Below are 57,671 nucleotides of genomic sequence, written 5' to 3' on the forward strand. Positions count from 1 at the left end.
GTGGACACTGGGCTGCGTTAGGACTCCACTGCGAAGAACATCTTTTAGCCATCGACAGTGGCTGCGTGTGGGGACGACAGCTGACAGCGTTACGGTTGGAAGACCGGACGGTCTTTCAGGTGCCCTGTAACAGCGTGTGAGATGATGGTGAATGAGCCGACGCCGCCCAATCCGAACTGGCCGCGTTACTCCACACAGCCATTTCCTTCGTACCGTTTTGTGCCTGGCCTGACACCACACCCACGCCGTGATCCAAGCGGACATTCATATGGTAAGCGGGAGCCAAAACCAACCCGGTTCGCCGCAGATGAATGGCAAACTTCAGAGAATTACTTGTACGGGATCGACCTCTATAATTTTGCCTATTGGTGGGAATGTCATGAGATTTTTGAGGGACTGTGGCACGCGGCCGGACACAACAGTGAGCAAGGAAACTTTTTTCAAGCTCTCATCCAGTTTGCCGCATCAAACTTGAAATGGTTTCTAGGCAACGAGAACGCTGCACGGAAACTTGCCCGCAACGGGTTAGACCGGTTACAAAAGGTCTCTTCTCCCTACATGGGCATCGATGTGACTGCTTTTACCGAAGGGTACAAAACGACAACCTGGGAAGGCTCAGAATTCCGACCTGTTCTCTTCACACTTCTCACCTACGACTCCTCGCAAAAGCCGGGATAACTGACTCAGCGGGAACGAGGCCGCTTGCCCACATGCACGTCGAGTCGAGAAACGATGCCGATTTAGTGGTAGCTCTCGGAGTCGTTGGGGAATTTTCCCTGCTCGACTTCTTCCTTGTAACGATTCAGCGCTTGAAGGGCATCCGCTTTAAGGTGAGCGTAGGTTTTGACGAATCTCGGGGTGAAGGCATCAAAGAGACCAAGCAGATCGTAGAGCACGAGAACCTGGCCGTCACAGTGTGGACCCGCGCCAATCCCGATGGTGGCTATCGAAAGGGCTTGGGTAATTTTCTTGGCCAACCCGACAGGCACCGCTTCCAACACGAGAGCGAATGCCCCGGCCGCCTCGAGCGCTTGAGCATCTTCCAATAGTCTGGAGGCTTGATCTTCGACTTTACCTTGGACCTTGTAGCCACCAAGCGCATGGACCGATTGCGGGGTCATGCCTAAATGGCCCATGACAGGAATCCCAATGCTCACGATCGCCTTGACTCGATCCGCTACCGCGGCGCCTCCCTCCAGCTTCACGGCGGCGGCCCCGGCTTGCAGTAACCGGCCCGCATTGCGCACAGCCTCTTCCGTGCTCACCTGGTAGGACATAAACGGCATATCGCTGATCACCAGACACTGCTGTGCGGCACCGGCTACCAGTTTCGTATGGTACAGCATGTCCTCCATCGTGACCGTGAGCGTATTGGGTTTTCCTTGCACAACGACGCCCAGCGAATCTCCCACCAGGATCGCGCGAATCCCCGCTTGCTCCACAATGCGAGCGAAGAGCGCATCGTAGGCCGTCACGACGACCATCTTCTTTTTCTCTCGTTTGTACTGCTGGAAATCGAGGATGGTCATCAGTCCAATTCGGCCTTGGTGATGATTTCTCCCAACCGATGTGTCGCTTTGATCGCCATGATATGGACACCGTCGCAGTGTGGCCGCACCGCCTTGATCGTCCGTACGGCGATGTCGACCCCGACATCCTCGGCTCTCTCTCCGGCGGCCTTGAGTTCTTCGATCATCTCGCTTGGCACTGAGATGCCCGGAATGTTGGCGTTCATGAACTCAGCCATCTTGTGATTGCGCAACACAAGAATACCGGCCAGGACCTTCACTTTGAATGGCCGGATCGCCTTCATAAAGCTCCCGAACTGCTCCGGATGGTACACCGCCTGGGTCTGAAAGAATTGGGCACCCGCCTTCACCTTCACTTCAAACTTAGCAAGCATAGGTCCCAGCGGATCAGCTTCCGGAGTCACAGCCGCGCCGATGGTAAACGCTGTCGAGCCGTCCAGTTTATGGCCGGTCATGTCGTGCCCATTGTTCAATCCCTGCACAAGCTGCATCACTTGAACCGAATCAAGATCGTAGACCGGTTTGGCTTCCTTGTGATCACCGACGGTCGGGTAATCGCCGGTGAGGCACAGAATATTTCGAATCCCGAGCATATGCCCACCCATCAAATCCGACTGCATCGCAATTCGGTTGCGATCACGACAGGTCAACTGCATCACGGGATCATGCCCTAGTTCATACAGGAGGCGGCAAACCGGCAGCGAGCCGGCACGAACCACGGCCGCCGTATTGTCGGTGACGTTCACTCCGTGGACACGCCCTACTAACTGCTTGGCGTTCTCCAGCACGGACGAGATGTTCGTGCCCTTGGGAGGATTGTATTCAACCGTGACGGCGAACGTGCCTCGGTTGAGAATATCGATTAAGCGCTGCGGCTCTCGGCTCATGGATAGCCCCTCATATCATTCCTGCTGCTCTCCTGGCGGACTCCACTGTATTTTCGAGCAGCATCGCGATGGTCATCGGGCCAACTCCACCCGGAACAGGGCTGATCCAACCGGCTTTCTGGCTCACAGCTTCGAAGTCGACATCGCCGCACAACCTACCCTCAGGAGTTTTGTTCATACCCACGTCGATGACGACCGCTCCCTCGCGCACCATGTCGGCCGTTACGAACTTCGCCTTTCCGATCGCGACCAACAGTAAATCTGCCTCACGGCAAACCGCAGGAAGGTCTTTCGTTTTCGAATGGCAAATCGTCACCGTCGCATTCCTCTGGAGCAGCATCAACGCCAACGGCTTTCCGACAATATTGCTTCGTCCCAGTACAACCGCCCGCTTCCCCTCAATCGTCACGCCGGCCGATTCAATCATCTTGATGACGCCTTTAGGGGTACACGCCTCGAATACGGGATGCCCTTCCACAAGCCGGCCGAAGTTGTACGGATGAAAGCCATCTGCATCCTTGAGCGGCGAGACGGCTTCCAGAATGACCTTGCTGTCGATATGCTTGGGAAGCGGGAGTTGAACCAGGATTCCATGGATTTTAGGGTCGGCATTCTTTTTGTCGATCAGCGCCAAGAGCTCAGCCTGCATCGTGCTGGCCGGGAGCTTGTGGTCGTCGACATGAATCCCCGCTAATTCACAGGCCTTTTGCTTATTACGAACATAGACATGCGAGGCAGGATCGTCACCGACCAAAATGGTTGCCAGACCCGGTTTAATCGATTTCTTGGCGAACAACTCCGCGGATGCCTCCGCCAGACGATCACGAACCTGCTGCGCGAGCGCTTTTCCATCAATCAATCGTGCGGTCACAGTCCCCCCTCCCCTGTAGCTATTTAGCCGGTAAAATCGTTGCAACTTAGCAGGTGAATTTTATGCAAGTCAACGCTGATTGAACGGTTGGAGATCCGCACGAGTGGTCAGGAATAGGGGATGTTTCCTCCAGCCAATAACCTTCCTCCCTCTTTCCTTGACAGTCTCTTCACTCCTTCGATACGATAACCCAGATCTAATCAGGGATATCCGCTCGTTGCCCTTGTATTCCTACTACCGTTTTTTCCTCCCTTGGGCACTCACTCTTAGCCTTACGTTACCGGGCGAGGCAGCCCAGATTACAGGCTTGGAGTCCCCCAATAGCTTCGTCGGCGACCCCACGGCGAAAGAGTATTTCATATCCAACATCAATGGGGAGCCGGAGGCCCGAGACAACAACGGCTTCATCACAAAGTTGAATTCCGAGGGGAAGATCATCCACCTCAAGTTCATACAAGGCGGCGTGACGGAACTTCTGCATGCTCCAAAGGGAATGGCCATAGTAGGATCGATTCTCTATGTCGCGGACCTTGACCAATTGAAAGGCTTCGACAAGACAACCGGGAAACTTGTCACCTCGGTCTCGTTTTCCTCCCGATCCCAGACGCAGGTATCTCTGACCGACGTTGCGGCTTCACCGACCGGCCTCTTATACGCCTCGGACCAAACGGCCAATTCCATTTACCGCATCAACCCCTCGGACAATTATCGAGTGGATCTGCTGATTCACGACGACCGACTTGCTGGCCCCGCAGGAATCGCGATCCATCCGAAGACCAATCACCTCATTGCCGTGAGTTGGGACAAAGGGAAAATTCTCGAGATCACTCCTGATGGACAGTTGACTGAACTGGAGTCGAATGGGTTTTTTACGAGCCGTTTCCAGAACCTGAGTGGAGTCGATTTCGATCAATGGGGCAATATGTATGTGTCGGATTTCACGAAAGGCAAGATTTGGCGCATGACCAGAGACCATCGATTTCAAGTCATTGCCGAATACCTCCCCGCCCCGGCTGATATCAGCATCGACCGAGAAAATAACCTCATATTGGTTCCCTATCACTACGTGCATGCGGCCGAGATGAACGGACTGGAAGCCCCGTCATCGGCCAGGCCCAAGGGCGATAAACGCACTCTGGCCGACTATGGGTTCATTCCTCCGCCCCCTAAGCCCGCGCCGGAAGAGATCAAAAAATGAGCTCATGCGTCTATTGCCACAATCGGAAGGGGAAGCGGGCATGTCCGGCCCTGGGAGGATTGATCTGCAGCCAGTGCTGTGGCGAGCATCGCATGACACGAATTTCATGTCCCCACGACTGTGCCTATCTTGACAGCGGGAGTGATTACCAGCAGAGACGGCTCGGAGCACAATTCGTGTCCGTTCGTCGAGACTTCTATCAAGAGTTGGAACAATTGGGAGGATACAAAGCCGTCGCGCTCTTCAACCTGATTGAGGTCGTCACGTTCGGCTATTTTGAAGGACGAAGAGATGGGCAGGATGTCGAGGTCATCGCGGCACTGCAGACGCTCCGCCGAACACTCAGCCCGCTTCACATTCCGGCTGCCCCCGCACCGGTTTTTGCCGAGCGCCTCAAAAAAGAGTACGAAACTTTCCACAAACAGCACCCGGACCAGATTGCCGACTCGTCCGACGCCCTAACAATCCTGGATCGCACCGTCCAGTTTGTGTCTGCATTTTCAGAGAATGATTTCCAGTCAAGCCGGTTTCTTGGAGGACTGATCGGTTATGTGAAGATGCAGCATCCTGAAATCGCGGCGCACCTCAAGAAGCAGCATGAATCGGGGCATATCCTTCTGCCGGGGCAATCGTTCCTACCACCGCCCGCCCCCGAGGAACATACCCATGGTCCCGACTGCCGGCATCATAGTCATTGATCTTCCGGTCCAAATCTAAGGCAACTCGCCCTAAAGTTACTCCACAATCGTGACGGTCATTTCTACACGCTCTTTGGGATTATCCCGCTCGTCGCGCGCAACATTGACGATCTTATCGGCCACACCGATTCCCTTGGTCACTTCGCCAAACACGGAGTACTTGCGATCCAAGAACCGCGAGTCCTCTACCACGACAAAAAACTGAGAGCCGGCCGTATCCGGCTCGGCTGCCCTGGCCATAGAAACCACGCCGCGCTTATGTGGGATATCGCTGAACTCCGCCTTAACAGTATAGCCGGGACCACCCTGGCCATAGGTATCCTTCTTGAGCGTATCCTTCGTATTCGGGTCACCGCCTTGAATCATGAAACCGGGAATGACGCGGTGAAAAATGGTCCCGTTGTAAAAGCCGGACTTCGCCAGCTTAATAAAATTCTCCACATGTTTTGGTGCAACGTCCGAATGGAACTTGATTTCGATATCGCCGTATTTCGTTTTGATGATCCCCCGAGGCCCTTTCGGGGTTTCAGCTTTTGGTGTGGTCGCCGTATCCGCGGCGATAACCGACCCAATGCCCGAGACTGACAGTGCAATTCCCACCAACAGTCCCATACACATTCGCCATCCTGTGCGCTTCAGCATTACCAACCTCCACAACCTTTACATGACAGTAATGTCTCATCCTACCACGTGTCGCGCGTCAACGCTCAACTTGCTCCAGTGCTCGTTGCGCCGCCTCCTGCTCTGCTTCCTTCTTGCTGTGTCCTTGGCCAATGCCAAAGACGTTGTCATTCACGTGTACTTCGACTTCAAAGAACTTGTGATGATCGGGCCCAGTTTCTCGCACAATCACATACCGAGGCAACACTTCATATCGTTTCTGGCACCACTCCTGGAAGCGAGTCTTGTAGTCATCTCCTCCGGGCTTCGTTTGCAAAAGCTCGATACGGCACAGCTCATCATTCAGCACATCGATGGTGAAATCGCGACTGGCCTCAAACCCTCCGTCAAGATAGACCGCGGCGATGACGGCCTCCAATGCATCAGCCAGGAGCGAGGCTTTGTCCCGCCCGTTCGAAAGTTCTTCTCCTCGACCGAGCTTCAGGTAGGCTCCAAGATCCAGACGCCTGGCGGCATTCGCCAGCGGGCTCTCACTCACGAGCTTCGCTTTGAGTTTTGAGAGAGCGCCCTCGCTCAACTCAGGATATCGGCTGGCAAGATAATCGCTGACAATGAGCGACAATACGGCATCCCCCAGGAACTCCAGCCGTTCATTATGTTTTCGGTCCGTGTCTCGTCGTTCATTCACGTACGATTTGTGTGTCAGAGCTTCCGTCAAGAAGGTCGAGTTCGTGAACCGATATTTTAAGAAGGCAGGAGGAGAATCGGCTGAAGAAGCCGGTGTCATCGTGGCGTGGGTATTAGGCGTCCAGTCTCTTGAAGATCAAACACGCATTCACTCCGCCGAATCCGAACGAGTTGGACAATGCCATCTGAATGGCAGTCGGCCGTGCTTTATTGGGGACATAGTCCAAATCACAGGCGGGATCCGGGTTGTCGAGATTAATCGTGGGCGGGAGCACCCCGTGGAAAAGTGCCAGAATACTGAAGACGGCTTCAATCCCACCCGCTGCTCCCAGCAAATGACCGGTCATAGATTTGGTCGAGCTGACCGGAATGCGAAAGGCTTGTTCACCAAACACCTGTTTTATCGCTCGCGTCTCAATGGCATCGGCCATCGTCGATGTGCCATGCGCGTTGATATACCCGATCTGATCGCGTCTGATTCCGGCATCTTTGAGCGCCAATTCCATGCAGCGGACGGCTCCCTCACCCTCTTCAGGCGGCGCCGTAATGTGATACGCGTCGCTGTTCATCCCATACCCGATAATTTCGCCGTAAATTCTGACCCCCCGTCGAAGGGCATGATTCAGTTCCTCGATCACCACCACGCCCGCACCCTCACCCAACACGAATCCATCCCGGTCCTTGTCGAATGGACGGCTCGCTTTGGTTGGTTCATCATTCCGGAACGACAAGGCCTTGGCCGCTGCAAATCCTGCCACACCCAACGGAGTCACGGCCGCTTCGGCGCCCCCGGCCACCATGACATCGGCATCACCCCGTTGAATCAGGCGATAGGCATCCCCGATGCAATGGTTGCCCGTGGCACATGCCGTCACCGCGCAAGAGTTGGGCCCCTTGGCTCCGATCCGAATTGCCACTTGCCCGGAAGCGAGGTTGATGATCGTCATTGGAATGAAAAACGGTGAGACTCGCCCAGGTCCCTTGCCTTTGAGCACCTCATGATAATGCTCAATCGACCCAAGCCCGCCGATCCCAGAGCCAATGTAGACCCCGACCTTTGTGGCCTCCTCCGGCGTCACCTTGAGGCCGGCATCATCCACAGCCAGCTGGGCAGCGCCCACCGCATAGTGGATGAACGCATCCATCTTCTTGATCTCTTTTTTCTCGATGAACCGAGCAGGGTCAAAATCTTTGACCTCACCGGCAATCTGAGCGTCATATCCCGTCGGATCAAACTTGGTGATTCGACCGATCCCCGACTCGCCGGCACAGAGCGCTTTCCAGGTCTTGTCGACACCCGTGCCCAATGGAGTGACCAGTCCTAAACCGGTGACCACCACACGCCGTGTGACCGGATCAGACGTTCCTTGAGACATGCCTATGACTTTTCCTTAATGTAGTCCAATGCCTTCCCAACGGTCAGAATCTTCTCCGCATCCTCATCGGGAATTTCGATCGAGAATTCCTCTTCGAGTGCCATCACAAGCTCGACGGTATCGAGCGAATCCGCCCCAAGGTCTTCAACGAAGGAGGCCTCCGGTGTCACCTCGTCTTCCTCCACACCGAGCTGTTCAGCAATAATCTTCTTCACGCGCTCTTCAACTGTTGCCATCGCTACCTCCTTCCCCAGTATGACTCACTCTGCACCGCCACATGGGGATCTGTGACGGCTGTACGTCCAAGAAATTCGACGCTTTTATACCATCAACATCCCGCCGTTCACGTGCAAGACATGACCCGTAATGTAGGCCGCGTCTTCGGACACAAGAAATCGGACAGCCGCGGCAACATCCGCAGGGGTACCCAGCCGCCCCAACGGGATTTGTTTCAGCAACGTGTCTTTCACATCGGTCGGTAGTCCATGAGTCATCGCCGTATCGATGAAACCAGGCGCCACCGCATTCACCGTCACGTTACGGCTGGCATATTCCCGACCAACGGTTTTTGTGAACCCGATGACGGCCGCCTTTGAAGCCGAATAATTCGCCTGCCCCGCGTTCCCTATCACTCCAACGATCGAGGCGATGTTAACGATACGCCCGTACCGCTGCTTGGTCATCGGCTGCAAGACCGCTTTCGTGCAATTAAAGGTGCCGTTCAGATTGATCTGAAGCACCAGATTCCAATCTTCCTCCTTCATCCGCAACAACAATCCATCGCGAGTGATCCCCGCATTGTTGACGAGGATGTCAACTTTCCCCCAGGCCTTCAAGACTTGTTCGACCATCCCTTTGGTGTCATTGGCATCGGCCACGTTGACTTTCAGGTTCAATGCCTTTCGCCCTAGTTTTTCGACCAAGCCGACCGTTTCCAACGAACGACCTGGGTCGAGGTCGGCCACGGCGATGTCCGCCCCCGCTTGGGCAAGGCATTCGGCAATGGCCCGACCGATTCCTTGGGCAGCGCCAGTGACAATAGCGGCTTTCCCTTGTAGCAACATCACAGACCTTTCCGGCGGTACCTTAACAAGCCGACAGAGCGTTCGTCATCTGGTGTTTCATGTGAAGCCGATTGTGCGCTAGCTCACTGCCTGGAGCGTCGCATCCAGTGACTTTGGATCATTCACATTCAACAATTTGGCGTCCGGCAGAATCCGCTTGATCAAGCCGGTCAACACGGTACCTGGCCCTACTTCCACAAACGTCGTGACCCCCATCTTTCCCATAGTATGCACGGTCTCCTCCCACAGCACGGAAGAGGGCAGCTGGCGAACCAACGACGCCTGGATTTCGCTTGCCAGTCTGATCGCTTTCGCCTCCGCATTGTTCACCAGAGGGGCGTTGAGATCAGACCAATGAACCGCAGCCAAGTCCTTGGCCAATCGATCAGCTGCTTGCTGCATCAATGGAGTATGAACGGGCACACTCACCGGCAGAGGGATAGCCTTTTTACAGCCTTGTGCTTTGGCCAATTCGATCGCTCTTTCCACCGCCGCCTTTTCACCGGCAATGACCACTTGCCCCGGCGAGTTGAAATTCGCCGCGGCGACAACCCCGACAGACGACGCCGTACGGCACACATCCTTAACCACGCCGGCGGCGAGGCCCAACAGGGCCGCGACAAGACCGGTTCCCGGAGCCACGGCTTCCGACATGTAGCGCCCCCGCTTCTGAACCAGGCCAACCGCATCCCGGAATGAGAGGCCACCGGCCGCAACCAACGCCGAATACTCACCCAAACTATGTCCCGCCACCGCGACCGGCTTGATTCCGACCGGCTCCAACAGCCTCAACGCCGCCATGCTGCTGACCAGCAAGGCCGGTTGGGTGAATTCCGTCAGATTGAGCCGCTCAGCCGGTCCCGTAAAGCATAACGCCCCGACATCATAACTCAAAACCGAGGTCGCCTCATCGTAGACGGACTTCAAAGAGGGATGTGCGTCATAGAGCGCCTTACCCATCCCCACTGACTGAGAACCCTGTCCTGGAAAAACAAGCCCGATTCCTTGAGTCATGGGGGGTTAGATATCTTAGAAATCCCCCGCAAAGTCAACGGGAAAAAGTTTCCACAAGCCGCCATTCTCCGCAATCAGCGCGAGTCTGCTCTACGAGTCGTGCCGGATCACCAACGGATACGCCCTTACCATCGGATCATCGCAGAAGCCCATGTCAATCCTGCCCCGAACGCACCAAGCATCACCAGCGAGCCATTCTTGATACGCCCTTCGCGGACCGCTTCATCCAGGGCAATTGGAATGGATGCGGCGGAGGTATTCCCATACCGATCGAGATTCAGGAGCACTTTTTCGATCGGAAGGCCGAGGCGCTCAATGACCGCCCTCAGAATTCGTACGTTGGCCTGGTGTGGTACATAGAGGTCAAGATCCTCCACGCGGAGATGATTGGCAGAAAGGGTCGTGCGAGCGATGTCTTCCAAGGTGCGCACCGCGACTTTGAAGGTCTCGTTCCCTTTCATTTTGATGTACTGCTGGCGTTCCGCGATCACTTTTTCGGAAGGGGGAGTACGAGAACCTCCTCCCGGTACCATGATCAACTCACAGAGGGCGCCGTCTGAGCGAAGGTGAGTGGACAAGATCCCCCTTTCCCCATCACTGGCGCTGACGACTACCGCACCGGCCCCATCCCCAAACAGCACACATGTGTTACGGTCGCTCCAATCGGTGATGGCGGACATGACTTCTGAACCGATCACCAGGACATGACGCATCCCGTTCCTGACGTATGCATCCGCCACCGAGAGCGCGTAGACAAATCCGCAACAGGCGGCCGACAGATCACAGGCCGCAGCTTTGGTCGCACCGAGCTGATGCTGGACGAGACAGGCCGTTGCCGGGAGCGGGTAATCACCCGTACAGGTGGCGACCAAAATCATGTCGAGGTCGGTCGCTGGCAGACCAGCCGCAGTCAGTGCCCGTTTCCCGGCCTGAACCGCCAAATCCGAACAGGCTTCCCCGGTCGCTGCAATATGCCGCTCACGGATGCCCGTCCGTTCTCGAATCCATTCATCGGACGTGGCCACCATGCGTTCAAGATCCGCATTCGTCAGCACCCGGGCAGGCGCATAGGAGCCGGTTCCCGCAACATAGGCTTTCATGTTCCCAATTCCACCGGTGGACGGGAACGGCTCTCGTCGATATTCCGTTGAATCAGCTCTCGCACACGGCCCTCAGCCATGCCTTTTGCCCGTCGAATCGCATTTTTGATGGCCTTAGCCGACGATCGTCCATGGCAGATCATCGTAATCCCATTGACCCCCAGCAGTGGGGCGCCGCCGAATTCGGCATAGTCGATTTTTCGCTTCAGATTCGTCAGAGGGCCGGAAATCAAGGGATAGGCCAATCGGCCCAGGAAGTGGCCGGAAATTTCCTTGAGCAGCAGCCTCTTGATCATCTCGGCAACGCCCTCGGAAATCTTCAACGCCACGTTGCCGATAAACCCGTCGCAGACGACGATATCGGCGATTCCACTGTACACATCCCGTCCCTCCACATTCCCCACAAAATTCATCGAACTCCCTTTGAGCAGCTTAAACGCCTCTTTGGTGACTTCGTTGCCCTTACTGTCTTCTTCACCGATGCTCAGAAGACCGATACGGGGATTCGGCTTACCGAGCAGATGCTTGGCATATTCGTTTCCCATCAAGGCGAATTGCTCAAGATGCTTGGCAGTGCAGTCGACGTTGGCCCCCACATCGAGCATGATCGCTTCCCCGCTCAGCGTCGGCAAGCTGGTGGCGATCGCAGGCCGCTCAACCCCTTTCGCAAGTCCTAATACGAAGAATGCCGCCACCATGCTCGCCCCCGTGTTCCCTGGGCTCACGACCGCATCAGCATGGCCGTTCTTGACCAATTCCGTCGCGATCCAGATCGACGAGTCTCGTTTCTTCCGAGCCACTGCGGCAGGCGACTCATGCATTTCGACGACTTGGGAAGCATGCCGGATAGACAGGCGGGAGTCGAGACAAGCCAGACGCGCACATTCCTGTTTGAGAGTCGTCTCGTCGCCGACAAGGACGACCTCGACATCCAATTCCCTGACAGCTTGAAAAGCACCCTCGATGCACGGCGCGGGGCCATGATCGCCGCCCGCGGCGTCAAGCGCGATCTTCATGCGAGACAGTGTACTCACAGATGGCGTTGGACAGACAGGCTGAACACGCGTCGCCCCCCTGGGCTCACGTCAGGCGCGATGGACCGATTGCCCGAATACTTATGCAAGAAGACGCATCACGTTGGCGACATCCTGATTGCGATGGACGTCCTGTGCCCTCTTCAACACTCGGGGCTTTGGCACGTCGGCAAACCTTCGACATTCCGTTCACGCTTCTTCGACCTGAATGACTGCCTTGCCTTTATAGGTTCCACAGTTCAAACAGGTGTAATGCGGCAGCTTCAGCTCATGGCACTGGGGACAGACAGCCATCCCCGGCGGGGTCATACGCAGTTTTTGGGTGCGACGCTTGTCGCGTCTCGCCCTCGAATGTTTATGTTTGGGATTGGGCATGGTGGCTCCTTCTTCCGCTCCATCACGATCGCCGCTCAGCGATCACCGGGCTCTTGCAGTTTTTCCTTCATCTCGCGCAACACGTGAAACGGACCTCCCGTCGGCGCCTCGACGCAACCACACGGGCCTTCATTCAAATCTTTTCCGCAACGAGGACACAGTCCGAGGCAGTCCTCGGAACACAGGGGATGCATCGGAGCGGCGAGAATCAATTGTTCACGCAGCATCGGCGCCAGCTCCAGATGATCGCCCGTAAAGTAATAGAGGTCGTCGTTCTGCTCTTCTGTGTCAACTTCGACCTGTGCCGCCATTTTTTTCTTCCGCACATCATCTCGTTTGGGGGTGACGGGCGTCGCCTTGGCTTCCCGTTCGTAGGCCACTCGTAAAGAAAACGCCATCGGGTCTTCAAAATCTTTGAGACAGCGCACGCATTGGCGGACCGCCGTCCCTTCGACCACACCGGTCACATAGATGGTGCGCTCGATCGCGCGAAGATCCAGTCCCACCGCCAGGGTTCCACGAATGGACACATCCGCATCCGTCAGTTCGAGCTCTTCACCCGTCAGGTCGCCCGACAACGAAAGACCTTCGGCCGTGATATCCGCGATTTTCGGTGTCAATACATCCATGGTCATCCTCAGCAGCGTGCCGCTGCCCCACCCCGGTGCATCGAAATCGCCTGTCACGTATGTCATCGCTCTTCGGCGAAGCTGATAATCGCGATATGCCGAGCCCGCTTGACGGCCACCGTCAGTTCACGCTGATGACGCATGCAATTCCCTGAAATGCGGCGCGGAACGATCCGTCCCCGTTCTGTCAAAAAATTCCGCAGGAGCCCGGCGTCCTTAAAATCGATCGGCGCCTTCTCCAAACAGAATCGGCAAGGACGCCTGCGCTGAAATAACCGGCCCCCACCCCCGCCACGCTCGTTTTCGCTTCGATCCATTACTGCCTCCTCATGCTCCTGCCGTTAACCTTCCTCGCCTATGTCATAGCCGGGCTCGTCGTGCATCGGAGGTTCGGCACTTGGGCCGCCATCTTGGCGCTTCGGCATGAACGTCACCGTCTGCGCGACCACTTCGTGCTTACTGCGCTTTTGGCCATCTTCAGTTTCCCATCGGCGCTGCTGCAACCGGCCTTCGACGATCGCCCCATTCCCTTTGCTCAGATACTGTCCGCAATGTTCCGCCTGCCGGCCGAACACGACAATGTCCACAAAGCAGACCTCTTCTTTCAAATCTTCGGCCTGTTTAAACCGGCGGCTTACCGCGAGGCCAAAACTCGCCACCGGTGTCCCGCTCGGAGTGTACCGAAGCTCAGGATTCCTGGTGAGGTTTCCCATCAGAATGACTTTGTTAAATCCGGCCACCGTCGGACTCCTGTGCTGAAGCTTCCACCGGACGCCGTTCCACCAACGGTTTTTCGTGATGGACCGTCAAAAACTTAATGATGTTGTCTTCCAATCGATAGGCTCGTTCGAGTTCGCCGACGGTGTTGTTCGGGGCCTTAAAATAGAAATAGGCGTAGGTGCCCTTCCGTTCGCGACGCACTTCGTAGGCGAGCTTTTTCTTCCCTAAATTTTCGGCTTTGATGAATTGGGCGCCGGTTTTGTCGGCGACATTTTTCATCTTGTCGATGAGCGTTTTCGTCTCCTCATCGGAGACGGACGGACGAATAATAAACAGAGACTCGTAGAGCTCCATGCAGCGATCCTCCTGGGCAAAGGCCCCCGAACCGGTCGGGAGCGAGGTGTAGGGCGCCTATTCGGCGAAAAGAACGGTGGACGGTAGCACAGGATTTCTTACGCTGTCAATGAATCCGGTGAGACCGCACCATCGATCGAACCCATGGAGCTCTTGTCACCGCACTCTCTGAGTGGATGAGGCTCATGGTTGAATGCCCAGATTCCAAAGGCCCGTAGGAAGTTTCCCCGCATTGACAGGAAGGTCTTCTGATTGTAACCATTGGTTACTTATTAGATCCGTTTGATTCGCGATGGATCGACACATTGTCTGCCTTCACATCCCTTCCTTTGGAATCGTACTCGCCCGGGCGGGCGACGCTTCTCTCCGAAACAGACCGGTGGCCATGGCGCCGATCCATACACCGCGCGCGTTGATCCGCGAGATTTCCGCAGAAGCGTTTCGTGAAGGCATTCAGCCGGGTATGGCCGTAGACTTGGCGCAGCGGATCTGTCCCGGCTTGCGAGTGGTCTCTCCGGACTCATCGCTCATACAAGCCGCGCATCGTGAACTGCAGCATCGTGTCTCGTGTGTTGCACCGATCTGGGAATCGATCAGGCCCGGTTCGCTCTTCTTGGACCTCACCGGCACAACCCACCTCTTCGGACCTCCTATCGACACGGCAACCCGCATCAGTCGAGAGTTGGCGCATCAGCAGGGATGGTACAGCACCATCGGGCTGGCGGGGAACAAGCTCGTTTCGCAATTGGCCGCAACGACATTGACCAAACCTCCGCAACTCCTCTCGATCCATTCCGGCTCAGAACAATCATTCCTGGCTCCGTTGCCGACCCTGTTGCTCCCCGGCCTTCATCGCGCCCAAACCTCACGAGTCTCGCAGCGGCTGGAGGATTTGAATCTCCTCACCCTTGGTGCGATCGCCTCCGTCTCATTGACACACCTGCAAGCCGCCATCGGCGCTCCCGCTGGTTTGTTGCACGACTGGGCGCTGGGGATTGATTCCTCACCGGTCCGGTCACCGATCACGCAGCCGGTCATCGAACGTATCATTCGTCTCGATCCGGATGAAGTAGACGACCGACTCTTGTTAGGTCGATTGTACGGACTATTGGAGCAGCTTTGCGCAACGCTTCGGCAACAAGGGCGTGTGTGCCGGCATATCGCACTGACGGTTCGGCACAGCGACCATGTCGAACGGACCGCGCAAGAACGCTTGCCGCACGGCACGTACTGGGAGATCGATCTCCATCCTATCGTGACACGACTCTTTTACCGGTGCTTCCACCGGCGGATACGCCTCACCCGTCTCACACTCCAGGTCGGTCGGCTGGAATCGCCTGCCGAGCAACTTTCGCTCTTCGACGAACCGAAGCCCACAGTCCTCCCATGCTCCCACCGGCTGTCACTGGCGCTGGATGACATTCGCGCGAAGTTTGGTGAACGGGCCCTGTCCTGGGGGAGAACGTTGCGATGAAGCCTTCCCCGTTCGTGCACCTGCATGTCCATTCGGACTATTCACCGATGCGCGGCGTGTCATCGCTGGAAGAACTCTGCGCTTCGGCACACCGGCAAGGGTCGCCGGCCATGGCGTTGACCGATACGAACGGCTTGTACGGTGCGATTCGATTTGTCGCACACGCAAAGCAACAGCGGCTCCGGCCGATTCTCGGCGCTGAACTGACGACGGCCGATCATCGGGCGGTCTTGCTGGCAAAAACACCGATCGGTTATGCCAATCTCTGTCGCGTGCTGTCGGAGCGGCATTGCAACCCCTCGTTCGACTTCCTCGGATCTGTCTCACGCTATCGCGATAGTCTGATCCTTTTCACAGATGACGAAGAGGCGCTCACGGCTTGGGCCAAAGAATCACGGCAAGATCTCTATGTCGAAGTGACGCCTGGGCGCACGATGCACCGTACGCTGCTCTTCAGTCGCCATATCGAGCTTCCACCTGTCGCCACCAACCGCGTGTACTTCTCCCAAGCAGACGGCTTTGCCACGCATCGCCTATTGCGTGCCATCGCCCTCAACACAACTCTGTCACGGTTGCCGGAAGACGCCTGCTGTCGACCCACGCAATGGCTGATGCCGCCCACGCTCATGGCATCTCAGTTCCTGCACGTCCCGGAAGCAGTGGAAAACACCGCCCGCATTGCCGACGCGTGCTACAACGACTGGCGCTTCGGCGAAACCATCTTCCCGGCCTTTCGCCGGCTGTCCGACGAAGACGCATTCATGACGCTCAAAGAGGAGACCTATGCCGGTGCACATAATCGATACGGTGTGCTTTCACAGGAGATTCGCGATCGGATTGAAAAAGAGTTGGCGATCATCCGAGAGAAACGTTTTGCCCACTATTTTCTGGTCGTGGAAGACATCGTCCAGGAGTCAAAGCGGACCACCTGCGGCCGTGGTTCAGTCGCGGCCTCGATCGTCTCGTACTGTCTCAACATCACCCATGTCGATCCGATCAAGCATCACCTCTTCTTTGAACGGTTTCTCAATTCCGGCCGCAAGGATCCGCCGGACATCGATATCGACTTTGCATGGGATGAGCGCGACGACGTTTTGAGGTGGATATTCAAGCAGTATGGCGACCGCCAGGCTGCCATGGTGGCGAATCAGAACAGTCTGGGCTTCCGAGCCGCAATCCGCGAAGTCGCCAAAGTGTACGGTATGCCGGCCGACGAAATCGGCAGGGTGTCTTCACGCGTGGGACGTCAAAAAGATCTCCTTGGCTTTTCCACTCCACCGACCATCCGGCAATGGCTCCATCGAGTGTCACAAATCCTACAACTGAAAGCACCGTGGCCCGAGATTTTGGCCCAGGCACTGAAGGCACAAAACCACTTTCGCCATCTCTCTACGCATTGTGGCGGAGTCGTCATCGTGCCGGACGACATTCGACGCTATGTGCCCGTCGAGATCACAGCGAAGGGCCTGCCCGTCATCCAATGGGAAAAGGATCAGACGGAGGACGCCGGGCTCGTCAAGATCGATATATTAGGCAATCGGTCATTGGCTGTGATCCGGGATGCCTTAGTGGCCATCGCCAAGCATACGGGCCGGACGATCGATTACGAAACCTGGGATCCGCTGGAGGATGCCGCCACGCAGGAAGCGATCCGATGCGGCGATACGATCGGTTGCTTCTACATAGAATCGCCCGCCACACGCCTTTTGTTGAGAAAACTATGGATCGGCATGCCGCCACACCGCCGTGCGGTGGCCGATGTATTCGAGTATCTGGTCATGGTTTCGTCCCTGGTCAGACCTGCCACCAATGCCTTCGTCGAAGACTTCATACGACGAGCGCAAGAAGGTTCCTGCGCATACTGGCATGACAAGTTGGAGGGAATTTTGGATGAAACACACGGCATCATGACCTATCAGGAAGACGTCTCGAAGGTGGCGATGGCCCTGGCGGACTTTTCCGTCGAAGATGCGGATCAGCTACGCAAGATCATCAGCAAGAAACACAAACAACGGCAACTGCGGGACTACTATCGGCAGTTTTACCGCGGAGCAGAAAACAATCATGCGTCACCGGAGACAATCGACAGAATCTGGAAGATGATCATGAGCTTCGCCGGCTACAGCTTTTGCAAACCCCATTCGGCCAGCTATGCCCAGGTGTCGTTCAAGTCTGCATATCTCCGAACCCACTATCCGGCGGAATTCCTTGCCGCCGTCATCAGCAACCAGGGGGGCTTTTATTCGACCTTTGCGTATGTCTCGGAGGCTCGGCGCATGGGATTGGCCATCCTTCTACCGGACATCAACGCAAGCGATTGGGCTTACCGCGGCGAAGGCGAGCGGCTGCGGATGGGTCTGATGCAGATCAAGACCATCCCTCAAGAATTCGGCAAAAGAATTATCGAGGAACGTACTCAGAATGGTTTCTATCGGTCGTTTCAGGACTTTCTGGGGCGTGTGAAGCCGGAGCCGGCGCATGCCAGAATATTGGTCCGCGCTGGCTGCTGTGACTCCATCGCCGGCGAGCTGACAAGACCGGCCTTGCTCTGGCGCCTGTACGCAGGCAGCGATTCCACGTCAAACCCCTTGCCGGTGCCCGACGACTATTCTGCTGTTCAAAAGCGGGCGCATGAAATCGAGTCGTTCGGATTTCTTGCCAGCCGCCATCCTTTGACCCTTTATCGCAAGCAGATCGAACAGCTCCGGCCGGTGCCGGCCTCCCAGATGCATCGCTTCGTCGACCAGCGCATCACGATGGTCGGCTTGTTGATCACGGAAAAGGCCGCTGAAACGAAGCACGGCCATGCCATGGAATTCATGACCCTCGAAGACGTCACCGCACTGTACGATGCCACACTGTTTCCCGACGTCTACCGCCGTTGCTGTCATCTGCTCTCATCAAACCAGCCATACGTGGTCCGTGGACTGGTGGAAGAAACATTCGGTGTCGTGACACTGACCGTGCATGATCTCCGACTCCTGGAGCCGACAATGGGCGACATACAGGACCGGTTGAGCCGGTATGAATACGCTGACGGTTGATCGCGCATCATGAGTTATAGAAACCTCTTCTATAACTCATGCAATTACTCTATTATGAGCTATACGAGAGGGGTTTATCACTCATGACATGGAATTGGCAGCAAGAAGACTGGCCGAACTTCAACTACGACCGGGAGGCCCTGGTTCAACACGAGACTCAATTTATCCATGAAGCAGGAATGATTCATGGCGCCATCAAACATCTCACGGAGGGGGATCAATCACAGCTCACCATTGATCTCATCAGCAACGAAGCCGTCACCACTTCGGAGATCGAGGGGGAAACACTCAACCGCGACTCCGTGCAATCGTCCATTCGACGGAATTTCGGACTGGATACGGATAACAGAAAAATCCCTCTCGCTGAACAAGGCATTGCTGCCCTAATGTCCGATCTCTATCGGCACTCCGGCACCACGCTCTCTCATGAGCAATTGTTTGACTGGCATACGATGCTGATGCGTGGGCGGAAGGACCTGACCCCTATCGGCGCGTACCGGACTACCGAGAGTCCGATGCAAGTGGTGTCGGGTCCCATCGCAACTCCCAAGGTGCATTTTGAAGCACCGCCGTCGCATCGAGTTTCGATGGAGATGAACGGATTTCTTGCGTGGTTCAACGATACGGCACCAGATGGGCAGCAGCCGCTTCCTGCACTGATGCGGGCAGGCATCGCACACCTGTACTTCGAATCGATCCATCCGTTTGAAGACGGCAATGGGCGGATTGGGCGAGCGCTGTCGGAAAAGGCCTTGTCCCAAAACCTGGGCAGGCCGACGCTCATCGCGCTGTCTCAGACGATCTGCCGAAACCGGAAGGCGTATTACACGGCTCTTGAGGACAACAATGGGGCATTAGACATCACCGACTGGCTCATCTATTTCACACGAACCGTTCTGGAAGCACAGCAGTACACCCAACGCCTCATCGATTTCCTCATTGCCAAAACCAGACTGCATGATCGTCTGCGGGGGAACCTCAATGAACGGCAGGACAAAGCACTGGGACGCATGTTTCGGGAAGGACTTGACGGCTTCAAAGGCGGACTCAGTGCCCAGAACTACCTCAAAATCACAAACACCTCCAGAGCCACCGCAACCAGAGATTTACAGAGCTTGGTAGAACTGGGCGTACTCCGAAAAACCGGTGAACTCAAACACACCCGGTACTGGCTGAATATCGTCAAAGAGCATCGCGCAAAATCGTAATGTGAATCTGCGATGGTGTGACCTTGTCATGAATACAGTGACGGCTGATCGTATCATTCGCGCCCTAAGGTAAGGATGAGCGCCAAGAAGTACCTGGCACTCGCCGGCGCATCGAAAGCGACTGCGACACGCGATTTGCAGGATCTGGCAGAGAAGGGCATCTTCGCGCCTGTCGGCGGCGGTAGGAGCACTCGCTACCAGATCAGCTTGTAGTCCCACGACGAAGAACCTGAAGCAAGTTGGTTTTACAAGATGTGCGGCCTCATCAAGATTTCAGTAGAGACAGGAAGCGCGAGTCGTTGATGGACAAGGGAAATCACCCGCTGCCCTTCGTGAAAACACCGTTGCATGGTGAACCATGCAACAGCAACAGGACCCGCGAGTGAGCGACTAGACGTTAAATCTAAAGTAGACGATATCCGCTTCTTTGATAACGTAGTCTTTGCCTTCCAGGCGGAAGAGTCCCTTTTCCTTCACCTTCGCTTCCGTCCCGCAGGCCAGCAGATCGTCGTAGTGATAGACTTCGGCGCGGATGAAGCCGCGCTCCATGTCGGAGTGGATCTTGCCCGCCGCTTGAGGCGCTTTGGTGCCTCGCGGAATCGGCCAGGCGCGAGATTCGATCTCCCCGGCCGTGAAGAAGGTCACCAAGTCCAACAGAGTGTAGGCCTCTCGTGTCAACCGCACAAGTCCCGATTCGGTCAGCCCCATTTCGTTCAGAAAGTCCGCCCGCTCGCTCTCAGGCAACGACGACAATTCAGCTTCCAGCTGCCCGCAGATCGTCACGACCCGAGCGCCACGCTTTGCCGCAAACTCGCGTACGGTCTGCACCATGGCCTCATCCGCATTCTTCCCCTCGGAGACATTGGCGATAAACAGAACCGGTTTGGCGGAGAGTAATTGACATTCGTTGAGAATCACTCGCTCTTCCGCTGCATATTCCCTATTGCCTAACCATTCACCTTTATCGAGCAATCCGATCAGTTTGGCGAGAAACTCCACTTCAAACGCGGCTTTTTTGTCCCCAGCGCGCACCTTCTTTTCAGTCTTTTGTTTTCGTCGATCAAGCGTTTCCAAATCGGATAACATGAGCTCGGTTTCGATCACCCCGATGTCACGGAGCGGATCGATCCCGCCGCTGACGTGAACCACGTCGGTTCCTTGGAAACACCGCACGACGTGCAGCAACGCATCCACTTCGCGGATGTGGCCAAGAAATTGATTGCCGAGTCCTTCGCCTTTGCTGGCCCCCTCGACAAGCCCGGCAATGTCTCGCACTTCGAGCGTGCTGTAGGTCGTTTTCTTCGACGTGAAGATCTCGGTCAGCTTGATGAGGCGAGGGTCCGGAACCAGTGCAATACCGGTGTTCGGATCTACCGTCGCAAAGGGATAATTGGCCGCTAAGGCGCCGCCGCCGGTCAGCGCATTGAAGACGGTGGTCTTGCCGACGTTCGGCAAGCCGATCATGCCGCAACACAAGCCCATTTAATTCGTGTCCTCTTCTTCGTTCGTAGCCTTCTCTCTAACATTGAACTGATTCATCGCAACGTCCGGTCCTCGATGAATCAGACATTCCAGCGCATCGACGGCCCGCTCCAAACAGGGTTCAAATATGACCAGCTCATCTTTCGACACCGGCTCCAAGACATAGTCGGCGGAATCTTGACCCGGGGCAGGCCGGCCGATCCCGATCTTCATCCTGACGAATTGCGGAGTCCCGAGCGCCTCGATGATGGACTTAATTCCGTTATGTCCCCCGTTGCCACCAGCCAGTTTAATCCGCAGCCGCCCTGGCTCCAGGTCCAAATCATCGTGGACGACAATGAGATCGCCGGGAGTGAGCGTGAATTCGCGCAGGAGGCCTTTCAGTGGAGGACCGGAAATATTCATCCAGTCGAGCAGGCCGGCAAGCTCGATCAGTTCTCTTCCAAGTCGCCCGGAGCCTCGCTGGGCTGTGCCGCGTGGTGAGAGCCTGATCGACCATCGAGCGGCGGCCCGTTCGATGACCCACATACCGACATTGTGGCGGGTCTGGGCGTAGGCTCTGCCGGGGTTGCCCAGTCCAACGAGAAGGCGCAACGTTACTTCTTCTTTTCGGCTTCTTTCTTTTCAGCCTTGGGAGCCGCAGCGGCTTCTTTCTTTTCTCCTGCCTTGGCTTCCCCGGCAGGCGCTGCTGCACCCGCCTTGGCTGGTTCGGCACCCGCAGCACCTTCAGCCCCAACCGCTGCTTCCTTACCTTTCACCAGGACCTCCGGTTCCCCTGCCGGGCCCGCGGTGCTGGTGAGCAAGGCTTCGAGTTTGGCGTCCGACATCGGCGCAGCGACGCTGACGACCATCTGATCAGGATCGTCCAAGAAACGGACCCCTTCGCGCGCTCCAAGGTCCTTCAAATGGATACCACTGCCGATGGTCAACGATGAAGCATCGATCTCGACGTGGTCCGGTAGCGCCGCTGGAAGACATTCTACGTGCACCTCACGCATGTTGTGGTGCAACACACCGCCTTCTTTGACTCCGGCGGGAACCCCGCCGATGACTTTGATGGGGACTTTCACCCGGATCGGCTTGCTCATGGAAATCTCAAAGAGATCTGCATGCAACACAGCCCCACTGACCGGATCCACCTGAAAATCCCGTAGAAGCGCGGTTCGATTCGGCTTGGACTTGGCGCCGTTCACGGTGAGAGAGATCAACGCGGTACTGCCGGCACGAGACTTTAAAATTTTGATTAATTCATCGGGGTTGACGGTCAGCAAGAGACATTCCCCTTGGCCGTAGAGCACCGCCGGGATTTTTCCCGACCGCCGCATGGACCGTGCGGCACCCTTGCCCGCTTCTTCTCTTACTGTCACTGTCAAATCGAATTTCATGATCTTCCTCCGTCTCCTCCGCTTCCGACGCAATACCCCGTCGATACGGGTCGCTTAGGCAAATAGTGAACTCACCGACTCGTCTTCATGAATCCGTCTGATGGCCTCCCCTAACAGAGGCGCCACCGACAATTGATGCAACTTCGGGCAAACCAACTCTTTTCCCCGCAACGGAATGGTGTTGGTCACCACCACCTGGGACAGACACGACGCCTGTAGTCGTTCCAAGGCCGGCCCCGACAGCACCGCATGCGTACAGGCCGTCATCACTTCCCGAGCCCCTTGATCGACGCAGGCCTGAGCACCTTGCACAATCGTCCCGGCCGTATCGATCATGTCATCCAAGAGCAACACGCTTTTCCCTTGCACGTCGCCGATGATGTTCATAATCTGCGCCTGGTTCGGGCCTTCGCGCCGCTTGTCGATGATCGCCAGGTTGGCCTGGAGGCGTTTTGCGAACGCCCTGGCCCGCTCCACACCGCCGGCATCCGGCGACACGACGACCATGTCCGCGACTTGTTTCTTCACAATGTAGTCCAGCAAGACCGGGAGCGCATACAAATGGTCGACCGGCACGTTGAAAAACCCCTGGATCTGTCCGGCGTGAAGATCCATCGACAGGACACGATCGGCTCCGGCGGTCGTCATCAAATCCGCGACCAACTTCGCGGTAATGGGAACGCGCGGTTGATCCTTGCGGTCCTGACGAGCGTACCCGAAATAGGGCACAACGGCGGTGATGCGGTTGGCCGACGAACGTTTCAATGCATCGATAATGATCAACAACTCCATCACGGAATCATTGACCGGCTGACAACAGGACTGCACGACGAACACGTCGGCGCCCCGTACATTCTCATCGATCTTGACCCGAATCTCTCCATCGCTGAAGGACGAGACGGTGGCTTCACCCAACTTCTGCCCGAGATAGGCACAGATCTCATGGGCAAGCGAAAGGTTGGCGTTGCCAGAGAAAATTTTCAGTTCCCTGTTCATAAAACTTGCCTGGACCGTCTTCTCGCGTGTCTCTAACGTACTGGATTCTCTAGTGGTTCTTGTGCGGTGAGTGAAGGCGGCTTTCGGTCAACCGACCCCCTCGGTCGCTGCACACACTACTGGGGAAGCCAATCAAAGGGTGAAACTGTAGCGGAAATCTCAGGCTTCTGTCAATAAACGCCCGTCGATACTTTTAGGATGAACCGGCTAGGAATGAGAACACATGGCCGCCGTGAACACCTTCAAATACGGCTCGCTTGAAAAAGCTGTCTCTGCGTGACGGGCCTCGGCCTCACCACGAAACACACCGAAGACCGTCGCACCGCTGCCTGATAGCAACGCAGCCTCGGCCCCTGCCGCCAGAAGCCGCCGTTTAATATCGTCGAGCGCAGGGTGCGCCTTAAACACAGGCGACTCAAAGTCATTTTCTGCTGTCTCAAGCACGTGTTTCCATTCTAATTCACGTGTTGCCTCCAGCGAGGCATGAGAATGAGACAACGGCACGATGGCGGTTCGGCTTGCGGAGAGCTGCTGATACGCCCACTTCGTTTCGACCGGGAAGCCCGGATTGACCAAGACCGCCCATCGACTTCCATTGATGTGCACCGGAGTCACCTTCTCACCTCGCCCCTTCACGATCGCACAAGGGACGAAAAAGAAGAACGGCACATCGCTTCCGAGTGCTTGACCAACCTCGGCCATCTTCTCCGTCGACCATCCTAACCTCAACAGCCGGTTCAGTCCAAGGATGGTCGCAGCCGCGTCGCTGCTCCCGCCTCCTAACCCAGCCCCCATCGGGATTCGCTTTGTGAGGGTCACGTCCAATCCAACGGGTCGTCCACTCTGTTCGAGTACCTCCGCCGCAGCACGATAGACCAGATTGGAAGGGTCCGTTTTCAAGGACGGTTCATCGCATCGCAATGTAATGGTCGTATGACCGTGATTGATGGAAATCGAGAGTTCGTCTTCCAGACTCACGGTCTGCATCAATGACCAGAGGTTATGGTAGCCGTCAGGTCGACGGTCCAGGATTCGGAGCACGAGATTGATCTTGGCAGGTGCAGAAACGGTAATCGACGAGGGGGAACCGGTCGGTTCGGGAGAGCGATTAGTCACGACCTCCTTTTATAGCATACTTCTCCAATCGATACCGGAATGATCTCGTGTTCAGTCGAAGCATCCGCGCGGCTTTCTTTTTGACCCATTTCGATCGCTCAAGAGCCTTCAGCAACAGATCCTTTTCGATCCCGTTGATGAGCCCTTCAAGATCCAAGCCCTCCTCGGTCAAGTCCAGCGGCATCGCGTGTGGCTGCGACTGCGCCGCCGGGCGATGGAGCCATCCTCGCACATCTGCGTCGGTCACCGGTCCCTCCGCGGAGAACGCGACGACCCGTTCGATCAAATTTTCCAACTCGCGGACGTTGCCGCGCCATTCATGTCCCAACAACACGTGCATCGCCTCCTGGCCGATCACGGGCTTAGGTTTGCCGCTCTCTTTCGAAAACCGCTCCAGAAAGTGACTGACCAGCAGCGGAATATCCCCGGTTCGCATGCGTAACGGCGGAAGCCGGATGGGAATGACATCCAAACGGTAATAGAGATCTTCGCGAAACGAGCCATCTGCGACTGCTTTTTCGAGATCCTTATTGGTGGCTGCGACGATACGCACGTCGACTTTGATATCCTGATTGCCGCCCACCCGTCGAAATTCCCGCTCTTGAATGACACGCAGGAGCTTTACTTGAATCGTGGGAGTCGTATCGCCAATCTCATCCAGAAAGATGGTTCCGCCGTTGGCAATCTCGAACAATCCCGCCTTATTGGAAATGGCGCCCGTGAACGATCCCTTCATGTGGCCGAACAGCTCGCTCTCCAACAGAGTTTCCGGCACCGCGCTGCAATTGACGGCGACAAACGGCAGGGCGCTTCTGACGCTGTTGTAATGAATCGCACGCGCAACCAACTCTTTTCCCGTTCCACTTTCACCGCAGATCAGCACGTTGCTTTTCGAATCGGCGACTTTTCGTACCACGTCGAATACTTTTTGCATCGCCTCACTTTGGCCGACCAACTGCGCGAAGGACGATTGGCTTGCCATCTCGCGCTTGAGCAGCATGTTCTCGGTCGAGAGGCGCCGTTTTTCCAGCGCATTGCGAATAATCAACTGGACTTCATCGACCTGAAAGGGCTTCGTCAGATAGTCATACGCGCCCTGCTTCATGGCTTCGACTGCGGAATCAGCGGTCGCAAAGGCGGTGATGATCAGCACCACCGTTTCAGGAGAGGTGGACTTCACCGCCTTGAGGATCTCCATTCCATCGACCTTCGGCATCCGCAAATCGGTGATCACCAGATCAAAGATTTCCTTGTGCAGAAACTCGATCGCTTCTTCGCCGTCCATGGCGCTGGTCACGGCATATCCCGCTCGTTTGAGCATGATGCTCAATACTTCGCGCAAGCTTTGCTCGTCATCAACGACTAGGATCTTTTCCACGGCTCTCTACCCTCGTGCCACAGTCGTACCCCTGAATCTGCCGTGCGAGGCAAGCAGACTCCGAATCGAGTGCCTTGACCTTCCTGACTTTCCACTTTGATCCACCCACCGTGCAGGTCGACGATACGATGGACCGCGGCCAATCCCAACCCAGAACCTCGTTTTTTGGTGGTAAAGAACGGGAGAAAGATTTTGTCGAGATTGTTCTTCGAAATGCCTTCCCCGGTATCATGGAAGGACACCTCGATCACCTCCGCCTTGCGTCCCGCGACATCGACCTTTCTGCACCCCGTCGTGATCGTCAGCTGTCCTCCCGCGGGCATGGCATCGAAGGCATTGACCGCCAAATTCCAGAACACTTGCTTCATTTGATCCTGATCCACTTGCGCGGGCAAAGCTTCACTGCACGGAGCCGCCGCGATGGTGATGTTCGTTCTGGCTCGTGCTTCATGGTGTACCAGATCAAGGGTCTCGGCAAGGACTTTGTTTAAATCGTGCTCCGCCAAATTCAGCGCCGGAGGCCTGGCGTACTGGAGAAACTCGGTGATGATCGTATCCAATCGAGTCGCTTCCCGAATGGCAATCTCCGTCAGCCGCCGGCTGGTTTCATCGGCATGGAGATCCTTTCGAAGCATTTGCATGGCGCCGGCGAGCGCACCCAACGGGTTTCGTATTTCGTGCGCCATGCCCGCCGACATCTCTCCAAGACCGGCCAGCCATTCCTTGCGCCGCATTTCTTCTTCCAGATCACGGATCTGTGTGAGATCCTTGAACACTCCGACAAGGCCCGTCTTTTCCCCTCGTTCATGCAACGGCGCGAGCGTCATGCCGAGGATCAACCGATTGCCGTCGAACCGTTTGCACTCGACTTCAAAGCGCAAGTTGGCGGAAGCATCCTGCATGTGGTCGTCTTCTTGCTGACTGGGATGCCAATTAAACACTTCACGCCAGGGCCGCCCATGAACTTGTTCAAAGCTGTAGCCTGTGGCTTCCTGCGCGGCAGGATTAAACGACGTGATCCGACCTTGTTCGTCGGTTGTAAACACACCGCTGCTGATACTATGCACAATATTCTCGTGGAACGCCTGAAGGCGGCTCAGTCCCTGTTCTTTCTCACGAAGCGATTGATCTGCCAGCCGTAGCTGATCCGCGAGCGCCCCGCTCAAAAACCCGACGACCAGGAACGCCAGACTGTACACACCAAACGCCTGGAGCGTTTCCGCGGCGCTCAGCCGAGAAGGCGGAAGCCAGCCCCATATCTCCGCAAGTCCATACAGCTGCATATTGGTCAGAATTCCGAACAGGATGATGCAGAGGCTGGCTGTCAGGAGGCCCACACGGCGCCGCGGAACCAAACTGGCGACCGTCACACTGATGACATAGAGCACCGCGAACGGACTTTCGATTCCTCCCGTTCTTGCGATCAATACCGTTTCCAACATGAAATCGACGGCGATCTGAGTCCACGCAAACTGCACGAGGACTTCGGGGTCGGTAAGCTGGCGAACCACCAACGCGTAGAGAATGGTAACGGCGTACGTAAAGATGATCAGAGCATAGAAGGTTTCGACACGTTCGCCCTTCGTGACTTGGAACGCAAGGGATAATCCCAAGAGGAGCGTGACGAGAACGACTCGCCACCCCATTAACCGGTAGATTCTGGCCTTGATATCCGCCACGCAATAACACTCCGTCTAGCGAACAGCTTCCACCGTCACGGCTCCCGGATCACTGTGACTGTGCATGAAGTTCCATCTGACAGAAGTATGTCTGGAAAGGAGATCGCTCGTTATTGAATCGACGCAGGAGTTCACTGAGAAGTCGGCGCAGCTTCATTGCCCGATCCTGTTGGCAACGAAGCCGCCGTTCAAACACGAGTTGTGCGCTTAACCGATCGCGGACGCCATCGTAAAAATCGGGAGATACATCGCGACCACGATGAATCCGACGGTGACGCCCAAGAACACCATCATCATCGGTTCCAAGAGTGCCGTGAGGTTCCCCACCGCTTCGTCGACTTCGTCCTCGTAGAAATCCGCGATTTTTCCGAGCATGTTATCCAACGCACCCGTCGACTCTCCAACCGAGATCATGTGGGTCACCATCTTGGGAAACGTTCCGCTTTTCGCGAGCGGCTCGGAGATCGTCTTTCCTCCGCTGATGCTGACTTTTGCATCAAGCAATGCTCCTTCCACGACCTTGTTCCCGGAGGTCTTCGCACAAATCGTCAAGGCTTCCAGCAGCGGAACCCCGCTGGCCAACAGCGTTCCCAATGTCCGCGTAAATTTCGCCACGGATGCCTTCCTGACGAGGTCCCCGAACACGGGCAATTTCAGCACGAGCTTGTCGATGGCCAACCTGCCCTGCGGAGTCGCGTAATATTTCTTGACGGCGACCACAAGCGCCACGATGACGCCCAAGATGATGTACCAATTCCCTTGCACGAAATTACTCGCGTCGATGACAAGCTGAGTCGGTGCCGGCAGCGCCATCTTCCCGCCAGACATTTCCTTGAACATCTTTTCGAATACAGGGATAACCCAGATCATCAAGACCGTGATCACGATCGCGGCGATCCCGACGATGGCCGCGGGATAGACCAATGCGCTTTTGATCTGCCCCTTCAACTTCATCGCCTTCTCGATGTGTTTGGAGAGACGGCCCAGAATCGTATCCAGCAACCCTCCGACTTCACCGGCATGAACCATGTTGACATACAGGTCATCGAAGATTTTGGGGTGTTTGTGGAGCGCATCGGAAAACGTTGAACCGCCCTCAACCATTCCTTTCACTTCGCCGACAGCTTTCCTCAGAGGCACGCTCTCCGACTGCGTCGAGAGAATCTCCAGGCACTGGATAAGAGGTAATCCGGCATTGATCATGGTTCCGAATTGCCTGGTAAAAACAACCAGGTCCTTTTCGCTTACCCCGCTCCCCAGGCGAAAGCTGAATCCCTCCTTGGCCGCCTTTTCTTCCAGACTGGTCACCACGACGCTTTGTTTGCGCAGCTGTTCCACCGCCTCATCGCGCGACTTCGCGACAAGCTCCCCTTTTTTCACCGCCCCCGATTTACTCCGTCCGACATACGCAAACGTGGCCATAGGTGTTCGTCCTGTTGTGGCTCTCTGAGCCGGTTGAAGAGGAAGGCTAGGACTACAAAACGAGTCTACTGGTGGGTCAAAAACCTGTCAAAAACTATTGCATTATTTACCGAAGCCATTCGGCACATGATTTTTACGGTAAGCCCTTTAAGCAAGGGGAGGAGCGGTGTTCGCGTCTCGATACCCTCGATAGAGATAATGCAACCCTGAGGCCAGGGTGAACGCAACCATCACCACGAGAAGCGGGGTAAGCACACCGCGATCATGTTCTCGCCACGTCAAGAGGACGGTCAGGAGAACGTAGCTCAGCTGCAACATCGTCGTTCCCTTGCCCAGGAACGTCGGTGCCACATTGATCGGCGTACTGGTGACATGCGCGACTGCTGTCCCCAACAAGAGAATCAGATCTCGACTGACCACGAGGATGACAAGCCATGACGGTATTAGATGCAGGATTGCGAGCGAGATGAAGCTCGAAGTCAGCAGCACCTTGTCTGCGAGGGGATCAAGTAATGTCCCCAACCTCGTTCGCTGGTTCAGTTTGCGCGCAATATAACCGTCGATGGCGTCCGTCAGTCCTGCGACGAGCAGCGTCAGGAGCGCCAATCCGTATGACCCGTAGGTCATAAACCCGATGTAAACAGGGACCAAGAGGATGCGAAGAATCGTGAGGCTATTGGGAATGTTCATATGGTGGGGGTTAGACCGGCCTCCGACTGGATGAGGGAAGGCATCATAGTAAGCGAGGCTAAGCTTGTCAACGAGTTGCAGGCACGGAGGACGACCTTCTATAATTGCGGGAGTTAGCCTCGTCGCCCACTGTTTGCCGGAAGGATGAAGAAGTATGAGTACGCTGCCGCTGATGTTCAAGAAAGAAGGATTGGTCGAGAAACACCAAATTGAGGGAGTAGATCCGAGCGACCGGTATTTCAACCGCGCGATTTTGGTCAACCGGACATCGACAGGATACTCGTCAAAGGTAATGTATGAAGCCCTCATCGTTGAGAGTCGGTCGCACTCTACCATTGCGGCAGCGGTGAAGGAATTGGTCGAAAAGCTTCAAGATGTGGGATTCACGCGCATGAGAACACGGACTAATTTCAAAGGCACGCGTTATCTGGCAGAAAAAGAGACGTGGATTGACTACCCGGATCGGCCTTGACCGAGCCCGACGAACGCCTCATACACCAGGTCATGAATCATAGGTCGGAACTCCCGAATGGCTTCGTTCCGGCTCGAAGGATGTACGCGATTCGAGAGCAGTACGACCTCTAATTCCCGAACCGGATCGATCCAGATCGAAGTCCCCGTGTAGCCGAGATGGCCGAATGATCGGTCGGTGAAGTAGTGCCCCGAAGATGACGGCACCGATACCGTATCCCATCCGAGCGCCCAACTCGATGCTCCTTCCTGTTTCTGGCGCCGTGTAAATTCCTGGACAATGCCCTGATCGAGAATAGCTGCCCGCCCGTGATAGGCCCGCAGCCATACACCCGTGATCGCCAGCACAGCGTCGGCGTTCCCGAATAACCCGGCATGACCAGCCTCGCCGCCCAGTGCGGCTGCATTCTGATCGTGCACTTCCCCGCATAGGAGATGACCTCGCCATGAGTCAACTTCTGTCGGCGCCACGCCACTTCCGTCCTCGGTTGCCTTCTCAAGAAACGCATGCAATCGTTCCGACGCAACGAATTCAACCTGGACGCCGCCCAGCTGACCCACAATGTGCTCACGAAAGAAGTCGTTCATCGATTGCCGGCTGTGCCGTTCAACAATAAAGCCGAGCAACATGAAGCCGAGATCACTGTAGAGGCTGCGCGTGCCTCGTGCATACACGAGCGCTTCAGATCGGATAAGACCGAGCATGGACCGCTTCGCTTGCTCCCTCTCACAATATGATGAAGGAACCCTTCCATCCGGGGTGAGGCGTTCATAGAATCCTCGCCATCCCGGCAATCCGGAAGAATGTGTCAGCAAATGCCGAAGCGTGGCTGCGCCGATAGGGGTATCGGTGCAGTCGGGTAGATGGTCGGCCACGGTATCCTCAAGCCGGCAGCGGCCCATCTGGATCAGCAAGGCAAGAGACGTGACGGTCGCCAAGGGCTTGGTCAACGAGGCCAAATCATAGATGGTGGAAGCGTTCACGGGAGGTCCTAGCGGGGAAGTCGAAAGCCGTCCGGCAACGAAGCGAGAAACCGGCCTGTCTCCGCACCGCACTGCCAATACCGCCCCAGGGAACACGCCGCCGCTCACGGCCCGATCGAGGGCTGATTGAATGATCTGTAGCTCAGACATGGGGATGATGGCCGACCCGAGAGGTGCACGAGAAATGAGCAGCACCGCCCACTGGCAACACCATCAGCTATACAACATCAACGGGTGGGACTCGACTCACCTTCCATCTTCTCTTCCTGCATGGCGCTATGATCCTGATACGCCTCACTGGCTTCCACGTCCAACATTCGTTCGAACGTATGCAGCGTCGCACGCATCCGCTCAACCATGAGCAACCGTTGCTTTTGCAGCATGGATAGGTCGCGTTGCGTATTCCCCAGCTCGGCTCGTGCTTGTCGGAACAGCTCGCTCGCCTTCAATTCCGCTTCTTTCACGATCAATTCGGCGTCCCGCTGAGCACTTCGCTTGACGTCATCAGCCAGCGACTGAGCGGAGACCAATGTGTTGGACAGCGTCGCCTCGGTCCGTTTCAGGTCCGATACCTGTTGCTCGAGCGACACAATCCGGTCACGCAATGTCATATTATCGCGGTTTAGGGACTCGACCGTTTGCGCGATCTCCTCCAAAAAGCGGTTCACCTCTTCGCGATCATAGCCACGAAGTTTGACTTGAAAGACCATCTGCTGAATATCGAGCGGTGTGATCTTCATGGCTTCCCCCATTGGTTGAGTCAGTTCATCCGCAACGCAAAATCCTTAATCGACTGTACCACGGCAATCTGCACAAACCAGATCCCCACAATGACGACCAGCGGCGACCAATCGATGCCCATCCCCCAACCCAGTCTCCGTCGGAGCGGAGCCAAGACCGGTTCCGTTGCGCGAGTCAGGAATTGGACGATCGGATTCCACGGGTCCGGATTCACCCAAGAGATAAGTGCCCGTGCAATCACGATCCAGCTATAGAACGTCAACGCATAATCCAGCACGGTCGCAAAGCCCAACAAGGTATTTCCCAGCACGAACATCAGCTTCCAAGCTCCTGAGAACGTTTCGTGGCAGCTTCAACAGCATCGATCAACACAGCTCGAAGGCCGCCCTGCTCCAGTCGATGCAGGCCCGCGATGGTCGTTCCGCCGGGAGAGGCAACCTGATCCTTGAGACGAGCAGGATGTTGCCCAGTCTCCAAGACCAATCGGGCGGCACCCAACACGGTTTGGGCTGCGAGCAGGCCGGCTGTCTCTCTCGGTAATCCCATTTTTACCCCACCATCGGCCATGGCTTCTATCGCGAGAAACACGTATGCAGGTCCGCTTCCGCTTAACCCGGTCACCGCATCCATGAGACGCTCCTCGACAGAGACGACTCTACCCACTGATTCGAAGATCTGCCGGGCGCAGGCGATCCCGCCTTCACCCACTCCTGGTCCGATCGCCAATGCCGTCATCCCTTCCCCGACCATCGCCGGCGTATTCGGCATGGCACGAACGACGCGGGTGTGCCGCCCACACGCTTCCATGATTCGGCTGATTCGTACGCCGGCAGCCACTGAAATCACGAGCCGCTTGGCCGATACGGCGCCGACTCCCTTGAGGGCTTCTGCCATCACCTGCGGTTTGACGGCCAAGACGACGACGTCGCTTGAGACAACGATGTCATGATTCGAGACACCGACCTGCACCCCGTATTGCTTCTTGAGGTGATCCAGCCGGGTTGCATCCGGATCAGCCACCTGGATCTGTTCAGACTTGTATAACTTGGCCGAGAGAACCCCACTAATCAGCGCCTCCGCCATTCGACCGCCGCCGATAAAGCCAAGATGTCTTGCGGGAACCATCCTAGGCATGGCGCGCTCCAAACAGGGCGGTGCCGACACGGACCAGTGTCGCCCCCTCCTCGATGGCTGCTTCATAGTCGTTCGACATGCCCATCGACAGTTGATCCATGCTCACGGAGGATACCTGCAATGCCATGATCTGGCGAGCCAATTCCCTGAGTTTCCTGAAATACGGTCGAGCCGAGTCCGAATCAGCAGTTGGTGGTGGGATCGTCATGAGACCTTTGATACAGATATGGGGAAGTTCCGCCATGCTCGATAGCGATCGCATCACGTCGTCCGCACGAAATCCTGTCTTCGTCGGCTCGTCTCCGATATTCACTTCCAGCAAAACATTCTGTCGGCGGTCGGCTTCTCCCGCACGACGGTCGATTTCATGCGCCAGGTCCAGGCTGTCCACCGAATGAATCAAGTCGAATACACCGATCACTGACCGTACCTTCCTCCGCTGGAGGTGCCCGATAAAATGCCATTGCACGGACGCCTGAGAAAACGTGGATATCTTAGAACGCGCTTCCTGCACACGATTTTCGCCCAAGATGGACAAACCGGCGCGCACCCCTTCCGCAATGTGGTCGACCATCACGGTTTTTGTCGCAGCCACGAGTCGAACGCTGCCGCCGAGGCGTCCGGCCTTTTCTTCGGCTGACCGAATTTTCGTCAGCACCGTTTGAACACGCGTGGTCGTCTCTTGGATGAGCGGTTCCATCGTCCATTCTCATGAGTCGCGGCCGCTCATTCAGCGAACCGTCCCTATTCTAGCGGAAGAACCTGAGAATTGGCAGAGTCTGAGCTATCTTCGCTTCAGCGGCAAGCCGATTGCGCTGACCATAGTCCCGTTGACTTTGCCCTCTCGCCGATAGGAAAAAAAGAGATCTGCATGGCAAATGGTACAGAGGTTCACGGTCGTGATGGACTGAGGAACGGCCCCAAAGGCCTGTGCTTGTTCTTTGACGAGGGCTTTCAAATCAAGGTGTGTTTTTCCGCCCTTCCTGCTTTGAATCACTTTGTCCCAACCTGAAAACTCCTTACGCAAGTTGTTCAGAACGGGCTCATCCACCTCATAGCAACAGACGCCGGCGGACGGACCGATACTGATACGGATCTCTTCAGGGACTGAGCCGAAGCGAGCCTGTAACAGCGCCAGTGTTTTGGGTACGATCCCGGCAACAGCTCCCCGCCAGCCGGCATGGATCGCGGCGACGACACGACGCTTGGAATCATGCATCAATATCGGAACGCAATCCGCCGTCCGCACGGCTACCATGACCCCGGACCGATCAGTCACCAAGGCGTCCCATCCGCCGATAAATCGATCCGTTGAAGCGAGTGCGCGATCGACTACGAGGGCATCCGTCCCATGAACCTGCTTGACAGAAAGCGTCCATGAAGACGACGCGGTCCCTTGTAGCCCTCGCAATGGAACACCCACTTCAAGGTCGAACCCCGCTGCATGCCGACGGGTCCCGAAAAAATGACGGATCTGACTCCGGGCATCCGCAAATGCCGGGACAGTAATAACCGATGGACTCGTCATCTCAACGCTCAACCCCACATCATGTGACGACCGGGACGAGAACTAGTCCGCTTGTTTGCGAAGAAACGTCGGAACATCCCATTCATCTTCGGCCGCTAAACCAACTCGGTCCAGGGACTCACGCGCATCGGTCATTCGTCTCAAAAACGTGGGGCGGTCCAGATCCTTCATCGGCCGATCCATGCCAACGGAGGCGCCCACGCCTGCCAACACCGGTTGTACAGGTTTGGCCGGCCGATTGGTTCCTCGGTCCATCCCAATCGTGGCAGCTGCTGCATCGTCTTCTCGTTCAAATCCGGTCGCGATCACCGTAATGACGAGTTCCTCACCCAGGTCGGGGTTGATGACCTGCCCGACAATGATATTGGCTTCCGGATCCGCCGTCTGCTGAATGATGGATGCTGCCTCCTCGATTTCATGCAGCGACATGCTGGGACCTCCCGTAATGTTCAACAGGACCCCACGGGCGCCTTCGACACTCCCTTCTTCCAAGAGAGGACTGCACATGGCTTTTTGGGCCGCTTCGATCGCCCGGTTCGGCCCACGGGAAATGCCCATGCCCATGACCGCGCGTCCGGTGTGTGACATCACCGTGCGGACATCGGCAAAATCGACGTTCACATGGCCTGTGGTGGTAATGACATCGGCGATGCCTTGAATGGCTTGTCGCAATACATCATCCGCAACCTTGAACGCTTCCAGCAGGGGAGTTGATTTGTCGACGATCCCCAGCAACCGCTGGTTGGGAATCACGAGTAACGTATCGACATGCCGGCGCAGGTCCCGGATTCCCTCTTCGGCATGCTTGTGTCGCCGTTGGCCTTCATACTGAAACGGCTTCGTCACGACGCCTACCGTGAGAATACCCATTTCGCGGGCAATGCTGGCCACGATGGGAGCGGCTCCGGTACCGGTTCCTCCACCCATTCCCGCGGTGACGAAGACCATATCGGCCCCTTCGAGACATTCGCGGATGTGCTCCTTGCTTTCAAGCGCCGCGTCCCGACCGACTTCCGGCTTTGCCCCCGCACCCAACCCCCTGGTCCGTTCCGGGCCGAGTTGGATCTTGAAGGAAGCCAGGGACCGATCAAGTGCCTGAAGGTCGGTGTTGCTCGCGATAAAATCGACACGAGCTAACCCGGAGGTGATCATCGTGTTGATCGCGTTGCATCCGGCGCCGCCGATCCCGATCACCTTAATACGGACCGGCGACAGCACATCTTCCTGGAATGAGAACATTGGGACACCTCCCTCATATCACCCAGCGCGACAACCATCGGTTGTCCGCAAGGTTTTTAAGGTTAAAAGACCTCCAACACCCGCTTCGTCCACCCGAACATTCTGGCCCAGGTTCCTCCGTTACGAAGCCCGGCCGTCTCCAATTCATCGACATGTCGCCGGGCATGCCACAAGAGACCAACCCCCGTCGAGTGACTGGGATGGCCGACGATATCTCTGAGCCCTCCGACACCGGAAGGTACCCCTCGGCGCGCCGGCAGGTTCAATACTTTCTCGGCGGCATCGGGCATGCCGTCCAAAAGTGACGTGCCGCCGGTAATCACCACACCGGCGCCCAACATCCCTTCATAGCCGGCGCGGGCAATCTCTCTACGGACGAGGTCAAACATCTCGTCAACTCGCGGCTCCAAGATCTCGGCGATATCCCGCCGGGAAAATGTTCGAGCAGGCCGATCCCCAACCGAGGGCACTTCGACGATCTGATGTCCGGTCACCAACTCGGTCCGCGCCACACCATGTTGAGTCTTGATCTTCTCAGCTTCGGTTTGTGACGTGAGCAGGCCGATGGCCAAGTCCTTCGTCAAATTTTGACCGCCGATGGGGAGCACCGCCGAGTGACGGATACTGCCGTCCAGGAAAATAGCAAGGTCTGTTGTCCCTCCTCCCAAATCCACCATGGCCACGCCCAAATCGCGTTCTTCCTGACTCAATACAGCTTCACTCGAGGCCAGCGGCTGCAGAATGATGTCCACCACGTCGAGTCCCGCCCGGTTCACGCTCTTTACGATGTTCTGGGCGGAAGTGACGGCACCGGTGATGACGTGGACGTTGACTTCCAACCGATTACCCGACAGACCCAATGGTTCACGTACTCCTTCTTGTCCGTCCACCATGAATTCCCGCGGCAGGACGTGCAGAATCCTCCGCTCATGGGGGATCACGGCGAGCGTGCGTGCGCTTTCGATGGCTCGATGGATATCTTCGCGGGTCACCTCGGCCCGCTTGAGCGCTACGACGCCCTTACAGTTTTCAGCGGAAATATGGCTGCCTGCGATACCGGTATAGACTGAATTGATCTGGACCGCCGCCATCAGTTCCGCTTCTTCGACGGCCTTCTTGATGGATTCGACGGTGCTTTCGATATCGACGACCACTCCTTTACGCAAGCCGCGCGAAGGGCTCGATCCGACACCGATAATGTTGAGACCTCCGCCATCGGTCATCTCCGCCACGATCGCGCAGATCTTCGTGGTTCCGATGTCGAGCCCGACCAGAATTTGATCCCGTTTTGGCACCGCAATCACCCCCCTTCGCGTACGATGATCCGGTTCTCGTACCGCAGATCCACTTCGTGTGCTCCGTGCCCATGTCCATCAAAGTTCAGCGTTTTCAGCGTCGGTTTGACGCGTTGGAACCGCTCCCACTGCTCCCCGATCGCTTCCTGCCCAAATTGGAATCGGACTCCCTGGACAAGGGCCACTAGATTCGACGGGTTTCCCGCGTGTACTTGTAGCCGGCCATCGAGGGTTCTCCCGACCACTCTGGCGAGCTCGACGCCGGACACAATGGCATGTCGTACCGCCTGCGTTCCTTGCAGCAGCCCTTGCAGATCGATTCCCGTGACGAGAGGCAACGCGTCATCGTCGGTCTGACCGAGCCGGGAAAGCACATGCCCCTCGTCATCGCTCAGAAAGTTCTGTGACTCGGCACGTACGATCGCCGCAGGCTTTCGTTCGACTACCGAGATCCGCAACTCATGAAGGGGAACACGGGTCACTTCAGCCGTTTTGACCCACGGATGAGATTCGACCTGTTCCTTGATGGCCGTCGTGACGATCAGGTGGAGCGGCGTCCCAGGTTTTACCTTTGCAAGATCGAGCACTTTCTGTTTATCGATATGGTGCGCTCCCTCGACTGTGATCGTCGTGATCTCCAACAGATGTTGGAACGCCGGTCCGGTGTGTTTGACGCCCATCACGATGAGCCATGTCCCGAGCGCTATCGCGGTCGCCACGCCGGCCCAACGAACGAGGGCCTTCCGTCTGGCGGCGTTCGCTCGTCCGGCTTCCTTCACGGCTTTCTCCCCTTGCGGATCCTTCCACTGATTCTTTCGGGGAACTGCATCCCCCGTCCGCCGTTTCTTCAAGAAGAATCGCATCACGCTGACTCCCGATTGACAGCTTGTGCACACCGAGCCGCGCGATCGAGCGCCGACTGCAGAATTCGCTCAACCAACGTGTCGTACCCGATTCCTACTTGAGCTGCGGCCATCGGCAGCAGACTGGTTTCTGTCATGCCGGGCACGGTGTTGATTTCCAGGACATAGGGACGGCCTCTCGGAGTGATTCGAAAATCCACGCGGGCAGCCCCCTCGCAGCCCAACACGTCGTAGGTTCGGCTCGCCAATTCACTGACTCGCCGAAGCACCTTGGGAGGAAATGGAGCAGGACAGAGGTACCGGGTCCTGCCCTTCTGATACTTGGCCGAGAAATCGTAAAAACCCTCGGGCGCCACGATTTCAATCGGCGGGAGCACGGTCGAGCCGCCCGTCGCCGTCCCAAGGATGGAAACGGCCGCTTCATGCCCCGGAATATAGCTTTCGACCATCACCTCCGGGTCATAACGATGCGCCAGTGCGAGCGCCTCCTTCCATTGACCCGTACGACGCACAATCGTAACCCCGATGGTAGAGCCCTGAGATACCGGCTTGACGACGACGGGTAATTCGAGTCGTGCCTCCCGTAGAATCTTCGACAGTGACGGTCTGTCATCTTCCCGTACGACTGTTCCGGCAGCAACCGGAACGCCATGCGCAGCCAATAACGTTTTGGTGATCGCCTTATGCATTCCCACGGCGCTCGCCCGTACGCCGGACCCTGTGTACGGAATACCGAGTGTCTCGAGAAACCCTTGGACTGTTCCGTCTTCACCCCCCGGTCCATGCAGCGAGAGAAAGGCAATGGCCACCTTCTGATTCTCCAAATCCCGATGGAGACGATCGGTGACGTCGATGGGCACCGCATCGTACCCACGGCGGATCAGCGACTGATGGACGGCCCGGCCGGTTTTCAGAGAGATCTCCCGCTCCGAAGATTGTCCCCCCATCAGCACACCGATCCGCGCATCTGTCATTCGACCAGTCGGCATCGACAATCCCTCTCTTTAAGCTTGCCCTACCAGTTTCAACTCCAATTCCAACTTGACCCCGGTCTTGCGAGCGACTTGAGCGCGCACCTTCCTGATGAGCGACAGCACATCACCGGCGCTGGCGTGGCCTTGGTTCACGATGAAGTTGGCATGCTTCGTCGAGACACATGCATCGCCGACCGACGCTCCCTTAAGCCCTGCCGCTTCGACGACTCGCCCCGCTGAATCGTTCGTCGGATTCTTGAATACACAGCCGGCGCTCGGCAGCGTGAGCGGCTGGGTATCGCGGCGATAGCGCAGATAATCCTTCACCACCTTTTCAATGTCCGCCCGCACCCCCGGCGTCAGCTGAAGCCAGACTCCGACTACGATGCCCGGTGGTAATGTCGCCCGGCGATACCCAAATTCGATCGTTCTGGCCTCACAATCGATGCGCGTGCCGTTCGGCGATATGATCCGGACTGCTTTCACCGAGTCCTTCATTTCGCCAAGCCTCGTTCCCGCATTCATGACCACACAGCCCGCCACACTTCCCGGTATACCGGCAGCCCACTCCAATCCCGCCAAAGACCGGCGGATGGCATAACCGATGAGTGTCGGCATTCCGACACCTCCCTCGGCGTACAACACAGACCCTGGTTCTTCTGTGATGGCGCGTAACTTTTCCAAACCGACCACCACACCTCGAATCCCTTTGTCGCGAACGAGGAGGTTGGTGCCGCCCAACACAAAGATCGGAAGCTTCTGTTCATTCGCCTGCCTGGCAAGCCGGACGACATCCTCCACGTCGGCCGGCAGAACCAAGACGTCGGCCGGGCCGCCGATGCGGAACGATGTGTAGTCCTTAAGGGGTGCATTGAAGCGAACCGTCCCTCGCAGGCCGACCACCGCCGACCGTAATCTGTGTTCGGCATATCTCGGTCGCGCCTTTGACTCATGTTGCAGACTTTGGGACATCTTGGGCCATCACGTGGACTCAAGGCGGGAGAGAATTCCGGTTCCCGCTTTCCAAATATCACCCGCCCCCAACGTCAAGACGAGATCACCAGGCCTCAGGTAAGGCAACACCTGATCCGGCAGCGTTTCTTTCCGCTCGATAAAGGTCACCGATGGATGGCCCGCTGATTTGATCGTTTCAGCAAGGGCCGCGCCGGACACTCCCGGAATCGGTTGTTCACCCGCCGGATAAATGTCGGTCAAGAACAAGGCATCGGCGTGATCAAAGGCATGAGCGAACTCTCCGATACAATCCCGTGTCCGGCTGTATCGATGTGGTTGGAACAGAACGACCAATCGGCGGTTCCAGCCCTGCTTGGCGGCGGCGAGGGTCGCCTTCACCTCCGTGGGGTGATGACCATAATCGTCGACCACCATGATCCCACCGGTTTCGCCGCGCAGATGAAAGCGCCGTTCGACGCCGGTGAAGGCCGCCAGCCCTTTGCGGATCAGATCGACCGGAACCTCTAGTTCCATGCCGATAGCGATTGCGACAAGGGCATTCGACACGTTATGAATGCCGGGGACGGTCAACCGGAAAGGGCCGAGGTTTTTCCCTCGGAAGTACGCACGAAACTCGGCGCCCCATTGCTTAAGGCTGACGTCCGTTGCCTTGAAATCCGGCGCCACCCCGTCCCGATCGAACAGTCCGTAGGTGTGATAGCGCTTCACGATGCGGGGAAACAGCCCGCGGAGATGATCGTCATCGGCACACAACACCGCCAATCCATAAAAGGGGATCTTGTTGATGAACTCCAAGAAACTCTCGTTGATTCGCTCCATCGAGCCATAGTGATCAAGGTGCTCACGGTCCAGATTTGTCACGGCGACGATCGTCGGAGACAGCCGAAGAAACGATCCATCGCTTTCATCCGCTTCCGCCACAAGCAAGTCGCCTCGTCCAAGCCGCGCATGGCTGCCCAACGCGTTGACCTTGCCGCCGATCACCATTGTGGGGTCGAGGCCGCCCTGCGCCAATACGTTCGCGACCATCGAGGTCGTCGTCGTCTTACCATGGGCGCCGGCGATGGCCACTCCGAACTTCAGGCGCATCAGTTCCGCCAGCATCTCTGCCCGTGGAATCACTGGAATCTGCTTGGCCTTCGCGGCCACCACCTCGGGATTACTCGCTGCCACGGCGGACGAAATGACGACGACTTGCGCTTCCCCCACGTTCGATTCTTGATGACCGATGAAAACTTTTCCGCCGAGCTCTTCCAGTCGCCTTGTCGTCTCAGAGACGTGCAGATCCGAGCCGGTCACTTTGTACCCCATCGTCAGGAGGACTTCCGCGATCCCGCTCATACCGGCCCCCCCGATTCCGACGAGATGAATCTGCTGTGTCTTACGAAAAAGCGTCATATGATTCACCCGTTGTCGTCTCGTTACACTCTGTGTCCTGGTGCCTTGTGCCCCAACAACACTAGCCTCCGGCCGCTCCAATAGATCGGTTGATGTCATGTGTCACTCCCATCAGCGCGTAACATTCACTGACGATCACTTTGCCGGCATCGATTCGTCGCATCTCCAAACTTTTGCGTTGCATCCTCTCCAACTGTTGCGGGTCCGATAGGACGGCTCCGATCGTCTCGCTCAATTTCATCCCGGTCAGCTCCGCCTGAGGAAGCACAATGGCTCCCCCAGCCGCTTCCATCGCCCGAGCATTCTTCATCTGGTGATCATAAATCGCCGTGGGTAACGGAATCAGAATCGCGGCCTTGCCACAGGCGGTCAGTTCGGCGATGGTCATCGCACCCGCACGAGCCACCACCAAATCGGCGGTGCGCAGAACAGCGGGCATGTCATAAAGAAATGGGACCACCGTGGCTTGTACCCCCTGGATTCGGTAAGCCTCGCTGACTCGTTCACAATCTCCTTCCCCGGTTTGATGCGTGATAGAGAGGCCGGGGAAACGGTTCTTCAATTGAGTCAAGCCCTCCATCACCGCGGTATTGATGGCCCTCGCACCTTGGCTTCCTCCGAAAATCAGCAAGTGCCGGCTAGCCTGCTCGGTTGCTTGATCACGGAGGTCTGATTGCGCCAGGAACTCTTGTCGGATCGGCGTCCCAACCACACGCACTTTTTGAGAATCAAAGGAGGTCCCGGCCGATTCAAACGCCAAAAAGATCCGCTGTGCAAACGGAGCCACGACTTTGTTGGCCAAGCCGGGATACGCATTTGGCTCCAGAATCACCCGAGGAACCCTTTTCAAGACAGCGGCTGCCAACATGCTTGGACTCGTATAGCCTCCCACACCGATCACGAGATTCGCCTGCCGACTTCTCAGAATTTCACACGACTGCCAGATCCCGATGGGGACGGACAACACACCGCGAATGATATCCAGCAATCCCTTCCCCATCACCGGCTTGGCCGTGATCAGCGCCAATTCAAATCCCTCATGAGCGAGCACCCGAGTCTCAATTCCCCGCGCGGTTCCGACAAAGAGAATCTTTGTGGAAGAATCCCGATGTAAAAACTCCCGCGCCAGCGCGACGGCTGGATAGAGATGCCCGCCGGTCCCCCCTGCGGCGATTACGATCGTCATCGTCGATTCGACCAACCACGCCCACCCCGAGGTCTCATCTCTTCTCGTCCGGCCTGCCGATCCCTTGAGATGTTCAGCAAGATCCCCACACCGGCCAGGCTCATGACCAACGAAGAACCGCCATAACTGACGAAGGGCAACGTGAGTCCCTTCGTCGGCAACAACCCCGTCACCACGCAGGCATTGACCAACGCCTGGGTGCCGATAAGCGTCGTGATACCGATCCCAAGGTAGCGCCCGAACGGGATACGCGCCCGGGTGGAGATCTGAAATCCGCGGACGACAAACAGTATGAACAAAAGAATGATGATGCCCGTCCCGGCAAAGCCCAGTTCCTCGCCCACAAGCGCCAACACAAAGTCTGTGTGCGCTTCGGGGAGAAAGAACAGTTTCTGCTTGCTTTCTCCCAACCCGACACCGAACAGTCCTCCGCTTCCAAATGCCAAGAACGATTGGGTAATTTGGAATCCCGTATCCGACGCATCTTTCCACGGTTCCAGGAACGCCATGAGCCGCTGGCGCCGATAGCTGGAGCTCAGGACAAGCACCAAACCGATCGGCACGGCACAGAGCGCCAACGTCGAGAGGTGAGACAGACGCGCACCGCCGACGAACAAGAGGCCGCCTGTCACAAGCCCCAGGACCACTACCGTCCCCATATCCGGTTCCAAGAGGATCAGCCCGCTGAGAACGCCGATCACCAGAAGCGCCGGCAGCAACCCTGTCGAAAAGGATTGGAGCCGATCCTCCTTTCTTGCCAGATATGCTGCGAGATAGATCACACCGATCAATTTCACCATTTCGGCCGGCTGAATCGAAATAGGCCCCAGCCTCAGCCAACGCCGGGCTCCTTTCGCTGCGACACCGATCGATGGAATCAATACGATGATCAGCAACGCCGTGACGAGACCCAGGAGCGGAAGAGACAGCCGTTTCCACCAGATGTAATCGACACGGGATGCCACGTGCAGCAGCATCAACCCGAACACCAGCCAGGCGAGTTGCCGTTTGAGGTAGTACCAGGAATCGTGGAATCGATTGCCCGCCACCACCGCGCTCGCGCTGAACACCATCACGAGGCCGACAAACGCCAGGATGAGCGTCACGAACAGCAAGAGGTGATCCATACCGACCCGCTTTGACGCCTGCGGAGCAGCGGTAGACCACGGCAATGCCAGGGTCCCTGCAGATCTCTGTGACATCGTGCGGTGTCAACGCTCCTCTGCCTTGTCGTCGGTTTACGCCGGCAAGGATTCCACGAGGGCCTTAAACTGACGCCCTCGATCTTGGTAATCCGCAAACATGTCGAAACTCGCGCAGGCCGGTGATAGAAGCACTACGTCACCTGCGTCCGCTCCCGATGCCGCCGATTCGACGGCGTCACGCAAGGAGCTTGCTCGCTCGATCCCTTGATACCCCTTCATCGCATTCGCAATCAGCGGAGCCGCCTCGCCGATCAGAAGCAGTCGCTTCACTCGCTGACGGATTGCAGGAACGAGCCGGGAGAAGTCTCCCCCCTTGTCGCGGCCACCGGCGATGAGCCAGATCGGCTGATCGATGCTCTCTAACGCCTTGAGCGTGGCATCCACGTTGGTTCCTTTGGAGTCGTTGATGAACCGTACGCCTCGTCGCTCCCGAACGACTTCCAACGCGTGCTCCAATCCGGGGAAGTCCTTGAGCGCCTGACGAATGATACTGAGAGGACATCCGCTCAGCAGGGCATAGGTTGCGGCCACCATCGCGTTCTCGATGTTGTGATTGCCGATAATCTTGATCTCGCTCCGTCCGCATACTTCCTGAGTCCGCCCCTCGATGGTGATCATGATGCGATCGCGATCAAGATATGCCCCACCGGCCAGTTCGTGAGGCAACGAGTGGGTCCTCGTGAACCCCAGCGTGCGAGCCCTCACGTTCCGCCGTAATGGAGCGACTCGTGGATCGTCCAGGTTGAAGAGGGCGTAATCCGACGCAGTTTGGTTCTCGAAAATCCGGTTCTTGGCGGCGACATATTCGTCGATCGACCCATAACGATCCTGATGGTCCACGGTCACATTGAGAATCCCGGCGATCCATGGATGGAACTGCTCCACCGTTTCAAGCTGGAAACTGGACACCTCCACCACTAAGGCGTCGTATGGGCAGGATCGGCCGTGCTTTATGGCCTGCAAGGATTGTAGGGCAGCTTCACTGAACGCCGTCCCAAGGTTCCCGCCGACAAAGACGCGTTTTCCGCTCTCCTGCAACATCTTCCCGATCAGCGTGACCGTCGTGCTCTTTCCGTTTGTACCGGTCAGCGCCAGGATCGGAGCGGAAAGAAACCGCGAGCCAAGATCAAGCTCACTGATGACCTTCACCCCTCGCCCACGTACCCGTTCAAGGGCCTCCATCCGATAGGGGACTCCCGGGCTGATGACCACCAATTCGGCGGTGTCGAGCGCCGATTCATAGCTGTTGCCCAGAACGAAACGGATCGTCGCCTGGTCCAATGATCCAAGCAGACCGAGCAGCTCTCCTCTCTCCTTACGGTCAGCCACCGTGACCAGCGCGCCGGCCTCCTGCAATAAGCGGGCGGCTGCGAGGCCGCTCCGTGCAAGTCCGACAACCGTCACGTGTGCTCCTGCCAGTTGCATGGTGTCCGTCCCCACCATCCTCATCACCTCAACTTGAGTGTGCTCAGGCTCAGCAACGCCAGAAGAATGGCGATGATCCACAGACGTACGACGACTTTGGGCTCTTCCCAACCTTTCATCTCAAAGTGGTGGTGAATCGGCGCCATGAGAAAGATCCGCTTCCCCCGGGATTTGAACGAGGCCACTTGAAAAATCACCGACACGGCTTCGATCACGAAGACACCGCCGACCATCAGCAACAACAATTCATGCTTGCTGATCACGGCGACCGTTCCAAGGGCCGCTCCAAGCGGAAGCGACCCGACATCGCCCATAAACACCGAGGCCGGGTAGGTATTGAACCAGAGGAACCCCAGGCTTGAGCCCAACATGGCTGCCGTAAAAACCGCCAATTCTCCCGCCCCCTCGATGTGAGGAATCAGGAGATACTCCGACATCAATCGATGGCCGGTGACATAGGCCACGACAGTGTATGCCAATGCCGCGATCATGACCGGCCCAACGGCCAGTCCATCGAGACCGTCCGTAAGATTGACGGCATTGGAACTGCCGACGATCACCAGGATGGCAAAGACCACGTAAAACCATCCCAAATCCGGCATGAAATTCTTGAAAAACGGCACGCTGAGCTTGGTGTTATAACCGGGCAATGAATACAGAATCAGCGCGACGACGAGCGCAACCGCTATCTGTGCCGTAAACTTTTGCGCCGCCGACAGTCCCTTCGACTGGGCTTTGATGAATTTGAGGTAGTCATCCGCAAAACCGATGGCACAGAACCCCAACGTCGCCACAAGAACCAGCCAGATGTGGGGTCGCGAGATATCGGCCCAGAGCAACGTCGACAGAGTCACGGCAAAGATGATGAGGATTCCCCCCATCGTGGGTGTCCCGCTCTTGGCCAAATGCCGTTTCGGTCCATCGTCGCGTATTTGTTGACCCAGCTTGATCTCTTGGAGCTTTCGGATCACCCAGGGCGCGAGAATAAATGCGATCAGAAATGCAGTCACTGCGGCATAGATGATGCGAAAGCTCAGGTAGCGAAACACATTCAGAAAGGAAAATTCGGTGTGGAGCGGATAGAGCCAGATATACAGCATAGTATGGACGATTCTTACGAAGCCTTCTTTGCCGAGCGTTTGATTCCCTGGAGTGCGTCCGCCACGAGTTCTAACCTCATCCCGCGAGACGCCTTGATCAGCACGACATCTCCTGCTTTGACGATGGCTTTCACAGCAGCGGCAGCAGTTCGTGCATCCCGCGCTTCGAAAATGTGAGTGTGATCAAGCCCCGCCTGCCGTGCCCCTTTAGCAATGCTTCGGCCTAACGCGCCGCAAGCCACAAGTTGATCGACCCCATGACGCGCCACAAATCCGCCGACCTCTTCGTGCATCTGAACGGCGTTCGGACCGAGTTCCAGCATGTCTCCCAAAACTGCGATCTTTTTTCGGTTCGTTCCAGCTTGCGCGAGCAGCTGCACTGCCGCTTTCATGGAGGCTGGGTTGGCATTGTAACAGTCGATGATCAGCTTCACGCCGCGATTGACCAACACCTGCGACCGCATGGCAGCGGGTCGAAAATGGGAGAGTCCCTGAGCGATGACCGCTCCAGGAAGACCCAAAACTGATCCGACCGCTCCTGCGGCCAGAGCATTGGTGACGTTGTGCTCCCCTTGGACTCGAATATGAACGATCGTATGCCGTACCTTTCCTGGGAGCAGAAGACGAAAGATCGTCCCGTTGCGCCCGTCGGATTTCACATCCATCGCACGGACGTCGGCCTTCGATGAAAACCCAAACGACACCACCCGACATCGAGCTCTCGCGGCAAGATAATCAAAGTACGCATCATCGGCGTTGAGAATCGCCGTCCCGTCGGCCGGGAGCAGATCGAGCAACTCCCCTTTCGCTTGAGCGGATGCGTCCATACTCCCGAAAAACTCGAGATGGTCGGGACCGATATTCGTAATAATCCCGATCGTGGGCCGAACGATTTCGCAGAGCCTGGTCGTCTGACCGAGGTTATCGACCCCCATCTCGATGACGGCCCCTTTGTGCCGATCATTGAGGCGAAGCAAGGTCTGCGGAACTCCCAACCGGTTGTTCAGGTTCCCCTCGGTCTTGAGGATTTTCCAGTGATGCGCCATGACGCTCGCGACCATTTCCTTCGTCGTCGTCTTGCCGTTACTTCCTGTGACCGCGACGACAGGAATCTGAAATCGGCTCCGGTGGTAGGCGGCCAACTGCTGGTAGGCAAAGAGCGGATCGCGCACACCCAGAATAAACGGTGCCGTGCGTTTCGAGCCTGGCTTGAGGGCAAGCCTCGAAACATCGTAGGAATCGAGCACGATGGCGCCGGCCGCTCCGCGCGACAGCGCCGTCGCTACGAAGTTGTGTCCGTCAAATCGATCTCCTCGTATCGCCAGAAAGAGATCGCCCGGCTGGAGAGACCGAGTATCGAGGCTGATGCGGCGTATGCGCTGCTTCGTCCACCCGGCTCCTCCGCCGGCCAAGACTCGATCGCTGATCACTTCCCGCAATTCTTCGACGGTAAACAGCGCCATCTGGATGCTTCCCTGCACCGACCGGTTCCTATACCTTGAGCTAGACGCGGACGCCGAGTCGTTCGATCGCGTCGCGCGCGACTTCGCGATCGTCGAAATGAAACTTCTGTGTGCCGATGATCTGGTAATCCTCGTGCCCTTTGCCGGCGATCAACACCATATCTCCTGCGCGGGCTTCCCGCACAGCTTCCTTAATGGCCTCCCGTCGATCAGCTACTTTTCGATATTGGACGTGTGACCGTTGTCGCAGTGCGTCGATTACTCCGACCTCTACTTGTTCGAGAATGGCGTGGGGATCCTCGGTCCGAGGATTGTCCGAAGTGAGAATCACGACATCACTGTAGCCCACTGCCGCTGCTCCCATCTTCGGCCTCTTCCCCCGATCGCGATCTCCACCGCACCCAAACACCGTGATAATGCGTCCGGTCTTCAGCACTTGTGCGGCCGTCAGCAGCCGGACGAGAGCGTCTTCGGTATGGGCATAATCCACGACGACTGTAAACGGCTGCCCCGCCATGACACGTTCAAACCGTCCCGGCACATTGATCACCCTATCCACAGCCTGACGGATTTGATCGGGTGTCGCCCCTTCGTGAAGCGCCACTCCGATAGCAGCCAGTAAGTTGTAGACGTTATGCTCACCCACAAGATGACTCTCCACGGGAAAGTTTCCGACCGGAGTCGCAGCGGTAAAGGATGTCCCCTGAAGCGACAACCGTACCGCTTCGGCACGCAAATCCGCTTTGTTCTTTAACGCATAGGTCCAAACCGGGGCAGGGCACTGCTCGGCAATACGGTTCCCATAGGAGTCATCCGCGTTGACGATGGCCCGCTTATTCGCCTTGTGTCCTCCGGTCAATCCGGTAAAGAGTCGCAACTTTGCCTGAAAGTACTCCTCCATCGTCTTGTGAAAATCGAGATGATCCTGCGTCAGATTCGAAAAAACGGCCACGTCGTATTCGCATCCACTCGTGCGATCCTGCGCCAAGGCATGAGAAGATACTTCCATCACGGCGGTGGCACACCCGGCAGCCACCATCTTGTCGAGCAGCTGCTGTAATTCGAGGGCACCGGGAGTCGTGTGCGCTGCCGGTATCGTATTCCCGCCGATCTGATACGCAACAGTTCCTATCAATCCCACTTGGCGGCCCAACGCTTCCAACAGGGCTTTGCAGACATACGTCGTGGTGGTCTTACCGTTCGTCCCCGTGACACCGATCATCCGAATCTGCGAGGATGGCTCTCCATAGAACCGGCTCCCCAGAAGCCCGAGCGCCTTCCGGGAATCCTCAACCTGTACGAACGGAACGGAAACCTCACACGCCGGCTGCTGCGTAACCAGCGCTGCCATCCCCCCCCTCATTGCCGCCGGAATGAAGTGGTGCCCATCGACCCGTTCTCCTTTCACGGCGACAAAGAGGCTTCCGGCCGAGACGGCTCGAGAATCATCGGTGATGGCGCTTATCGACACGCCGAGATCTCCGTGCTGTTCAAGAATCCTCACATGTCCTTCAAGCGCTTGAAGCATGGTTGCAAAGGTCATCGGCATTTCCAAGTACGATCACGATTTCCGTGGAGCCATCGCCAACGTGACCGGCTCATTCGAGGACACGCCCAAGTAACCTAACACCTGCTCGCCGACACGACTGAATATCGGAGCAGCCACTGTCCCGCCCCAGGCTTCACCCTGAGGTTCGTCGATGACCACAATCATGGCAAGCCGCGGGCTGTCTGCCGGGACATATCCCGCGAATGAAGACACGAATCGAGAGTTCGAATAGGTTCCTGTCCGAGGATCGATCTTTTGAGCCGTTCCGGTTTTCCCAGCGACCCTGAATCCAGGAATGGCCGCCTTCACCCCGGTGCCGTCCGTGACGACGCCTTCAAGAATCTTCGTCACGCTATGGGCGGTTTCCGGAGAAATCACGCGTCGCTTCACCTGAGGAGGCACCTGTTTAATGATATGACCCTCAGCGTCTCGGATTTCTGAAACCACGTAGGGCTTCATCAGCACACCGCCGTTTGCAAGAGCGCCGACAGCGGATACCATTTGAATCGGCGTGACACCGATCTCCTGCCCCATTGAAATAGACGCGACGGAGCGGCGGCCCCAGTCTTTCGGATTCTTGACCAACCCCGCCCCTTCTCCGGGAAGATCAATCTCCGTTCGCTGCCCGAATCCGAATGCTTGAAGATAGCGATACAGCCGCTGTTCTCCCAACGCCATGCCGGTCTTCGCGGCTCCGATGTTACTGGACTTCTGAATAACCTCGGCAAAGGAGATCCACCCCAGCTTTTCATGATCATGAATCACGGTGTTCGCGACAGTCATGTGCCCGTGCTCTCCAAACACCATCGTATTCGGCTTCACCACCCGCTCCTCAATGGCGGCCGCAGCCATCATGGCCTTCATGGTTGACCCTGGTTCATACGCATCGGTGAGGGCCTTGTTTCGCCAGCGATCAGGACTCAAAGCAGAAACGACATTCGGATCGAATCGCGGGCTGATCGCCATAGCCAGCAGCGCTCCCGTCTTCGGATCAAGCACAATCATCACACCCGATTTTGCCTGGGCGCGGGAGACGGCATCTTCCAGCTCCCTTTCCGCAATATACTGAATCACCTCATCGATCGTGAGCGTGAGACTATGACCCGACGTGGGAGTCCGCTCCATCAAACCCTTGGGGAATACCGTACGTCCGAAGGCATCACGCTGCAGCACCATCATGCGCTTCTCGCCGTGCAGGGATGATTCGTAGCGACGCTCCACGCCTTCCAATCCTTCGCCGTCCATACCCGCAAAACCCAACACATGCGCGAGGAGTGGTCCTTTGGGGTAGAATCGCCGCCCTTCCATCACAACCCCGACTCCGTCAAGCGACAAGCGATCAAGTCGGCGCCCCTGCTCAGGGTCCAGTTTTCGAGCCAACCATACGAAACTCCGGTCCTGTCGAAGCTTTCTCTCCAACTCATCAATCCGCACATGAAGAACAGGCGACAGCTGCCGAGCAGTCCTGGCGGGACTTTCCAGCGTCGTGGGGACTCCGAACACGGACGGCACCTCTACGTTCATGGCGAGAATCTTGCCGTGCCGGTCGACAATGGTGCCGCGCGCCCCTTCAAGCGAGACTGTTTTCTGATGCTGTCGGTCCGCTTTGACGGAGAGTTCAGCCGCCTGCAAAACTTGCAAAGTGACCAGCCGGAACAGAACCACTCCAAACCCACCGAGCAACACCAGCAGCAACACGTATCGACGGCCACGAGAGAAAGAACCGGACACTAGTACCTCCCACTGGGAAGATCATTTCTAGCGACTTTCACTTCGGTCGGCACAACGTCTGTGGGCTGGACACCGCTCGGCTTGGTTTGAACCACGATAACCTGACCCTGCTGGGGCAGACTCATACCCAGTTTTTCTGTCGCCACCTTCGCAATCCGGTCGGACGCACTCAATGCCGAAACCTTGACGCGGAGCTCGTCCCGCTGACGCTCCAACACCGTCTTGTCACGCTTCAACCGTTCGATGTGATAACCGACCCGAACCATATCCACGCGCTCCCACACAAACACAAATACCAGACAAAGCCCTATGAGAATGGTGAGAGTCTTCATGAAAGCCTCGACTTCGGTTGATGTTCCGCGACTCGCAACTTGGCGCTTCGCGACCGTGGATTCGCTGCACACTCTTCTGCGGAGGGAAGGATCGGTTTCTTCGTGAGCACTGAAAGCCTGGCTTCGGTCCCTTGGGCGAGAGACCGGAACGTATGTTTGACAATACGGTCTTCGAGAGAGTGAAAAGAGATCGCGCAGATTCTCCCGCCGGTCGACAGGACTTCTGCCGCATCTCGCAGCGACGGCTCCAAGCTCTCCAGTTCTTGATTCACCGCGATGCGAAGGGCCTGAAACGTCCGTGTCGCACAATGGATCCGTCCATGACGATAAGAAGCCGGCACCGATCGAGCGATGACGGACACGAGCGTCTCTGTAGTCTCGATGAAGCGGCGCTGTCTTTCTTGTACGATCGCTCGAGCAATGCGCCGCGCATATCGCTCTTCTCCATACTGAAAAATGATGTCGGCGAGTTCGTGTTCCGGAGTGCCATTCACCAAGTCGGCGGCGGTTTGACCTGTCGTTTGATCCATGCGCATATCGAGCGGGCCTTCTCGCTGAAAGCTGAACCCTCGCGAAGCATCGTTCAGCTGCGGAGACGAGACACCGAAATCGAAGAGCACACCGTCCACCGTAGAGACACCGGCTTCGACAAGATGCCGCTTCAAGTCTCGATAGTGTCCTTGGCGCAACACGATGCGTTCACCAAATCGAATCAACCGCTGCCGACAGAAATCAATCGCCTGGGAATCTCTATCTAGTCCTATGACTCGTGTTCCGGCCGCACTTGATTCCAGAAGCAATTCTGCATGCCCACCATATCCCACCGTACAATCAAGAATCGTCATTGGCTGATGCGAAACGAGCCAATAAAGAACTTCCTGACTAAGTACTGGAACATGCACGAATTCATTAACAATACTTTCACCCACTCATTACCACTTTCGCCCACACCTAGCGAAGTATACTCTCGCCTTTGTGGTTGTCAACAGTATTTTCAGTAACTTAGAGAGTTCTCACATGATTATATCGTTGACAAACCCAAAGTGATTTAGTAGAGTATCACTCATCACACGAAAGGGGTCAGAAAATGAGTGAAAATCTATTGGTCGGCAAACATCTCAGCGATGAAAAAGCGGCCTATGATTACCTGGCGAAACTGCGCTGGCCGGAAGGTCCAAAGTGTGTGCATTGTGGCGCTGAAAAAGTCTACAAATTGAACGTCGCAAATGTGAAGCGGACCGTCCTGAAGTGTGGCAAATGCCGCAAGCAATTCTCAGCGACAGTCGGAACAATCTTTGAGGATTCACATATCCCACTCACCAAGTGGTTTATGGCGATGCAGTTGGTCTGCTCAAGCAAGAAAGGCATGAGCGCCCATCAACTCCACAGAATGCTTAAGGTGACGTACAAGAGCGCATGGTTCATGGAGCATCGTATCCGCTATATGATGACTCATTCGCCGTTCTCAGGAAAGCTGGGCGGCATTGTCGAAGCCGATGAAACGTACATTGGTGGCAAAGAGAAGCGTGCAACGGGCCGATCTAAGAAAACCGCTGTCTTTGCGCTTGTACAGCGACAAGGCCATGTTCGCTCATTCGTGGTACATCGTGTGACGAGCAAGAATCTGAGAGAGATTATCCGAGAGAATGTAACACCTGAAACACGGATGATGACCGATGAGTATCACGGCTATCGTGGGCTTAAGAAAGAATTTGCCAGCCATGAGACAGTTAACCACTCGCGTGGGCATTATGTGCGCGGAGAGGTTACGACAAATACTATTGAAGGCTATTTCAGCTTACTAAAGCGAGGATTGAACGGGACTTATCATCACGTGTCGAAGCATCACCTGCATCGATACTTGGCCGAGTTTGATTTCCGCTACAACGCGAGAACTGAGGATGATGCGACCCGTGCGATGATGGCCTTGAAAGGCGCTGAAGGTAAGCGCCTGATGTACAAATGACTCGTTAAGAGGCCTTCCGTGAAGACTTCGATGAAGACTTGGGCTTCAAACCTTTCTTGGTGACTCGCTTCGCAGGCAGCGGTACGGAAACGGCGAGCTTAAGAGCCTGCTCAAAGGTCATGGGATGCAGAGAGAGCGGCTTTTCCTTCGGCATAAGGCCCATTCTACACCCCCTTGCCAAACTTTAAAAACCATGTAATACTTAAACCACTTTCTCCCACTGTGGGGTCAGTGGTGGTTAAACACCCCGCTCTAGCATTACCGCTTGATCACGAATGGTAAGCTAGGGATTGGTCGTCGGATCGGGCCGCGTTCAGGGCGCGGCCTTTTCCTCAGCTTCCCTTTACTATCCATTTTCCCCACCCCCTTTCAGTTAAAGTGAACCCGCCTGCAGAGGTTCACTAAAACTTACTCAGAAATGGGAAACTCAGCTAAAACAGGGGCACCACTGACCCCATCCCGTGCATACCATCATGCCTTTGATTTCGTCAAGGAATCCGCTTTGATTTCAAGTGGATATGAAAAAGAGGACAGATAGCGTACGAGTGAAATAGCGATTCTGTCAAGGAATCGAACTGCGCAAGTCATTAATAAGCTCAGCATCTAACATTTACAGGTCTCCAATCTTTCAAGCTGCAATTTAGTCAGTTCCTCAATCTCTCCCGCCAGCATAAGGGCTGCATCTACAATAAATGGCCGTGTCAGAAGCCGAAGAGGACTTACCTCTGCCTTCGGCTCATCGGCTGAGTAAAAATGCGGCTTAGCAGTCTCAATCTTTTCACGGATGCGAGAGGCAAGACGTTCTCGAAGCTCATCTGATGTCATTAATGCCTCAACTCTGATCGTCTCGAACTGCATCCAAGCTCTATAGTTTTCTTCGTTAATGCGATTTCTGTATTGTTCATCTGTAATCTGGCCTTGCAATTTCTCATTGCGCCTGGAATCTATGTGCTTATGATTAATCTCCACGATATATCTAATCCGCTCCACTAACCGGTTTGCTTTGAATTTCAATTCTGAATTCGTCAGTTCTAGCAAGGGAGTCTTAGCAGATGGTATAGCCATGCCTGCAGCTATTTTCAGACGCTCCATCCGTTCATTTTGGCTGCTTACCCTATCATCGAGATACCATTTCATGCAGACCCCACCAACCAAAAAGCCAATAATAAGAAGGCTCAATCCGGCGAGAGGTGATTTTTTCATCGCCTCCCATCCTTCTCCAACAAACAGCCGCCACAATTCAGCCATGTCCCACTCCTTTGAAAGAGGCCGCTAGGATAGCCTGGCCTATTCCAGCCTGTCACCCACCTAAGTGGGCGAAAGTGGGAACTGATATATCCTATGTACATGGGTTTGTCATGTATATAATCATCAGTTCTCATCTATCTGGGCTATCAGGAGATATTGAGAAGTCATGGGAGGGGCAACTTTCGATCATTTTGCCCTTCTCCATACGGTTGTGCATGGTCTTCGTGGGAACCGAAATCTTTTCGGCCCTCCAACTCTTGAGGTTTCGTTGACTTCCAAGGACTTGAGTTAGAAAATGCTTTCATGCATACGCAACGTTCAACCATCCCACTTGCAGGCCTCTTCTTTTTCATTCTCTTGCTCTCTGGTCTCGAGCAGACCGGGGCGAAGGACTTCAATCCCGACAATCCCCTCAACCAACCGGCTCCCGTCTATTGGTGCCCGGGCAAGACATCCGACCAACAAATTTCAACGAAGAAAAGCTCAGACTGTCAACCGCTGTACGACCAGGAGACAGTAGAGGCTTTTCGAGAAAGCGCGCGAAAGCGCGGCTTCGATCTTCCGGAACGCGATCCCATAAAAATCGTTGAATTGCAGAATGCCGCATCGAAATTTTCAGACCGCTATCGAACGTTCCTCTCCTGCTGCATGACGGGCAACGATGCGCCGGGACACATCATTGACTTGATCGATGAAGCGAACCACATCCTACAAGCCGTTCAGCAAAAGGGTATCTACAATTCGACAGGGTTTGGGAAGGGACAAGGGGCCACTGTCGCCGGCCCCGGAAATGGCACGGGTAATGGAGGGCTCGGCGGTGGTGCTGGCGTGGCTCCCAAGCTTGGAACGTTCGCTCGTCAATTCACGCTCGGTGAAATTGTCGGGACAGTTGCACGCGCGCGTGAGGACCTGTTTCGACTCAAGACGCGCTTGGACACATTGAACGAGGCACAAGAGAGTCTCAGCGGGGTCGACTATGAAAGCAGCGGCCGGGTCAAAGTGAAAATCCAAGAGGAGGAAGAAGCGATCAGGAGAGAGTTTCAGGCCAAGAAGCCGCCGTCATCGGCTCCGACAGGAATGGAAATTCAAGACACGACCCTGCGCTCACGAATCGGAGGGGACATCGAGGACACCAAGTTGAATTCCCAGTTCGGAGCAGACATCAATTCTGCCGTTTCCCCGTACAGCAGAGTCAGTGAATCACTCCGACCGCGTCGAGGCAATGATATTCATGACAGCAACCTTCCGCACCGACCGGGAACGGATATACAGGATACGGTCGTCCCCAACAGCACCGGTTTCGAGGTCGACAAATCGCAAAACTACGAAGGAACCTCGACCGTTCCACGCCGAGGAGTCGGCGCCTCGATTGGAGATTCCGATCTGAACAGCAGACGGCGGTAATCCTTCCGTTACGGCCCCCCTCCCACCACCGGCATCGGCTCCCAGGTGTCACCCGCGTTCTTGCTGCGATAGAGCCCGCTGCCGTTGGTCCCGGCATAGAACACTTTCGGATCCGTTGCACTTTGCGCGATTGTTCGAACGTTGGTGGTTGCGAATCCGCTATTAATCGCCTTCCACGTCAAGCCGCCATCCTCACTCTGATGCACTCCGTCCCGTCCCGTAATGTAGATCACACCTCGACGCGCGCGATCGAGCACCATCCCAACAATCATCTGATCGGCAAGCGACTCCCCGATCCGCTTCCACGCCTTGGCCGCATCGGTTGTTTTGTACAGCCCTGCCAGCGTGGCGGCGTAAACCGTATCAGGCTCGGACGGATCGACCAGAATCGACGTGACGTTCAATGCCCTCGACGTTTTCAGCATGTCGGGCGGCACCAGTCCATTATTCACTTTCTCCCAATGACCGCCCTGGTCGATTGACTTGTACACACCGCCGCTGGTTCCCGCATACAAAATAGCGGGTCTGGTGGGATCCATGCCCAGCGTCACGACCATCAGCACTTCCTTCATGCCTTCCATTTTTTTCTTCCATTGTTCGCCCCCGTTCCTGGTTTCGAACACTCCCATCGTGGTGGCAAGAAAGATATGTTGCGCATCGGCGGGATCGAAAAGAAATTGATTCACCACAGACGTGATCGTCGCATCATCAAGTCCGGTGCGCATCGATGTCCAGCGCTGCCCGCCATCATGGCTCTTATAGACGGCATCACCCTTGGTGCCCGCATAGACCGTCGCGGGATACGCCGGATCGATCGCCATGGCGATTACGCGGGAATAACTCATTCCCTGAGACAAATTCGCCCACGTCTGCCCGCCATCGCGGGACTTATAGATGTAGTCGTTCGTGGCGACGTAGATGATATCGGGATTCTGAGGATGGAGTTGGATGACGACGATCGCGTCACTGCGACCGCAACCGACAAGAGCGGCCGTGAGAACGAAAGCCGCAACGAGGTTTCGCATGAGGGTGTGCACGTCGCCTAGCGATAGTTCGTAAACTGCAGATCGATCTCAAAATCCTTGCTCTTCAAAAAGGCGATCGCCGACTGCAGATCGTCCTTGCTCTTACTCAGCACCCGCACTTGCTCGCCCTGGATCTGCGCTTGGACTTTCAACTTCGAATCCTTGACCGCCTTGGTGATTTCCTTCGCTTTGTCTGATGCCAATCCGCTCTGAATCTTGGCCGTTTGCCGCACCGTCCCACTCAACGCCGGCTCGATCGCACCTTGAGTGAAGGCCTTCAGCGACACCCCGCGTTTCACACACTTGGCCTTGACGATCTCCTGCACCGCTTTCAGCTTGTACTCGTCGTCCGAGACCACGACCAACTCCTTTTCCTTCTCTTTCAGCGTGATCTCGGTCTTCGA

At 56.2% G+C, this 57,671-nt stretch carries 60 protein-coding genes (2 of these 60 cut by a window edge); 11 read left to right on the forward strand and 49 right to left on the reverse strand.

The annotated features are described in order from the left end of the window. Positions 1 to 140: the 3' portion of a symmetrical bis(5'-nucleosyl)-tetraphosphatase gene (locus H8K03_07895; GenBank protein ID UVT21806.1), read on the forward strand. 667 nt of this gene lie to the left of the window's left edge; 140 of the gene's 807 nt are visible here — the last part of the coding sequence; its start codon lies beyond the left edge, outside the window; the stop codon is at positions 138 to 140. Between the two features lies 1 nt (position 141). Next, on the forward strand, positions 142 to 678 hold the full coding sequence (locus tag H8K03_07900; GenBank protein ID UVT21807.1) for a DUF309 domain-containing protein: 537 nt from the start codon (positions 142 to 144) through the stop codon (positions 676 to 678). Between the two features lie 62 nt (positions 679 to 740). Here H8K03_07900 and panB read toward each other — a convergent pair whose 3' ends face one another. Genes panB through folD form a run of 3 tightly spaced genes read right to left on the reverse strand, consistent with a single transcriptional unit; the run spans position 741 to position 3,287 of the window. Then, positions 741 to 1,529: a 3-methyl-2-oxobutanoate hydroxymethyltransferase gene (panB, locus tag H8K03_07905; protein UVT21808.1), complete on the reverse strand. Its 789-nt coding sequence runs from the start codon at positions 1,527 to 1,529 to the stop codon at positions 741 to 743. After that, entirely contained in the window at positions 1,529 to 2,416 is an 888-nt protein-coding gene (locus tag H8K03_07910; GenBank protein ID UVT21809.1) for a methylenetetrahydrofolate reductase, read from the reverse strand. Before H8K03_07910 ends, panB begins: the two co-directional genes overlap by 1 nt. 10 nt (positions 2,417 to 2,426) lie before the next feature. Continuing rightward, a complete protein-coding gene (gene folD, locus H8K03_07915; protein UVT21810.1) occupies positions 2,427 to 3,287 on the reverse strand; it encodes a bifunctional methylenetetrahydrofolate dehydrogenase/methenyltetrahydrofolate cyclohydrolase FolD in 861 nt (286 codons plus the stop codon). A 217-nt stretch (positions 3,288 to 3,504) separates the two neighbouring features. On the opposite strand from folD, the gene H8K03_07920 reads away from it, so the two are divergent. Together H8K03_07920 and H8K03_07925 are read left to right on the forward strand one after the other, a co-directional pair. Continuing rightward, positions 3,505 to 4,485: a hypothetical protein gene (locus tag H8K03_07920; protein UVT21811.1), complete on the forward strand. Its 981-nt coding sequence runs from the start codon at positions 3,505 to 3,507 to the stop codon at positions 4,483 to 4,485. A gap of 92 nt (positions 4,486 to 4,577) precedes the next feature. Continuing rightward, positions 4,578 to 5,183, forward strand: coding sequence for a hypothetical protein (locus H8K03_07925; protein UVT21812.1), 606 nt, complete (start codon positions 4,578 to 4,580; stop codon positions 5,181 to 5,183). A gap of 36 nt (positions 5,184 to 5,219) precedes the next feature. Here H8K03_07925 and H8K03_07930 read toward each other — a convergent pair whose 3' ends face one another. From H8K03_07930 to rpsF, 13 genes are all read right to left on the reverse strand, one after another. Next, positions 5,220 to 5,795 carry a peptidylprolyl isomerase gene (locus tag H8K03_07930; GenBank protein ID UVT22412.1) on the reverse strand — a complete coding sequence of 192 codons (576 nt, stop codon included), beginning with the start codon at positions 5,793 to 5,795 and terminating at the stop codon, positions 5,220 to 5,222. A gap of 88 nt (positions 5,796 to 5,883) precedes the next feature. Further along, positions 5,884 to 6,591 (reverse strand): ribonuclease III, encoded by a 708-nt coding sequence (gene rnc / locus H8K03_07935; protein ID UVT21813.1) that lies wholly within the window; start codon positions 6,589 to 6,591, stop codon positions 5,884 to 5,886. A 13-nt stretch (positions 6,592 to 6,604) separates the two neighbouring features. Further along, the gene (gene fabF, locus H8K03_07940) at positions 6,605 to 7,867 is read right to left on the reverse strand and encodes a beta-ketoacyl-ACP synthase II (GenBank protein UVT21814.1); all 1,263 of its coding nucleotides are present in this window, start codon (positions 7,865 to 7,867) and stop codon (positions 6,605 to 6,607) included. Between the two features lie 2 nt (positions 7,868 to 7,869). After that, entirely contained in the window at positions 7,870 to 8,103 is a 234-nt protein-coding gene (acpP, locus tag H8K03_07945; protein ID UVT21815.1) for an acyl carrier protein, read from the reverse strand. An 84-nt stretch (positions 8,104 to 8,187) separates the two neighbouring features. Continuing rightward, positions 8,188 to 8,931, reverse strand: a complete 744-nt coding sequence (fabG, locus tag H8K03_07950) for a 3-oxoacyl-[acyl-carrier-protein] reductase (GenBank protein UVT22413.1) — start codon at positions 8,929 to 8,931, stop codon at positions 8,188 to 8,190. Between the two features lie 78 nt (positions 8,932 to 9,009). Next, a complete protein-coding gene (gene fabD / locus H8K03_07955) occupies positions 9,010 to 9,945 on the reverse strand; it encodes an ACP S-malonyltransferase (GenBank protein UVT21816.1) in 936 nt (311 codons plus the stop codon). Positions 9,946 to 10,070: 125 nt separating this feature from the next. Beyond that, complete coding sequence (locus H8K03_07960) at positions 10,071 to 11,045, reverse strand: ketoacyl-ACP synthase III (GenBank protein UVT21817.1); 975 nt, start codon at positions 11,043 to 11,045, stop codon at positions 10,071 to 10,073. Then, positions 11,042 to 12,061, reverse strand: a complete 1,020-nt coding sequence (plsX, locus tag H8K03_07965; GenBank protein UVT21818.1) for a phosphate acyltransferase PlsX — start codon at positions 12,059 to 12,061, stop codon at positions 11,042 to 11,044. The genes H8K03_07960 and plsX overlap by 4 nt, the downstream gene beginning before the upstream one ends. Positions 12,062 to 12,268: 207 nt before the next feature. Then, positions 12,269 to 12,454, reverse strand: a complete 186-nt coding sequence (gene rpmF, locus H8K03_07970) for a 50S ribosomal protein L32 (GenBank protein ID UVT21819.1) — start codon at positions 12,452 to 12,454, stop codon at positions 12,269 to 12,271. 35 nt (positions 12,455 to 12,489) lie between these two features. Beyond that, entirely contained in the window at positions 12,490 to 13,149 is a 660-nt protein-coding gene (locus tag H8K03_07975) for a DUF177 domain-containing protein (protein ID UVT21820.1), read from the reverse strand. Beyond that, positions 13,146 to 13,400 (reverse strand): 30S ribosomal protein S18, encoded by a 255-nt coding sequence (locus H8K03_07980; protein UVT21821.1) that lies wholly within the window; start codon positions 13,398 to 13,400, stop codon positions 13,146 to 13,148. Before H8K03_07980 ends, H8K03_07975 begins: the two co-directional genes overlap by 4 nt. A gap of 24 nt (positions 13,401 to 13,424) precedes the next feature. Then, entirely contained in the window at positions 13,425 to 13,823 is a 399-nt protein-coding gene (locus H8K03_07985) for a single-stranded DNA-binding protein (protein ID UVT21822.1), read from the reverse strand. Beyond that, entirely contained in the window at positions 13,810 to 14,157 is a 348-nt protein-coding gene (gene rpsF / locus H8K03_07990) for a 30S ribosomal protein S6 (GenBank protein ID UVT21823.1), read from the reverse strand. Before rpsF ends, H8K03_07985 begins: the two co-directional genes overlap by 14 nt. A 292-nt stretch (positions 14,158 to 14,449) precedes the next feature. Between rpsF and H8K03_07995 the strand changes: the two genes are divergently transcribed. The 4 genes from H8K03_07995 to H8K03_08010 all read left to right on the forward strand — a co-directional run bounded on the left by H8K03_07995 (position 14,450) and on the right by H8K03_08010 (position 20,096). After that, a complete protein-coding gene (locus tag H8K03_07995; GenBank protein UVT21824.1) occupies positions 14,450 to 15,631 on the forward strand; it encodes a hypothetical protein in 1,182 nt (393 codons plus the stop codon). Then, positions 15,628 to 18,675 (forward strand): DNA polymerase III subunit alpha, encoded by a 3,048-nt coding sequence (locus H8K03_08000; GenBank protein UVT21825.1) that lies wholly within the window; start codon positions 15,628 to 15,630, stop codon positions 18,673 to 18,675. Before H8K03_07995 ends, H8K03_08000 begins: the two co-directional genes overlap by 4 nt. Before the next feature lie 83 nt (positions 18,676 to 18,758). After that, positions 18,759 to 19,883: a Fic family protein gene (locus H8K03_08005; GenBank protein UVT21826.1), complete on the forward strand. Its 1,125-nt coding sequence runs from the start codon at positions 18,759 to 18,761 to the stop codon at positions 19,881 to 19,883. Positions 19,884 to 19,958: 75 nt separating this feature from the next. Beyond that, positions 19,959 to 20,096: a hypothetical protein gene (locus H8K03_08010; GenBank protein UVT21827.1), complete on the forward strand. Its 138-nt coding sequence runs from the start codon at positions 19,959 to 19,961 to the stop codon at positions 20,094 to 20,096. Between the two features lie 177 nt (positions 20,097 to 20,273). On the opposite strand, the gene ychF is transcribed toward H8K03_08010, so the two are convergent. From ychF to pgsA, 9 genes are all read right to left on the reverse strand, one after another. Then, positions 20,274 to 21,365, reverse strand: a complete 1,092-nt coding sequence (gene ychF / locus H8K03_08015; GenBank protein UVT21828.1) for a redox-regulated ATPase YchF — start codon at positions 21,363 to 21,365, stop codon at positions 20,274 to 20,276. Further along, on the reverse strand, positions 21,366 to 21,959 hold the full coding sequence (locus H8K03_08020; GenBank protein UVT21829.1) for an aminoacyl-tRNA hydrolase: 594 nt from the start codon (positions 21,957 to 21,959) through the stop codon (positions 21,366 to 21,368). It abuts the gene before it with no gap. 2 nt (positions 21,960 to 21,961) lie between these two features. Beyond that, the gene (locus H8K03_08025) at positions 21,962 to 22,750 is read right to left on the reverse strand and encodes a 50S ribosomal protein L25 (GenBank protein UVT21830.1); all 789 of its coding nucleotides are present in this window, start codon (positions 22,748 to 22,750) and stop codon (positions 21,962 to 21,964) included. A 54-nt stretch (positions 22,751 to 22,804) separates the two neighbouring features. Further along, positions 22,805 to 23,746, reverse strand: a complete 942-nt coding sequence (locus tag H8K03_08030; protein ID UVT21831.1) for a ribose-phosphate pyrophosphokinase — start codon at positions 23,744 to 23,746, stop codon at positions 22,805 to 22,807. A 207-nt stretch (positions 23,747 to 23,953) separates the two neighbouring features. Beyond that, positions 23,954 to 24,862, reverse strand: coding sequence for a 4-(cytidine 5'-diphospho)-2-C-methyl-D-erythritol kinase (ispE, locus tag H8K03_08035; GenBank protein ID UVT21832.1), 909 nt, complete (start codon positions 24,860 to 24,862; stop codon positions 23,954 to 23,956). Next, positions 24,855 to 26,240, reverse strand: a complete 1,386-nt coding sequence (locus H8K03_08040; protein UVT21833.1) for a sigma-54-dependent Fis family transcriptional regulator — start codon at positions 26,238 to 26,240, stop codon at positions 24,855 to 24,857. The genes ispE and H8K03_08040 overlap by 8 nt, the downstream gene beginning before the upstream one ends. Beyond that, entirely contained in the window at positions 26,225 to 27,919 is a 1,695-nt protein-coding gene (locus tag H8K03_08045; protein UVT21834.1) for a PAS domain S-box protein, read from the reverse strand. The genes H8K03_08040 and H8K03_08045 overlap by 16 nt, the downstream gene beginning before the upstream one ends. Before the next feature lie 207 nt (positions 27,920 to 28,126). Beyond that, a complete protein-coding gene (locus H8K03_08050; protein ID UVT21835.1) occupies positions 28,127 to 29,341 on the reverse strand; it encodes a type II secretion system F family protein in 1,215 nt (404 codons plus the stop codon). A 147-nt stretch (positions 29,342 to 29,488) separates the two neighbouring features. Further along, entirely contained in the window at positions 29,489 to 30,031 is a 543-nt protein-coding gene (gene pgsA, locus H8K03_08055; protein UVT21836.1) for a CDP-diacylglycerol--glycerol-3-phosphate 3-phosphatidyltransferase, read from the reverse strand. Positions 30,032 to 30,185: 154 nt separating this feature from the next. Here pgsA and H8K03_08060 point away from each other — a divergent pair, with 154 nt between their 5' ends. Further along, positions 30,186 to 30,503: a hypothetical protein gene (locus H8K03_08060; GenBank protein ID UVT21837.1), complete on the forward strand. Its 318-nt coding sequence runs from the start codon at positions 30,186 to 30,188 to the stop codon at positions 30,501 to 30,503. Here H8K03_08060 and H8K03_08065 read toward each other — a convergent pair. From H8K03_08065 to rsmH, 21 genes are all read right to left on the reverse strand, one after another. Next, complete coding sequence (locus tag H8K03_08065) at positions 30,485 to 31,636, reverse strand: beta-lactamase family protein (protein UVT21838.1); 1,152 nt, start codon at positions 31,634 to 31,636, stop codon at positions 30,485 to 30,487. The two genes, H8K03_08060 and H8K03_08065, sit on opposite strands and share 19 nt — an antisense overlap. A gap of 77 nt (positions 31,637 to 31,713) precedes the next feature. Then, a complete protein-coding gene (locus H8K03_08070; GenBank protein ID UVT21839.1) occupies positions 31,714 to 32,226 on the reverse strand; it encodes a DivIVA domain-containing protein in 513 nt (170 codons plus the stop codon). Positions 32,227 to 32,246: 20 nt separating this feature from the next. Further along, complete coding sequence (locus H8K03_08075) at positions 32,247 to 32,543, reverse strand: YggT family protein (protein UVT21840.1); 297 nt, start codon at positions 32,541 to 32,543, stop codon at positions 32,247 to 32,249. Next, positions 32,543 to 33,352, reverse strand: a complete 810-nt coding sequence (gene proC, locus H8K03_08080; GenBank protein ID UVT22414.1) for a pyrroline-5-carboxylate reductase — start codon at positions 33,350 to 33,352, stop codon at positions 32,543 to 32,545. The genes H8K03_08075 and proC overlap by 1 nt, the downstream gene beginning before the upstream one ends. A gap of 1 nt (position 33,353) precedes the next feature. After that, positions 33,354 to 34,061, reverse strand: coding sequence for a YggS family pyridoxal phosphate-dependent enzyme (locus tag H8K03_08085; protein ID UVT21841.1), 708 nt, complete (start codon positions 34,059 to 34,061; stop codon positions 33,354 to 33,356). An 84-nt stretch (positions 34,062 to 34,145) separates the two neighbouring features. After that, entirely contained in the window at positions 34,146 to 34,889 is a 744-nt protein-coding gene (gene pgeF, locus H8K03_08090; GenBank protein ID UVT21842.1) for a peptidoglycan editing factor PgeF, read from the reverse strand. 42 nt (positions 34,890 to 34,931) lie between these two features. Continuing rightward, positions 34,932 to 36,128 carry a cell division protein FtsZ gene (gene ftsZ / locus H8K03_08095; GenBank protein ID UVT21843.1) on the reverse strand — a complete coding sequence of 399 codons (1,197 nt, stop codon included), beginning with the start codon at positions 36,126 to 36,128 and terminating at the stop codon, positions 34,932 to 34,934. A gap of 62 nt (positions 36,129 to 36,190) precedes the next feature. Then, positions 36,191 to 37,432, reverse strand: coding sequence for a cell division protein FtsA (gene ftsA / locus H8K03_08100; protein UVT21844.1), 1,242 nt, complete (start codon positions 37,430 to 37,432; stop codon positions 36,191 to 36,193). After that, positions 37,429 to 38,289: an FtsQ-type POTRA domain-containing protein gene (locus H8K03_08105; protein UVT21845.1), complete on the reverse strand. Its 861-nt coding sequence runs from the start codon at positions 38,287 to 38,289 to the stop codon at positions 37,429 to 37,431. The genes ftsA and H8K03_08105 overlap by 4 nt, the downstream gene beginning before the upstream one ends. Next, positions 38,286 to 39,275 carry a D-alanine--D-alanine ligase gene (locus H8K03_08110; GenBank protein ID UVT21846.1) on the reverse strand — a complete coding sequence of 330 codons (990 nt, stop codon included), beginning with the start codon at positions 39,273 to 39,275 and terminating at the stop codon, positions 38,286 to 38,288. Before H8K03_08110 ends, H8K03_08105 begins: the two co-directional genes overlap by 4 nt. A gap of 15 nt (positions 39,276 to 39,290) precedes the next feature. After that, on the reverse strand, positions 39,291 to 40,232 hold the full coding sequence (murB, locus tag H8K03_08115) for a UDP-N-acetylmuramate dehydrogenase (GenBank protein UVT21847.1): 942 nt from the start codon (positions 40,230 to 40,232) through the stop codon (positions 39,291 to 39,293). Positions 40,233 to 40,241: 9 nt separating this feature from the next. Further along, complete coding sequence (locus H8K03_08120) at positions 40,242 to 41,633, reverse strand: UDP-N-acetylmuramate--L-alanine ligase (GenBank protein ID UVT22415.1); 1,392 nt, start codon at positions 41,631 to 41,633, stop codon at positions 40,242 to 40,244. Between the two features lie 61 nt (positions 41,634 to 41,694). Beyond that, entirely contained in the window at positions 41,695 to 42,819 is a 1,125-nt protein-coding gene (gene murG, locus H8K03_08125) for an undecaprenyldiphospho-muramoylpentapeptide beta-N-acetylglucosaminyltransferase (GenBank protein ID UVT21848.1), read from the reverse strand. Continuing rightward, positions 42,816 to 44,021 (reverse strand): putative lipid II flippase FtsW, encoded by a 1,206-nt coding sequence (gene ftsW, locus H8K03_08130; GenBank protein UVT21849.1) that lies wholly within the window; start codon positions 44,019 to 44,021, stop codon positions 42,816 to 42,818. The genes murG and ftsW overlap by 4 nt, the downstream gene beginning before the upstream one ends. Before the next feature lie 36 nt (positions 44,022 to 44,057). Then, a complete protein-coding gene (gene murD, locus H8K03_08135; protein ID UVT21850.1) occupies positions 44,058 to 45,467 on the reverse strand; it encodes a UDP-N-acetylmuramoyl-L-alanine--D-glutamate ligase in 1,410 nt (469 codons plus the stop codon). 5 nt (positions 45,468 to 45,472) lie between these two features. Further along, positions 45,473 to 46,549 carry a phospho-N-acetylmuramoyl-pentapeptide-transferase gene (locus H8K03_08140; protein ID UVT21851.1) on the reverse strand — a complete coding sequence of 359 codons (1,077 nt, stop codon included), beginning with the start codon at positions 46,547 to 46,549 and terminating at the stop codon, positions 45,473 to 45,475. Between the two features lie 14 nt (positions 46,550 to 46,563). Beyond that, complete coding sequence (locus H8K03_08145) at positions 46,564 to 48,030, reverse strand: UDP-N-acetylmuramoyl-tripeptide--D-alanyl-D-alanine ligase (protein ID UVT21852.1); 1,467 nt, start codon at positions 48,028 to 48,030, stop codon at positions 46,564 to 46,566. 22 nt (positions 48,031 to 48,052) lie between these two features. Continuing rightward, positions 48,053 to 49,555 carry a UDP-N-acetylmuramoyl-L-alanyl-D-glutamate--2,6-diaminopimelate ligase gene (locus tag H8K03_08150; protein ID UVT21853.1) on the reverse strand — a complete coding sequence of 501 codons (1,503 nt, stop codon included), beginning with the start codon at positions 49,553 to 49,555 and terminating at the stop codon, positions 48,053 to 48,055. Between the two features lie 18 nt (positions 49,556 to 49,573). After that, positions 49,574 to 51,292 carry a penicillin-binding protein 2 gene (locus H8K03_08155; GenBank protein UVT21854.1) on the reverse strand — a complete coding sequence of 573 codons (1,719 nt, stop codon included), beginning with the start codon at positions 51,290 to 51,292 and terminating at the stop codon, positions 49,574 to 49,576. Further along, positions 51,292 to 51,624, reverse strand: coding sequence for a cell division protein FtsL (gene ftsL, locus H8K03_08160; GenBank protein UVT21855.1), 333 nt, complete (start codon positions 51,622 to 51,624; stop codon positions 51,292 to 51,294). The genes H8K03_08155 and ftsL overlap by 1 nt, the downstream gene beginning before the upstream one ends. After that, positions 51,621 to 52,541, reverse strand: a complete 921-nt coding sequence (gene rsmH, locus H8K03_08165; GenBank protein UVT22416.1) for a 16S rRNA (cytosine(1402)-N(4))-methyltransferase RsmH — start codon at positions 52,539 to 52,541, stop codon at positions 51,621 to 51,623. The genes ftsL and rsmH overlap by 4 nt, the downstream gene beginning before the upstream one ends. 170 nt (positions 52,542 to 52,711) lie before the next feature. Between rsmH and H8K03_08170 the strand changes: the two genes are divergently transcribed. Next, the gene (locus H8K03_08170) at positions 52,712 to 53,590 is read left to right on the forward strand and encodes an IS1595 family transposase (protein UVT21856.1); all 879 of its coding nucleotides are present in this window, start codon (positions 52,712 to 52,714) and stop codon (positions 53,588 to 53,590) included. Between the two features lie 603 nt (positions 53,591 to 54,193). Here H8K03_08170 and H8K03_08175 read toward each other — a convergent pair. Continuing rightward, positions 54,194 to 54,838 (reverse strand): hypothetical protein, encoded by a 645-nt coding sequence (locus H8K03_08175; GenBank protein UVT21857.1) that lies wholly within the window; start codon positions 54,836 to 54,838, stop codon positions 54,194 to 54,196. Positions 54,839 to 55,141: 303 nt separating this feature from the next. Here H8K03_08175 and H8K03_08180 point away from each other — a divergent pair, with 303 nt between their 5' ends. Next, positions 55,142 to 56,242: a hypothetical protein gene (locus H8K03_08180; protein ID UVT21858.1), complete on the forward strand. Its 1,101-nt coding sequence runs from the start codon at positions 55,142 to 55,144 to the stop codon at positions 56,240 to 56,242. An 8-nt stretch (positions 56,243 to 56,250) separates the two neighbouring features. On the opposite strand, the gene H8K03_08185 is transcribed toward H8K03_08180, so the two are convergent. Together H8K03_08185 and H8K03_08190 are read right to left on the reverse strand one after the other, a co-directional pair. After that, positions 56,251 to 57,267, reverse strand: coding sequence for a hypothetical protein (locus H8K03_08185; GenBank protein UVT21859.1), 1,017 nt, complete (start codon positions 57,265 to 57,267; stop codon positions 56,251 to 56,253). Between the two features lie 17 nt (positions 57,268 to 57,284). Beyond that, positions 57,285 to 57,671 carry the 3' portion of a YajQ family cyclic di-GMP-binding protein gene (locus H8K03_08190; GenBank protein ID UVT21860.1) on the reverse strand. It continues 111 nt past the right edge of the window, so only the last 387 of its 498 coding nucleotides appear in the window; the start codon falls outside the window, past its right edge; the stop codon is at positions 57,285 to 57,287.

This window comes from Nitrospira sp., from assembly GCA_024760545.1.
Lineage (GTDB): Bacteria > Nitrospirota > Nitrospiria > Nitrospirales > Nitrospiraceae > Nitrospira_D.

Bases quoted from the DNA above. Each gene is read 5' to 3' on its own strand.
- H8K03_07910 (UVT21809.1), bottom strand. From the start codon at position 2,416: ATGAGCCGAGAGCCGCAGCGCTTAATCGATATTCTCAACCGAGGCACG.
- H8K03_08065 (UVT21838.1), bottom strand. From the start codon at position 31,636: ATGTCTGAGCTACAGATCATTCAATCAGCCCTCGATCGGGCCGTGAGC.
- H8K03_08030 (UVT21831.1), bottom strand. From the start codon at position 23,746: ATGAACAGGGAACTGAAAATTTTCTCTGGCAACGCCAACCTTTCGCTT.
- H8K03_08010 (UVT21827.1), top strand. From the start codon at position 19,959: ATGAGCGCCAAGAAGTACCTGGCACTCGCCGGCGCATCGAAAGCGACT.
- H8K03_08070 (UVT21839.1), bottom strand. From the start codon at position 32,226: ATGAAGATCACACCGCTCGATATTCAGCAGATGGTCTTTCAAGTCAAA.
- H8K03_07930 (UVT22412.1), bottom strand. From the start codon at position 5,795: ATGGGACTGTTGGTGGGAATTGCACTGTCAGTCTCGGGCATTGGGTCG.
- ftsZ (UVT21843.1), bottom strand. From the start codon at position 36,128: ATGTTCTCATTCCAGGAAGATGTGCTGTCGCCGGTCCGTATTAAGGTG.
- ychF (UVT21828.1), bottom strand. From the start codon at position 21,365: ATGGGCTTGTGTTGCGGCATGATCGGCTTGCCGAACGTCGGCAAGACC.
- fabG (UVT22413.1), bottom strand. From the start codon at position 8,931: ATGTTGCTACAAGGGAAAGCCGCTATTGTCACTGGCGCTGCCCAAGGA.
- murG (UVT21848.1), bottom strand. From the start codon at position 42,819: ATGACGATCGTAATCGCCGCAGGGGGGACCGGCGGGCATCTCTATCCA.
- fabF (UVT21814.1), bottom strand. From the start codon at position 7,867: ATGTCTCAAGGAACGTCTGATCCGGTCACACGGCGTGTGGTGGTCACC.
- rpmF (UVT21819.1), bottom strand. From the start codon at position 12,454: ATGCCCAATCCCAAACATAAACATTCGAGGGCGAGACGCGACAAGCGT.
- H8K03_08140 (UVT21851.1), bottom strand. From the start codon at position 46,549: ATGCTGTATATCTGGCTCTATCCGCTCCACACCGAATTTTCCTTTCTG.
- H8K03_07975 (UVT21820.1), bottom strand. From the start codon at position 13,149: ATGACATACGTGACAGGCGATTTCGATGCACCGGGGTGGGGCAGCGGC.
- fabD (UVT21816.1), bottom strand. From the start codon at position 9,945: ATGACTCAAGGAATCGGGCTTGTTTTTCCAGGACAGGGTTCTCAGTCA.
- H8K03_07900 (UVT21807.1), top strand. From the start codon at position 142: ATGATGGTGAATGAGCCGACGCCGCCCAATCCGAACTGGCCGCGTTAC.
- ftsW (UVT21849.1), bottom strand. From the start codon at position 44,021: ATGTCACAGAGATCTGCAGGGACCCTGGCATTGCCGTGGTCTACCGCT.
- H8K03_08110 (UVT21846.1), bottom strand. From the start codon at position 39,275: ATGCCGACTGGTCGAATGACAGATGCGCGGATCGGTGTGCTGATGGGG.
- H8K03_07995 (UVT21824.1), top strand. From the start codon at position 14,450: ATGGATCGACACATTGTCTGCCTTCACATCCCTTCCTTTGGAATCGTA.
- rpsF (UVT21823.1), bottom strand. From the start codon at position 14,157: ATGGAGCTCTACGAGTCTCTGTTTATTATTCGTCCGTCCGTCTCCGAT.
- H8K03_08185 (UVT21859.1), bottom strand. From the start codon at position 57,267: ATGCGAAACCTCGTTGCGGCTTTCGTTCTCACGGCCGCTCTTGTCGGT.
- H8K03_07925 (UVT21812.1), top strand. From the start codon at position 4,578: ATGACACGAATTTCATGTCCCCACGACTGTGCCTATCTTGACAGCGGG.
- H8K03_08060 (UVT21837.1), top strand. From the start codon at position 30,186: ATGAGTACGCTGCCGCTGATGTTCAAGAAAGAAGGATTGGTCGAGAAA.
- acpP (UVT21815.1), bottom strand. From the start codon at position 8,103: ATGGCAACAGTTGAAGAGCGCGTGAAGAAGATTATTGCTGAACAGCTC.
- murD (UVT21850.1), bottom strand. From the start codon at position 45,467: ATGGTGGGGACGGACACCATGCAACTGGCAGGAGCACACGTGACGGTT.
- H8K03_08000 (UVT21825.1), top strand. From the start codon at position 15,628: ATGAAGCCTTCCCCGTTCGTGCACCTGCATGTCCATTCGGACTATTCA.
- H8K03_08175 (UVT21857.1), bottom strand. From the start codon at position 54,838: ATGGCTGAATTGTGGCGGCTGTTTGTTGGAGAAGGATGGGAGGCGATG.
- H8K03_08050 (UVT21835.1), bottom strand. From the start codon at position 29,341: ATGGCCACGTTTGCGTATGTCGGACGGAGTAAATCGGGGGCGGTGAAA.
- pgeF (UVT21842.1), bottom strand. From the start codon at position 34,889: ATGACGAGTCCATCGGTTATTACTGTCCCGGCATTTGCGGATGCCCGG.
- plsX (UVT21818.1), bottom strand. From the start codon at position 12,061: ATGAAGATCGCGCTTGACGCCGCGGGCGGCGATCATGGCCCCGCGCCG.
- panB (UVT21808.1), bottom strand. From the start codon at position 1,529: ATGACCATCCTCGATTTCCAGCAGTACAAACGAGAGAAAAAGAAGATG.
- proC (UVT22414.1), bottom strand. From the start codon at position 33,352: ATGGTTCCCGCAAGACATCTTGGCTTTATCGGCGGCGGTCGAATGGCG.
- H8K03_08025 (UVT21830.1), bottom strand. From the start codon at position 22,750: ATGAAATTCGATTTGACAGTGACAGTAAGAGAAGAAGCGGGCAAGGGT.
- H8K03_08170 (UVT21856.1), top strand. From the start codon at position 52,712: ATGAGTGAAAATCTATTGGTCGGCAAACATCTCAGCGATGAAAAAGCG.
- H8K03_08085 (UVT21841.1), bottom strand. From the start codon at position 34,061: ATGGAACCGCTCATCCAAGAGACGACCACGCGTGTTCAAACGGTGCTG.
- murB (UVT21847.1), bottom strand. From the start codon at position 40,232: ATGTCCCAAAGTCTGCAACATGAGTCAAAGGCGCGACCGAGATATGCC.
- H8K03_08005 (UVT21826.1), top strand. From the start codon at position 18,759: ATGACATGGAATTGGCAGCAAGAAGACTGGCCGAACTTCAACTACGAC.
- pgsA (UVT21836.1), bottom strand. From the start codon at position 30,031: ATGAACATTCCCAATAGCCTCACGATTCTTCGCATCCTCTTGGTCCCT.
- ftsL (UVT21855.1), bottom strand. From the start codon at position 51,624: ATGAAGACTCTCACCATTCTCATAGGGCTTTGTCTGGTATTTGTGTTT.
- H8K03_07980 (UVT21821.1), bottom strand. From the start codon at position 13,400: ATGGATCGAAGCGAAAACGAGCGTGGCGGGGGTGGGGGCCGGTTATTT.
- H8K03_08150 (UVT21853.1), bottom strand. From the start codon at position 49,555: ATGACCTTTGCAACCATGCTTCAAGCGCTTGAAGGACATGTGAGGATT.
- H8K03_08120 (UVT22415.1), bottom strand. From the start codon at position 41,633: ATGACGCTTTTTCGTAAGACACAGCAGATTCATCTCGTCGGAATCGGG.
- rnc (UVT21813.1), bottom strand. From the start codon at position 6,591: ATGACACCGGCTTCTTCAGCCGATTCTCCTCCTGCCTTCTTAAAATAT.
- H8K03_08180 (UVT21858.1), top strand. From the start codon at position 55,142: ATGCATACGCAACGTTCAACCATCCCACTTGCAGGCCTCTTCTTTTTC.
- H8K03_08075 (UVT21840.1), bottom strand. From the start codon at position 32,543: ATGTTCGTGCTGGGAAATACCTTGTTGGGCTTTGCGACCGTGCTGGAT.
- H8K03_07960 (UVT21817.1), bottom strand. From the start codon at position 11,045: ATGAAAGCCTATGTTGCGGGAACCGGCTCCTATGCGCCTGCCCGGGTG.